Consider the following 57671-nt stretch of genomic DNA (forward strand, 5'->3'; position numbering starts at 1 on the left):
GACATAAAATCCAGCATGGATTTCTGTCGCTTAGTTACGAAAAAGCCGCGTCTTGCGACACGGCTTTCTCTGAATTTGGCTCCCCCTGCGGGACTCGAACCTGCGACATACGGATTAACAGTCCGCCGTTCTACCAACTGAACTAAGGGGGAATTGCTTAAAGCGGAGCGAATCTTAGCTACAGCTTAACTTTGAGTCAATATTTTTTTGCGGAAAATGTTAGAAAAAAAATCGCAGAAAAAACTTTACTTTTCTGAACACCTTGGCGCGCAAGCGGCCATTTTACTTATCCACCAAAATTGTGGATAAACGTGTTGATGACTCGGTATCAATTGAGTTTGCTGATAGTGAGCCTCAGGGTGGCATGTGTATAAGTGGTCTGGCTTGTTTCTATCTTATTGAAATTCAATGAAATATTGATGATTGTAAACTTAGTGTCAAAAATGAGAATGCTGTGAAACAGACACTTTTTGTTTTTGATTGGGGAAAAGTCGTGGATGAATTCTGTTACGCCGCAAAGGGCGAAAATCGAGCAGGGCAAATACGATATCAAAATATCAAAGTAATAGCGAGCTTTAGGTTGCAAATTCATGCGGCTAGCGTTGAAATAGATGGGACGATCTTTAGGGAAGCACATCATGGCAAAACATTTCGAATTAGTATCGGACTACCAGCCTTCTGGCGATCAACCTACCGCTATAGCGCAGCTTGTGGATGGACTGGATAGTGGTCTGGCGCATCAAACGTTATTAGGTGTTACTGGTTCGGGCAAAACGTTCACCTTAGCGAATGTGATTGCTAAGGCACAGCGTCCGGCCATTCTGTTGGCGCCAAACAAAACGCTTGCAGCACAGTTATACGGAGAGATGAAAGCTTTCTTTCCCAACAATGCGGTCGAGTACTTTGTTTCATACTATGACTACTATCAACCTGAAGCGTATGTGCCAACGACAGATACCTTTATAGAGAAAGACGCCTCTGTCAACGCACACATCGAGCAAATGCGTCTGTCTGCCACTAAAGCTCTACTGGAACGTAAAGATGCCATTATTGTCGCTTCCGTATCGGCTATTTATGGTTTGGGTGATCCTGATTCTTATCTGAAAATGATGCTGCACGTTACTCGCGGTGACGTTATTGACCAGCGTGATATTCTGTTGCGTCTGGCAGAATTACAATACTCACGAAATGACGTGGCTTTTGAACGTGGTCAGTTTCGGGTAAGGGGGGAGGTGATCGATATCTTCCCGGCAGAATCGGATCAAGAAGCCGTTCGTCTGGAAATGTTTGATGATGAGATTGACTGCATTAGTCTGTTTGATCCTTTGACAGGTGTTATCACCCATCGAGATATTGCGCGTTATACGATTTATCCGAAGACGCACTATGTGACTCCCAGAGAACGTATTCTTGAAGCGATTGAAGACATAAAGGAAGAACTCAGGGCAAGGCAAACTTACCTCAAAGACAACAATAAGCTACTTGAAGAGCAAAGGATATCGCAGCGGACCCAGTTTGATATCGAAATGATGAATGAGCTTGGGTTTTGTTCCGGCATCGAAAACTATTCCCGTTATCTCAGTGGCCGTAAGGAGGGTGAGCCGCCCCCGACGCTGTTCGATTACCTGCCTGCAGACGGTTTGCTTATCATCGATGAATCGCACGTTACTGTCCCCCAGATTGGCGCCATGTATAAAGGCGATCGCTCACGCAAGGAAACCTTGGTTGAGTACGGTTTTCGACTGCCGTCTGCGTTAGATAACCGTCCACTGAAATTTGATGAGTTTGAGATGTTGGCTCCTCAGACGATTTTTGTGTCTGCCACCCCTAGCACCTACGAACTTGAGAAGTCAGACGGTGATGTCGCCGATCAGGTGGTACGTCCTACCGGATTACTCGATCCGGAAATTGAGGTACGCCCGGTGGCCACTCAGGTGGATGATTTGTTGTCAGAAGTTCGCGCCAGAGCAGCTATCGATGAACGGGTTCTGGTCACCACGTTAACCAAACGGATGGCAGAAGATCTGACTGAGTATCTAAGTGAACATGGCGTCAGAGTCCGCTATCTGCACTCGGACATCGATACGGTGGAGCGTGTTGAAATCATTCGAGATCTCAGACTGGGTGAGTTTGATGTGTTAGTAGGTATTAACTTACTTCGAGAAGGACTGGATATGCCAGAAGTGTCATTAGTGGCGATTCTGGATGCTGATAAAGAGGGCTTCTTGCGCTCAGAGCGTTCTCTAATACAGACTATCGGTCGTGCGGCTCGTAACATCAAAGGCAAGGCGATCCTTTACGGTGACAGTATTACTAAGTCGATGAAGAAGGCGATCGATGAAACCAGTCGTCGTCGGGAGAAGCAGCGAGCTTATAACGAGAAGAACGGTAAGGTGCCGACAGCGTTAAAACGCAACATCAAAGACATCATGGAAATTGGCAGCGTAGCCAAAGGGGCCAAACCTAAAAAAGGCAAGCAAGTCCCTCTTTCCAAAGTGGCAGAGCCTTCCCAGGCTTATGTCGCATTGTCATCGCAAGATCTTGAGAAACAGATCCTCAAGCTTGAGGGAGAGATGTATCAACATGCACAGAACCTTGAATTTGAGCAAGCTGCTGAAAAACGTGATGAAATAGAGAAACTTAGACAGCACTTTATTGCCAATAGTTAACATAAAGTAGAGAGTCTGATAGGCTGATTGCTAAATAGACACTAAAATATAAATGGTCTTTATTAAGCAAAAATTGCAAAATGCGAATATGCTAATACACCAGAGTCTGTTAATGGCTCTGGTGAAATACGACCATATAAAATTACGACAGTTAGCTAGGATCTATGCAACCACTTATTGACGAGCCAAAATCTCGCTATCTACTCATGGTAGAAGATACCGCTTCCGTCGCTGCCTTGTATCGCTCATATCTTTCCCCGTTGGGGATAGATATTAATATCGTTGGAAACGGTAGAGATGCCATTCAAAGTTTAGCGCACCGAACGCCTGATCTCATTCTACTCGACCTAAGACTTCCTGATATGACAGGGATGGATGTTCTGGACGCCGTTAAGTCGCTCAATCCTGACGTTCCTGTCATTTTTATGACCGCCCATGGTTCCATTGATATCGCCGTCGATGCGATGCAGCACGGTGCGCAGGACTTTCTCATCAAACCTTGTGAGGCGGACAGACTCCGCGTGACGGTGACGAATGCCCTTCGCAAGGCCTCAAAACTCAGAAATGAAATTCACGACGCCAGTAGCCAGAACTATCAGGGTTTTATTGGCAGTAGTCAGCCTATGCAGGCGGTGTATCGCACTATCGATTCGGCTGCTTCGAGTAAAGCCAGCATTTTTATCACCGGTGAGAGTGGTACCGGTAAAGAAGTCTGTGCTGAAGCCATTCATGCTGCGAGCAAGAGAGGCGATAAACCTTTTATTGCTATCAACTGTGCTGCCATTCCAAAAGATCTGATTGAGAGTGAACTGTTTGGTCATGTGAAAGGGGCGTTCACCGGCGCGGCTGCAGACCGACAGGGGGCCGCAGAGCTTGCCGATGGTGGTACCTTGTTCCTGGATGAGCTTTGTGAAATGGATCTGGATCTGCAAACCAAGCTACTGAGGTTTATTCAGACTGGCACATTTCAAAAGGTAGGTTCATCGCGTATGAAGAAGGTCGATGTACGCTTTGTTTGTGCGACTAACCGTGATCCCTGGAAGGAAGTTCAGGAAGGCCGATTTAGGGAAGATCTATACTACCGTCTTTATGTCATCCCATTGCACTTACCGCCGTTAAGAGAGCGTGAGGAAGATGTGATCGAGATAGCTTATTCACTGCTGGGCTTTATGTCCCACGAAGAAGGCAAAAGCTTCGTACGTTTTTCTCAGGATGTGATTGACCGCTTCATTCAGTATGAGTGGCCGGGAAATGTTCGTCAGTTGCAGAATGTACTGCGGAATGTTGTTGTGTTGAACCAGGGCAAGGAGATACAACTGGAAATGTTGCCACCGCCTCTGAATGAGCCGGTGAAAAAACCTCTGGTTGTCAATAATGTGGTATCGGTGGCTTTTGGACCTCAGGATATTCTGCCACTATGGAAAACAGAACGAATAACGATCGAACAAGCGATTGAAGCGTGTGATGGTAATATCCCTCAAGCCGCCAAACATCTGGACGTAAGCCCATCAACCATCTATCGCAAGATACAAGCATGGAATGCCAGCGAGAAGAAAGCATGAACTTTATGAACCGAGATAAGGTCGAGCAGTTATCTAAGGAAATCGGCCAGGACAACATTCCCATCTTACTGGGTATTTTTACGGGTGAATTGGTGTCTTACCAAGAGCAGCTCAGCACTGGTAGTTTAAGTGACAAGATGGCATCCATGAAAGAGATTTGTCACGCGCTAAAAAGCAGTGCGGCAAGTTTTGGTGCTGAGAGTCTATGCCAGTTTGCGGTCGATATCGATGCACAAGTGAAAAATGGTCAGCTAGCCGAAGACCAGACTCAGGTTGATCACATGCTGCACAATTTATCCCAGACTCACCGTTGCTATCTGGCATTTCTACAATCTTTCGAAGAATAGTGTTTGTTAACGTGAGTTTTGGACAAGAAAAAGGGTTTGCAAATTTATGCAGACCCTTTTTCTAATCAACATATTGGCGGATGTTAAAGCAATGATTCTATCGCGTGTTTTAATTTAACACGGTCATGGCGCCAGTCTCTGTTTGGCGATGCCAGCGGTACGGTGACACAGTTCCAGCGTTGACAAATATCCGGGTGGGCGACTTCACCCAAAATCACATCAAGTTTTCGCCCCTGCAGTGCACGCTCACACCATAGCAACTTTTGCTCCAGAGTCATTCGGCCCGCAGGGCCATATTCTGGAGACAGGTTTTCGACAAAGACCACTTTAGCATGTTCATTATTACGAATTGCCTGACTCAGGTCTGCCAGTAGGAGTGGTGGCATAATGCTGGTTAGGAAGCTACCGGGCCCTAGCACAATACAGTCAGCCTGAGCAACCGCGTCTACTGCCTCCTTGGTAGCGGGAACAATAGGTTCCAGATCGAGGCGTTGTAGATCTTCCTCCATTTCATCGACCGACGTTTCTCCAGTGACCCATTTGCCATCCACAGAAAGCGCAGTGAGATCGGCCGGATGTTCTGACATCGGTATGATATTAACGTCAACATTCAGCAAGTTGCGGACCAGTTCAATGGCATCGAGAGGGCGAACTGACAAGTTGTCCAGTGCGGTGAGCATCAGGTTGCCCAAATTGTGGCCGTTCAGTTCACCGGCACCTTTAAACCGATACTCGAACATCATCGAGCCGATAGAAGGGTCGGTGATCAATTGGTTGATACAGTTGCGCGTATCTCCCCAAGCGATGCCTCCCTGACACTCACGGATGCGACCAGTAGAACCGCCATTGTCGGTAGTGGCCACGATGCCAGTTGCATTGTTTCCAAACTCTTTAAGTGCAGCCAACATACGCCCTAAGCCGTGACCGCCACCAATCGCCACGACTTTTTTTGATGAATAAATGCTCATCTTATACTTCTTATTAGTTACGTAATATCCGTAACATAGGGTAAATTGTTCATTTGAGATACTCAACTATAATAAAAATGACGAATGTGTAAGGTTTTTTGACAACAAAGCTGGAAAACCATACCGTTATTGAGTATTTTACTCACACGCTGTTATCGTCTAATTATGCGGTAACTGCCATAACTCCGAGCTCTATGCGCTAAGTCGATGCAGATAAGCAAGTAGAGCCAGTGGCGATTTGTCACAAGGGCTTAATTGGAAATGATTATGCCTCCCGTGTTTGGAAAGGTGTTCCGTGGCGCAACAATTCGAAGATAAATTTAATCGCAAGTTTTATTACTTGCGACTCTCAGTTACAGACGTTTGTAACTTCAAATGTACATATTGCCTTCCTGATGGCTACAAACCGCCTGGTCAGAAACGACCAGCGTTTTTGACGCTTCCAGAAATCAAGCGCGTGGTCACTGCGTTTGCCGATTGTGGTACTTCAAAAGTGCGTATTACCGGCGGTGAACCAAGCCTTCGTAAAGACTTTCCTCAGATCATTGAAACGATTGCCAGCACGTCAGGGATCACTAAAGTGGCTACGACGACAAACGGCTATCGTATGGCAAAACAGGTCGATACCTGGCGTCAGGCAGGTTTGACTCATATCAACGTCAGTGTGGACAGTCTCGACCCTCGAATGTTCCACCAAATTACCGGTGAGAACAAGTTCACAGAGGTCATGGCGGGTATCGATCGTGCATTTGAAGTGGGTTACGAGCAAGTCAAAGTGAATGTGGTCCTTATGAAGGATCTCAATGCCAAAGAGCTTCCCGCATTTCTTAACTGGATCAAAGACCGTCCAATTCAATTGCGTTTTATTGAGTTAATGCAAACCGGTGAGATGGATGACCTGTTTAACAAGCATCATGTCTCCGGCGTCGAGATACGCAACCAATTGATCTCGAACGGTTGGATTTTGAAAGCGCGCGCTAACAATGATGGCCCGGCACAAGTATTTGTCCACGCAGATTATCAGGGTGAGATAGGCCTTATCATGCCTTATGAGAAAAACTTCTGTGAAAGCTGCAACCGTCTGCGCGTTTCTGCCATGGGCAAACTGCACCTTTGTTTGTTTGGCGAGCATGGTATTGACCTCAGGGACTTGTTGCAAGCAGACGCACAGGAAGCTGCTTTGATAGAGCGAATCCAAGCACAACTACAGACCAAATCAGTGAGTCACTTTTTGCATGACGGTAACTCCGGCATGACTCCGCATTTGGCATCAATTGGCGGCTAACAGACCGCGCAAACGTTATTTCAAAAAATTTATAGGGTGAATAATCATGGGTCACGCAGAGAGTAAATTTGTGCCTGCAAACATTGCAGTACTAACCGTGTCTGATACACGTACTGAAGAAAATGACACTTCAGGTCGCTTTTTAGCTGAAAACTTACAAGAAGCGGGTCACAAACTGGCAGACAAAAAAATTGTCATCGATGACATTTATCAAATTCGCGCGGTAGTTTCTCAATGGATCGCTGATGACAATGTGCAAGCTGTTATGATCACTGGTGGTACAGGTTTCACCTCACGCGACAGCACTCCGGAAGCACTGGTGCCGCTGTTTGACAAGCAAGTAGAAGGTTTTGGTGAGCTTTTCCGTGCCGTATCATACGAAGAAATTGGTACTTCTACCATCCAGTCACGTGCCATTGCCGGTTTTGCAAACCATACGGTGATATTTGCTATGCCTGGTTCGACAGGCGCATGCCGTACCGGTTGGACTAAGATCATCAAACAACAGTTAGATGCTAGCCATCGTCCTTGTAACTTTATGCCTCATTTGAGTAAGTAACTAGCAAGGGAAAGCAATGTCTGAATTCACACATATCAACGCCTCTGGCGAGGCAAACATGGTTGACGTTTCAGCCAAAGCCGATACCGTGCGTGAAGCGAGAGCGGAAGCGTATGTGCATATGGCACCAGAAACGTTGAACATGATTACCTCTGGGAACCATCACAAAGGTGATGTCTTTGCTACCGCCCGTATCGCGGGCATTCAGGCAGCAAAGAAAACTTGGGACCTGATCCCGCTGTGCCACCCGTTACTGCTTTCAAAAGTGGAAGTTCAGCTCGAAGCGATAGAAGCTGAGAACAAAGTACGTATTGAGTCGGTGTGCAAATTGGCGGGTAAAACCGGTGTCGAAATGGAGGCATTAACTGCGGCTTCAGTTGCGGCACTGACCATCTATGATATGTGTAAGGCCGTTCAAAAGGATATGGTCATTGAACAGGTTCGTTTGTTAGAAAAAACAGGCGGCAAATCGGGACACTTTAAGGCGGACGCATGATTACAGTTCTTTTTTTCGCTCAGACTCGTGAATTGATCGGTCAGGATAGCGTCGAGCTGAATGCCGATTTCGACACGATTGAAGACATTCGTGCCCACTTGGCGGCACAGCAAGGCAAATGGGAACTGGCTTTGGAGAGCGGCAAGTTGCTTGCTGCACTCAACCAGGATATCGTCGCACTGGATCAGAAAGTTCAAGATGGCGATGAAGTGGCCTTCTTCCCGCCAGTGACAGGGGGATAATCATGACACTGCGTGTATCCGTTCAACGAGAAGACTTCTCTGTTGGTGTAGAGTATGACGCTCTTGCCGAAGGGACGGCTTCTGGGGCTATTGTCACGTTTACCGGAAAAGTACGTGATATGAATTTAGGTGACAACGTGACTGGCTTGTCTTTAGAACATTATCCGGGGATGACTGAGCGCTCTCTTGAGAAGATCTGTGACGAAGCTGAGGAGCGTTGGCTGCTCAACGGTATCCGCGTGATCCACAGGGTCGGTGATTTAGATGCCGGTGATCAGATCGTGTTTGTCGGTGTTTCGAGTGCTCATCGTGGCTCTGCGTTTGAAGCGTGTGAGTTCATTATGGATTATCTGAAAACTCAAGCACCGTTCTGGAAGAAAGAGAGGACAACGGACTCGACTCGATGGGTTGAGTCTAGAGAGTCTGACGCTGAAGCCGCCGCTCGCTGGCAACAGCAATAAGAAAAAAGGCATGTCGGTGGCATGCCTTTTTCTTTGTTCTTCCACTAGTCGGTGCTGGTTGTGAGGTGTCGCTCTAGCACCTTAAGAACTCCAGCTTCTCGATTGCTTGGGGCGATAAAGCGAGCCAGTTTTTTAATCTCTGGGTGCGCATTGTCCATCGCATATGAGTAATAACTTTCTTTTAGCATCTCTACGTCGTTGAAGTAGTCACCAAAGCTCATGGTTTCTTCATAGCTAAAGCCGAGGCTTTGCTGAAGGTGGCGAATCGCCGCACCTTTTGATGCATCTCTGTGCATTACATCAAGCCAGATTTTCGCGCTGACTACCACCTGAAACCCTAGGCCAAACGCTTGATCTATGGTTGGAAAGACCCGCTTTTCTGTGCCCCCAAAGTGGCAGACTGCAATTTTAATAAACTCATCTTCAACGCTGAGTAGATCCTCAACGTACTGACAACGGTGGTAGTACTTTTGGATTTCTTCGAGTGCTTCTGGCACTTGGGTTTCTATATACGCAGATTGCTTTCCGCACAATACAATGTAAGTACCTTCAACAGAGCGGGCACTCTCAACAATTTGCCTTGCCGAAGGTGTATCAATGGTACAGCTGTATAGCTCCTCGCCTTTATGAAACACCATGGTGCCATTGTCGGCAATGAAGTAAAGGTCATCCTGAATGGAAGAAAACATCTCTTTGAGGCTGTAGTACTGTCGGCCAGATGCTGGCGCGAACAGGATATTCTGACTCTTTAAGCGTTCGAAAATTGAGAAAAAGTCAGGGCTGAGTTGTCCGTTTTCGTCGAGCAACGTACCGTCCATATCAGTCGCCACAAACTTAATTGGGTTATTCACATGTCACCATTGAGTGAGTTAGAAAATGCAGCCACGAAGTATACGTGAATTGTAGCCAGGCAGCAGTATTTTACTGTTGCGTTTATAACAACCCACTTTGCCAAAGCGTAACATGAGCGACACCCCCAATTTGGTGCAAGTGCACCATTGTTCGAACAGATTTCACAAGTTAGTGATGCTGGGGTTGTTTAACTTATTGATTATATTGCTATTAAATCTTGGCATTGGTTATGCACAGTCAACATGGTCAGGGCTTATATGGCCGAAGAACGAAGATATCGATTAACAACCAGTTGGCGACGGTGCGCTTTCCTAACATTGGGAGCGCACCTTTTTTTTACGTTGCTGCAAGGTGCAGATATTTGGTTACCCTGAATTGAACTTTGATTACAATGATTCAAGTAAGTCAGGAATATAAAGGGAAAGAGTTTGTCGATAATAAAAGAATGTATTCGCACTGTTGGGCGGGGCTCTCGTGGTCGTGGTCCTTTGACTCAGGAGCAGGCAAAGCAAGTCATGGAAGAGTTTGTCAGTGGCCAGATAGATGATGACCAGATGGCAATGTTGATGATGTTAATTCGGGTACGCGATGAAACCGCGGAGGAAATCGCGGGTTTTGTCGAAGGACTGAAGCCCAAAAACACCGCCTTTACCGCTGACTTTGACTGGCCTTTGTACGCTGGTAAGCGAACGGGGGCATCATCGGGCAAACCCTGGCATCTCATCGCAGCAAAAATTTTGGCAGAAAATGGCCTCAAGATCGCATTGCATGGCGACTTGGATAAGGAAAGCAATAGAATCCATGCCCGGGATTGCCTTAGTTCGCTTAATGTCGAGGCGGCGACGGATCTTACCCACGCTCAGCAGGTGATTGAAAGGGACAATATTGTCTATTTGTCTTTGGAGAACTACTGTCCTATCGCGAAAAAAATGTTGGATTGGAAGCATCGTTACGGGCTGAGAACCCCAATCAATACCGTTATTCGAGCGCTGAATCCAGCTGATGCCCCTTTTGGTATGCGCGGAAGTTTCCATCCTGGTTTTCAGGAATTGCACGCTCAGGTTGAACATCTATTGGCACGACATGCCAATGAAAAACATGACTATCAGCGAATGTTGTCTTTCAAAGGTCAGGGGGGCGAAACCGAGTATAATCCTAAGGTTAGCCAAACGGTCTGGTGGATCGAGTCAGATGCTGTTCAGTCGCAGTATATTGAAGAGTCCATGGCAGAACGAAGCCTCCCCGTGCACTGTCCACTTGAGACACCAAAGGAAGAACAGCAGCTCATGGCCAATACAGTAGTGATGACAATGACCGCTGCATTGTTTGCGGTTTGTGGTGACTGGGCTCAAGCGAATCAAAAAGCAGAACATTACTGGCAAGCCTATTGTGACGGGAACGACACAGTTTGTTAGTCGTTCATGGCGTTATTTATTTGAGATAGAAAATTCCCCCTGGAGATGTGGCCAGGGGGTTAACGACAAATATCACGCATCCGCACTCATAAACTGCAGTTCTATAGTCTCATCCAGACGTGCTTGATAGAGCTGAGCTAACCAGTCCAAATCGTCATCGTCTATACAATCTTTCACAACGAACGCACTTTGTATGCCTGCGCTAGTCATGAAAGCTTTGCGATGCAAACTACCGTTTTCGTCCGCACTGTAAGTCAGCGTCTTGTTACCTTCTGAAGCCAGTTTTTCTGTTAGCTGAATAATGAGCTTCATGGCACCACTCTTCGAAGCCAGTCGATACAGATATCCGGCTTCCAGTTTTTGTTGCACCCAATAGTCGATACCGTCAAAGTTGATCGGATGATGGCTGATAACCAGTGCTTCACTGCGTTTTGACCAAGGGCTAATACTGACGGGGGTTTGTTTAAATTCCGGTTGACCCGAGAGTGGGTCAGTGTAGGCGGAAATCAGGCTACAGGCCTTGGCATTACTTGCGGTCGCTCCATTCCAGTGAATAGGAACAAAGGCCTGACCTGGTTCGATGCCGCTGTCGATGTGAACGCGCATCTGAATGGACGTCGTATTCCTGCTGATCTGTGCAATGGCTCCCTGTTCTAGTCCGACTTGCTCTGCCGTAGCGGGATGCACGCTAACATAAGGTTCAGGGGTGTGGGTGCCCAACTGTGGCGAAAGACCGGTTCGACTCATGGTGTGCCATTGGTCTCGAGTTCGTCCGCTATTCAGTAAAATCGGTGTTTGTTCACAAGGGGTAAGTAAAGGTGGTTGGTACTTAGTGGCAATGAACTGGGCTTTTGTACTGTCAGTATAAAAGCGACCGTCAGAAAACAGACGACGATGGCTGAGATCGCTTTGTAAGGTATCCACTGGCCACTGCTGAGGGGTGAGGGCGCTGTAACCTTTATCGTCGAGCTTTGTCATTCCAATCAGACACAAGTCTCTTTGCTTACCGTCTTCATTATCTAAGGTGGTCATACGGGCGTATTCATTAAAGATCTGACCTTCGTGGAGGTATTGGAATGCCTCTTCATAACCCATTTTTTGTGCGACTTGTGATACGATCCACCAATCTGGTTTCGCCATGCCCGGACTGGGGAGAATACGTCTTTGTCGTGAGATTCGGCGTTCCGAATTTGTCACGGTACCGGATTTTTCACTCCAGCCTTGGGCCGGCAGCACCACATCGGCTAGCTTGGCTGTTTCGGTGTTTTTGATGCAATCGGATACCACCACAAAAGGACATTTTTCTAATGCAGAACGGATTTTGTCTGAGTTTGGTAAGCTTACCATAGGGTTAGTTGCCATAACCCAGATCGCTTTGATCTTTCCTTCTTCCATAGCATCAAACAGGTCAATCGCTTTCAGACCCGGTTTGGTCGCCAAATTGTCTGTACCCCAAAACTCCTCGATCAGTGTATGCTGGCGCTTGTTCCCGAATTCCATGTGTGCGGCTAGCGTATTCGCAAGTGCACCGACTTCACGGCCCCCCATCGCATTGGGTTGCCCAGTGACCGAAAATGGTCCCATTCCCGGCTTGCCGATTCGAGCCGTCGCCAGGTGACAGTTAAGGATACTGTTAACTTTATCTGAACCACTGCTTGACTGATTGACTCCCTGAGAATAGATGGTAATGGTTTTATCGTTATTGGCAAATAAGGCGTAAAAGTCGTCGAGTTGTTGCTGAGATAAGCCAGTCTCTGAAAGGGTATCTTTTTGCTCAGCTGCTAATGAAAGCGCGGAATCGAATCCTTCAGTAAAATGGTCAATGTAGTGCTGGTCGAGCTTGCCAGATTCGCTAAGGTAGTGAAGTAAACCATTGAAGAGCGATACGTCGCTTCCTGGCTGAATCGGTAGATGGAGATCGGCCAGTTCGCATGTGGCGGTGCGTCGTGGATCGATGACAACGATAGTTAAAGAGGGATTGTTCTGTTTTGCTACTTTCAAGCGTTGAAATAGTACCGGATGGCACCAGGCTAGATTAGAACCAGTAATAACCACCAATTCGGCCAGTTCGAGATCTTCATAGACAATGGGTACCGTGTCGCTGCCAAACGCTCGTTTGTGTCCCACCACGCTAGAGGCCATGCAAAGGCGGGAGTTACTATCGATATTGCCACTGCCGATAAATCCTTTCATCAGCTTGTTGGCGACGTAGTAATCTTCTGTGAGTAGTTGTCCTGATACGTAGAAGGCCACGGAGTCAGGTCCGTATTGTTCAATCGTGTCTCGAAACTTATCCGCAACCAGGTTAGTTGCCTCATCCCAAGAGAGAGGCTGGTCTGTGGATTGAGTGGCGACTTTTCTGCGAAGAACAGGGGTAAGTTGTCTACCATCGGTGATAACGGTGTCTCCTAATGCAATCCCCTTTGTACACAATTTACCGTAGTTAGAAGGGTGTGCTTTATCTCCCCTAATATCGAGTAGCCCATTGGACTTCGGTTTAGCTTCTACACCACAACCCACTCCGCAATACGCACACGTTGTTTTCACCCAGCCGTCATTGTTCATAGCTGACTCCTTACTGCTATAAGTTCTAATTGTTTGTAAGGTCAGCAAGAAGTGCGCCATTGATGTGAAGTGCCAATAAAAACAAGTATTCACTTTTTAATGATTTAAAAACAACAGCTTAGCCCATCTACCACTAAAGTGGTAGATGGGTTTTTTGTGGTGTTTTTGGGGCGTTTATCTGTCTGTTGCACTGTTTTGGCGTGCATCGCACTAAAAGTGCTCAAAAATTGCATAACTGGCAATGAATAAGTCGGGGTAACTAGGAGGCTGACATATTGATGGTTGAATTTAAAGTATTGATTTTTATTGAAATAAAAAATTATTTTTGCTGGTTTTCTATAGATTGGCATTCTCTTTGCTGTCTCGGTTGTATGCAATTTTGATATTTTCACTGAAAAGTGCGGGAGTGAAGTATGGATGGAATCGATAACAAACAGGCTAGCATTTCATTGGTTGGAGCAGGGCCGGGAGATCCCGATTTACTCACTATAAAGGCACTGCGTGCTATTCAATCAGCAGAGGTCATTATTTTCGATAATCTTGTTAGTGACGGGATTAGGGCTCTGTTTCCTGAAAACTGTGTTCAGGTTTATGTCGGCAAGGCCAAAGGGTGTCATAGCTATACTCAGCAAGAGATCAACCAACTGCTTCTGGAGCATGCCGCACAGGGAAAGCGAATTTGTCGCGTAAAAGGAGGCGATTCTTTTGTTTTTGGCCGGGGCGGTGAAGAAATGCTGCTGCTACGCAAACGGGGATACAGTGTGGATGTCGTGCCGGGAATCACAGCGGCTTCGGGTTGTACAACCTACTCCAACATACCGCTTACCCATCGTGGTCTTGCACAGGGCTGTACGTTCATAACAGCACACGCTGAGAAAAATCTTAATGTTGAGTGGGGTGCGCTAGCTCAACTGAATCAAACACTAGTTATCTATATGGGGCTAAGCAAAGCCTCGCTGATTTCCTCTTCTCTTATTGGTGCAGGGATGTCTCCGGATACACCGGCAGCCTATATCGAAAAAGGTTGCTGTCCCGAGCAAAGGACCGTAATCGGAACATTGTCTGAACTAGAAGCGCTGCGTCTGCAACACAAAATACAATCTCCAGCACTCATCGTCATTGGACAGGTGGTAAAGGTCGCAGAGCAGGTTGAGTGGTTAGAACAGTTGAACGAGAAAGCACTGGGTGACGGCAGAACAATCAGTGAAACGCAACAAAATTTAAAAATGTCAGCTTAGAAAATGGAAGGAACAATTATGAGTAAACAAAGGATTGTTGTGGTTGGCAACGGCATGGTTGGTCACAAATTTATCGATACAATCATCGCTGCCGAGGATGCATCAACAGACATCATTACTTTTTCAGAGGAGTCAAGACTGGCATACGACAGAGTGCAGCTCACCAGTTATTTTGACGCAGATAAAGGGGCTGAAGATCTGGCATTAACGGATGAAGCTTACTACCAAAGCCATGGTATTAAGTATGTGCTTAACGATAAGGTCGTAACCGTCGATACTGAGAATAAACTTGTCGTGACTGCCAGTGGTCGAGAGGAAGCCTACGATAAACTGGTGTTGGCCACGGGCTCCTTCCCGTTTGTCCCACCTATTCCAGGTAACGACCAAGAGCACTGTTACGTTTACCGTACTATCGAAGATCTGGAAGCGATTGAAGCGGGTAGCAAACAGAGCAAAACGGGCGTGGTTGTTGGTGGAGGATTATTGGGTCTAGAGGCTGCAAATGCAATAAAGAACCTCGGACTGGACACTCATGTCGTTGAGTTTGCGCCAAGATTGATGGCAGTACAACTTGATGATGGGGGTGGTGCATTGCTTCGTCGCAAGATTGAAGATCTTGGCGTATCAGTTCACACCGAAAAAGCAACGACAGAGATTGTTGCAGGCGAGACTGCCCGCTATCGAATGAATTTCTCCGACGGCAGTTATCTTGAAACCGATCTGATTGTTTTCTCTGCAGGTATTCGACCTCAAGATGAACTTGCTAAGCAGGCCAATATTGAGATTGGCCCAAGAGGGGGCATTGTCATCGACAATCAATGTCAGACAAGTGTCGAAGATGTGTATGCCATTGGTGAATGCGCACTGTGGAGTAACCAAATCTTTGGTCTGGTTGCGCCTGGATATCAAATGGCTAAAGTTGCCGCGAGTCAGATGCTGGAGGGTGAAACTCCGCTGGCCTTCACGGGTGCCGATATGAGCACTAAGCTGAAACTGCTTGGCGTCGATGTTGCGAGCATCGGTGAAGTTCATGGACAGACGCCGGGAGCACAATCTTACACTTACAATGATGAAATAGAACAGGTCTACAAGCGACTGATCGTGTCTGAGGATGGTTCAAAAATTGTTGGAGCTGTTTTAGTCGGAGACGCTGACGCCTACGGTACTTTGCTACAGCTTAAACAGAATGACATGGCGCTGCCAGAAAATCCATCTGTATTGATTCTGCCAAATGTCGCCGATGATTCCAGCTCCGCACTCGGTGTTGATGCCTTGCCGGACACAGCGGTAATTTGCTCCTGCTTTGATGTTACTAAGAGTGATATCAAGCAGGCAGTAGCTAGTGGTTGTACTACTATGGCAGCGCTAAAAGAGTCGACCAATGCCTCTACAGGTTGCGGTGGTTGTTCAGCGCTGGCCAAACAGGTTCTTGATAGTGAATTGTTGAACTTGGGCGTTGAAGTGAACAACGATATCTGTGAGCACTTTGCCTATTCACGCCAGGAACTGAGCGACATTATTCGTGTCAATCAAATCAAAACCTTCGATGATCTCCTCGAAACTCATGGTCAGGGGCTGGGTTGTGAGATCTGTAAACCCACCGTGGGTTCTATTCTCGCATCGTACTGGAATGACTACATTCTGGAAGAGGCGCATATGGAGTTGCAAGACACCAACGATATCTACCTGGGGAATATGCAAAAGGATGGTACCTATTCTGTTGTGCCAAGGATCGCTGGTGGTGAGATCACACCTGACAAGTTGATTGAATTAGGGCAGGTCGCTAAAGACTTCAATTTATACACCAAGATCACGGGTGGACAACGTGTCGATTTGTTCGGCGCGCAGCTCAACGAGTTGCCTCTCATCTGGCGTAGGTTGGTTGAAGCCGGGTTTGAAACGGGTCACGCCTACGGAAAATCTGTTCGTACGGTTAAGTCCTGTGTTGGCAGCACCTGGTGCCGTTATGGTGTGGGTGACAGTGTTGGCTTGGCGATTGATATTGAAAACCGCTACAAGGGACTTCGCGCACCTCACAAACTCAAGTTTGCTGTGTCTGGATGCACACGAGAGTGCGCTGAAGCACAGTCCAAGGACATTGGTGTTATTGCAACAGATAAAGGTTGGAACTTGTACGTATGTGGCAATGGTGGCATGCGACCAAGGCACGCGGACCTGTTCGCGACCGATCTTGATGAAACCACTCTACTCAAATATATCGACCGCATTCTGATGTTTTACATTCGTACCGCCGACCGCTTACAACGGACATCGGTCTGGCTTGAAAATCTGGAAGGTGGGATTGACTACCTCAAACAAGTCATTATTGAGGACAAGTTATCGCTGGTGGACGAGTTAGAAAATGAGATGAACCACAACGTCGGAAAATATCAGTGTGAATGGAAAACCACGTTAGAAAGTCCCGAGAAGCTGAAACGATTCCAACACTTTATCAATAGTGACGACATGGATGACAACCTTCAGTTTGTCGATATTCGTGAACAGCGCTTTCCAACCCAAAATAAAAAGCAAGCGTTAGTGCTCGAACAGAGAATTGATGTCGTGGAAGTATAACGACGCTGTATTATCGCCAGAATTATAAGATACCAATTTAAAGGAGAGAGTAATGAACGAATGGTTAACGGTTTGCTCAACCGACGACTTAGTTCCTCATACGGGCGTATGTGCCAAGGTAGAGGATAAACAAGTCGCGATTTTCTATTGTCAACGCAGCGATGAGCTGTATGCGCTTTGTAATTACGATCCGATAGGGCAGGCGTACGTAATGTCGCGAGGCATTATGGGGTCACTGGAGGGACAACCTTGTGTGGCCTCACCACTCTATAAGCAACACTTCAATTTACTGACCGGGGAGTGCATTGAGGATCCCCAGTTTAAGTTGACGCGATTTGATGTACGAGTGAGTGGCAATGAAGTTCAGCTCAAACGCCCAATGGCGGCCTAACAATATTAACTTAAGTGGTCTGTATGATTGACAGGCCAGTCTTAAAAGGAATTTTGACATGGAAAATACAAAATTTAATCTGTTTTCCTTTTCTGGGAAAATGAAAACACTGCATCTCAGTTGGATGGCTTTCTTTATCACCTTTGTAGTTTGGTTCAACTTCGCGCCACTGCTGCAAATGGTAAAGACATCACTAGGATTAACCACTCAGGAAATCAAGACGCTGCTCATTTTGAACGTGGCGCTTACCATTCCTGCCCGTGTGTTGATAGGCATGCTGACAGACAAGTATGGACCAAGGCTGGTCTATTCCGCGCTACTCGCTGTTTGTTCAATCCCCTGTTTCATCTTTGCGCTCTCTGATTCGTTTATTCAGGCCGCGATAGCTCGATTCTTGCTGGGCTTTATTGGAGCCGGGTTTGTGATTGGTATCCGTTTGGTCTCGGAGTGGTTCCCCCATGATGAGCTGGGCACGGCAGAGGGTATCTACGGTGGTTGGGGTAACTTCGGTTCCGCAGCGGCTGCATTTACTTTGCCTACACTGGCGTTGATGTTTGGTGGTGAAGACGGTTGGCGTTATGCGGTGGGCATCACTGGCTTGATGAGTCTGCTTTTCTCTGTGATTTTCTATCGCAATGTGAAAGATACCCCTAAAGGGTCTACATACTTTAAGCCAAAGCACTTGTCCGCGATGGAAGTGACATCAAAAGGGGATTTCTTCTTCCTGTTGCTAATGAAACTGCCTATGTACGGTGCGCTTGCGCTTCTTGCCTGGAAGTTGTCACCGGCAGGAATTGGTATGCTCAGTGATACCCTGGTTACGGGAATCTACGTTGCTCTGGCTGCGCTTTATCTCTATGAAGTGTCGCAAGTCTGGAAAGTAAACAAAACGGTATTTAAGGAACCGGTACCGGAAATGCACCAATACAAGTTCAAGCAGGTAGCGGTTTTGAATGTGCTTTACTTTGCTACGTTTGGCTCCGAACTGGCTGTTGTGTCAATGCTGCCGCTGTTTTTCTCAGATACGTTCGAATTGTCTCCAGTGGTTGCGGGTATGGTTGCTTCAGCCTACGCATTTATGAACTTGATGTCACGTCCGGGTGGCGGCTGGATCTCCGACAAATTTGGTCGTAAATCTACGCTGCTTATCCTGACGGCAGGTTTGGCTCTGGGCTACTTTATGATGGGTCAGGTAGACAGCGAATGGCCACTATGGCTGGCAGTGTGTGCGGCGATGGCCTGCTCGTTCTTTGTTCAGGCTGGGGAAGGTGCTGTGTTTGCGACTGTTCCATTGATCAAACGTCGTATGACAGGTCAGATTGCGGGTATGACCGGTGCTTATGGTAACGTCGGAGCCGTTGTTTATTTGACAGTGTTGTCGTTCGTAGACTATCAGACATTCTTCTACGTAATTGCAGCAACTGCGGTGCTCGGCTTTGCAACATTGCTGTTTATGGAAGAGCCGAATGGCCAAATTGCAGAAGTGAATGACGATGGTAGCGTCACACTGATCAACGTTTCACATTAATCAATATCGGGAGAGTGAGTGCTGTTGGTACTCACTCGTTCAAAGGCTCTGCTTGCACAGGGCTTTTGTTCTTTCCTCTTCAAAGTAAGTGAGAGCAGATTATGGGATTGCCGTTAGTGAATCCACAGCAATTGGAACTGAGTTTCGGTGGCTATTCTGACACTGGACTACGAGATGAAAACCAAGATGCATTTGTGGTTCGAGAGCCCACTCTGAATTCAGAGCGAGAGATGAAAGGCAGTGTCGCATGCATTGCAGACGGGGTTAGCTGCAGCGAGCATGGGCAAAAGGCCAGCCACACCAGTGTGATGCAATTTATCGCAGATTACTATGCAACGCCGGAGAGTTGGAGTGTGCAGCGCTCAGCCGTCAAAGTAATCACGGCTCTAAACACCTGGCTCTATGAGCAGGGACTTCAGCAAACATTGAAGCATAATGGCTTAGTGACTACATTCAGTACCATTGTCTTCAAATCCAACACGGCGTTTGTATTCCATGTCGGAGACAGTCGAGTTTATTTGCTGCGTGACGGTAAATTACGTCAGCTGACTCGTGATCACCAGAGAACTAATGCCGGTAAAGCCGCGTACCTGACGCGAGCACTGGGCATGGACAGTAAATTGGAGGTGGATTTTCAGACCTTAACAATTCAGACTGGAGACAAGTTTCTACTTACTACTGATGGCGTACATGATTTTGTTTCCTTGCCACAATTGCAGCAGTTGTTATTGACAGAGACCAGTTTTGAAGCGTGCACCGAAGCGATCACGCAACTCGCGGTGCTTAATGGTAGTAAAGACAACGTGACCAGTCTCATCGTAGGGGTTAAGTCAGTACCTGAACTTTCTCTTCATGAATTTCAACAGCAAATGCTCAATCAAATCATTCCGCCACCTCTCAAAGTCAACAATCGTATAGACCAATATACAGTGACAAAAGTTCTTCATGCAGGGACTCGAAGCCATGTGTATCAAGTAGTAGAGGATGATTCCAATCGAGAGCTGATTCTCAAAGCGCCTTCTTTATCTCATTCTGAGGATAAGGAAATGTTACTGGACATGAGTAATGAGTATTGGGTAGGCACTCATGTCAATAACAAGCGTATCATGCGAATTTTCCCCCGTCCGCAGCCATCCCCTTATCTCTATCTGCTTTGTGAGCGAGTGGAAGGGGTCACATTGCGTCAGTGGATGTATGATAATCCAAATCCAGATTTTGACCGCGTTAGACGTATTGTTGAAGAGTTAGTGAAAGCGGTTCGGGTACTTCAGCGCCTGGACATGGTTCACCGCGATCTGAAACCTGAAAACGTGATGATTTCAGCGGAAGGTAGCGTCAAATTAATAGACTTAGGCGCTGTATCCGTCAAAGCACTCGATGAAATGTCATCTTTTCGTGATGCGGGTATGCCGAAAGGCGCTGTCAATTACATTGCACCAGAATACCTTAATGGAGAACTAGCCACGACCAGTTCTGACTTATTTTCTGTGGCTGTGATGACTTACGAAATGTTGTCAGGGGAACTCCCTTATACAGAATTCACGGCGACAACCCTTGATAAGGCGCGACACCAGAAGTGGTGCTATCAACCACTCAAACTAAAGAGAGAAGATATCCCCACCTGGCTGGATCTTGCCCTCAAAAAAGGGTGCCACCCAAACCCGAAATACAGATACCGTGTACTCAGTGAGTTTGTTGCGGATATAAGCAAACCCAATCAATCACTATTAAAAGAGCATGTTTCTAGTCCGCTGATAGAAAAAAACCCGGTCCTTTTTTGGAAAGGGGCAACGATGTTTTTCGTTTTAGTCGCTATCGTGGAGTTAATAGCGCTAATTAGCTAACTGATAACCTTACCATGTAAGGTTATTTTACCCGCATTAACTGGTGAGAGGTGCTACCTACCTGAAACACCAAAATTTGAGACGGTCGCATTTTTTCGACTTTTGCGAGCATAGCTTCGTCATACCCTTTATGTTTCATCCAGGAAAGGGGCGATGAAAACTGGTCTTCATTAACGACAAAAGATTGGTCCTTCAATAGGGATTCTGATATGTGGACGACCCAAATTCGCGAGCGAAATTCGATGGCGTCGGAAATTACAGAGAGGATTCGTTTCAACATGGTGTTGGCTAAGTGTATTGAGTTAACTGAAAATATGCCGACCGATTGTTACAAAAATCTTAGTAATAAGATAGGCAAAAGGTGAAAAATCGTCTTACGCTTACATTAACTGGGATAGAGGAGCGGTTATTGCGATAGTCACATTATAGAAAGAGTCTATCGATAGAATCGTAAAATCCCATTAAGCAATTTTGCAAAATTCGACAACAATAAACTTATCAAGACTAAGTTGTTGAGGCTGAAGGAGATCGCCATGGAATCGCTAAAAGTAAAAGACTATATGACGCATAGAACGGTGACCTTTACTGAAGACATGCCGTTAAGTGCGGCATTAGACAAGGTGATGCAGTCTAGCCATATGGGTGGACCGGTTATCGATGAGCATGAGCGAGTCATCGGCTTTATTTCTGAACAAGACTTGCTAGATAAGCTGATCAAAGTCAGTTATCACTGTCAGGATACCCACACTGTGGGTGATTGTATGTATAAGGAAGTACTGTCAGTGACTCCGGAAACGTCGATTATTGAGCTTGCAGATATGATGAAGGTAGGCAAACCTAAGGTCTATCCTGTTATCGATAACGGGCGTTTAGTTGGTATGATCACCCGACGAGATGTGTTGCGAGCGATTGGAAAGAACCTCGAAGAGTGTTTCAAACACCCCGTATGATTTATTTCTGATCTTCTCTGGGCGCTGCGGCGCCCTTTTGTTGTTATAAAGCGAAAGGATTCACATGACTGAACAGTCGGCGAAATTTGTTGAAGGCTCAACAATGCGGCATATTCTCGTGATGTCGGGTACCTCTACCGTTGGTATTATGGCCATATTTTTGGTTGACCTGCTGGACATGCTGTTTATCAGTATGTTGGGTCAGGCAGAACTGGCTGCCGCAGTGGGTTTTGCTGGGACGTTGACGTTTTTTGCTACGTCGGTTTGTATCGGTACTTCTATTGCTATGGGAGCCCTGATGTCGAAGGCGATCGGAGCAAAGCATTTCGATTACGCCAGACGAATAGGCGGAAGTGTACTGGTGATAGCGTTTTTTATCAGTGCCATTGTCACAGGGGTAATGTGTCTCTATATTCCCGAAATGTTGACGGCGATTGGCGCTGAAGGACGCGCTCACGAAAGGGCAACGGCCTATTTGTGGATATTGTTACCCAGTACACCGCTTATTGCTTTGGGAATGGCCAGTGGTGCGGGCCTGCGAGCAGCGGGTGATGCCAAACGCTCTATGTGGGCAACTCTGTCTGGCGGTATTGTCAACGCAATCCTTGACCCGATTTTTATCTTTGGATTCGATTGGAACGTGGAAGGCGCCGCCGCCGCATCGGTGGTTGCACGCTTCGCGGTGTTCTACTTTTCCTTTATGCCACTGCTGCGCATTCATCGTCTGCTTGCCAGGCCTAAGTGGTCGCAGTTATCAATGGACGCGAGAGTTATGCTGGCCATTGCGTTACCTGCTATTGTCACCAATACCGCGACACCGATTGGGAATGCCATAGTGACCACTGCCATAGCGCAGTACGGGGAAGCGTTTGTCGCCGGCTATGCGGTGATCGGACGAATTACTCCCGTTTGCTTTGCGTTTATTTTCGCTCTGTCTGGAGCCGTCGGCCCGATCATTGGTCAGAATTACGGCGCGGTGAAAATCGACCGGGTTGAGGAGACATTACGAAACTCATTAATCGTCACGACTCTCTATACGGTGTTGGTGTGCGTGATACTGTATTTAATCCAACAACCTCTCATCGGTGCTTTTTCGTTGACAGGTGACGCGGCGCTGATCGTGTCAGCATTCGCCACCTATGTCGCCATTACTTTTGTTTTTAACGGTGTGCTGTTTGTCGCCAATACTTCCTTCAATAATTTGGGCAAGCCGCTTTATTCGACGGCACTAAATCTTGGCAAAGCCACCCTTGGAACGCTTCCTTTTGTTTATTTGGGTTCTTTATGGTTTGGGGCACTGGGTGTGCTGTATGGTCAGGCTTTTGGCAATATCGTATTCGGTGTCCTTGGCTATATTGTGCTGAAGTTTCATATATCCGAGCTTCGTGAGACAGGCGAATGCGCAAAAGGCGAAGACCCGAGTCTTGTTTGCGTCAACTCCCAGCCCTTTACGACCCAGGATCCCGTCCTGATGGGAGAGGTGAGCCAGATGGAAGAAGAGCTGGAATCGTCGACCATATCTAGATAAGTTTTTCTTGACCTTGGAGCTAACTCCAAGGTTTACACTTGAGATGTAGGATATGTTAAGGAGAATCTCATGTGTACCAAACATAAAGCGTGCAGCTCACAAACCATCAGTGCTATTCGTCCCGCTGGTGATAGTTGCGCAGCACCGACGCTTACGACAACTGCAATCAATAGTGACACTTCATCCGGCTGTTGTAGCGCGACCAGTGATTGCTGTGATCCGGAACCAGAGGAGCCGGCGGCCTCCGGTCCTCAATCAGACAATTCGGACGATACGGAACACGCGGGGTTACTCAAGACCTGGCGAGTGAATGGTATGGACTGTCCGTCGTGCGCCAGAAAGGTCGAGACAGCCACTAACAAGCTTGCTGGTGTGGTGAGTACCAAGGTGTTATTCGCCACTGAGAAATTGGTGGTCAGAGTTAACCATGTCGACATGTTTCATCAAGTGGAATCGGCAGTCGTTGATGCGGGGTTTACGCTCAGCTCACTCGATGGCAGTCCAGGACAACAAATGACGCAGCAAAAGCCGCTCACTGGCTGGAACAAAACACTGAAAGATAATGTTCATATCCTATCTATTTCAGCTGGTATGATTATCGCAGCGCTTGCCCAAAGCCGCTATCCGCAACTCAGTGAATGGCTGTTTACCCTCACTTGCATTTTGGGGCTTATACCGATTGCTTCCAAAGCATTTAAGTTGGCAAAATCCGGTACTCCATTCGCGATTGAAACCTTAATGAGCGTGGCAGCGGTTGGTGCACTGTATTTAGGTGAGACGGTGGAAGCCGCGATGGTGCTCCTGCTGTTTTTAATCGGCGAACGTCTCGAAGCGTTTGCTGCATCCAGAGCTCGCAGCGGGGTACAGGCATTAATGTCTCTGGTACCGGAAGAGGCGACGGTCATAATTGACGAGCAGCGCCGGACCAAAAGTGCCTCTGCCCTTATGCCGGGTGATATCATCGAGGTGGCTCCAGGTGATCGCATGCCTGCCGATGGCGCCTTACTCAGCTCAAATGCCAGTTTTGATGAAAGCGCACTGACCGGAGAATCGGTTCCGGTGGAGCGCCAGCTGGGTGAAACGGTAATGGCGGGGGCTGTCCTGGCGGACAAAGTGGTTCGACTCAAAGTCACATCGAAACAAGGCGAAAACGCCATAGACAGAATTTTGCATCTTATCGAAGAGGCAGAATCACGTAAGGCGCCGATAGAGCGCTTTCTCGATAAATTCAGTCGTTGGTATACCCCGCTCATGATGCTGGTATCGCTGTTGGTTATCATCACACCACCACTCTTGTTTGCACAGCCTTGGGAAACATGGGTCTATCGTGGATTAGCTTTACTGTTAATTGCATGTCCTTGTGCGCTGGTGATTTCGACGCCCGCTGCGATTACCTCGGGTCTTGCTGCAGCATCCAAACGTGGCGCATTAATTAAAGGTGGCGCTGCACTAGAACAGCTGGGCAATGTAGAAACCATCGCTTTTGATAAGACTGGCACTTTAACATTGGGCAAACCTCAGGTTACCGACGTGATGGCAATGGATGATCTTGACGTGCATCAAGTGCTGGCCATTGCAGCCTCGGTAGAACAAGGCTCTAACCATCCGCTAGCCACCTCTTTGATTAAGCATGTTGAACAGCTCAATATCCCGATCCCAGAGGCCCGCGAAAAAACCGCGTTGGTTGGAGTCGGTATTGAAGGGGTCGTGGCAGGGTGCAAATGGACACTTTGTGCCCCTAGCAAACTAAACTTTACTCTTTCCCAACAGGAGAGCCAGACGGTTGCCGATCTTGAGGCTGGTGGCAAAACGGTGGTGGTACTTGTATCGGAACAAACAGTTAAAGCTGTTATTGCCTGGCAGGATGAAGTTCGTCGGGATGCATCAGAAGCTGTGTCTAAGTTAACGGCACTCGGGGTGAATAGCATTATGCTCACCGGCGACAACGCTCGCAGTGCGCACGCAATAGCAACGCCACTGGGTATGAAATATCAAGCCAGCTTACTGCCCGCGGACAAAGTGGCTTTTGTTAACCAACTGGCACAAGGCCGCCGAGTCGCCATGGTGGGAGACGGAATTAATGATGCGCCCGCGATGAAAGCGGCCAATATTGGTATTGCAATGGGAGGGGGAACCGATGTGGCTCTGGAAACGGCGGACGCGGCCTTGACCCACAATCGTTTAAGTGAACTTCCGGCAATGATTGAACTGTCTAGAGCAACACTCACCAATATAAAACAAAACGTAGCGCTTGCCTTGGGGTTAAAAGGGGTATTTCTGGTGACGAGCTTGTTGGGGATCACCGGGCTTTGGGTTGCAGTGCTTGCGGATAGTGGTGCCACCGCCATCGTGACACTCAACGCTCTACGGTTGCTGAGACACAAGTCCCGATTGGATTGATACTAGATGGCAAAAGCCGCTCTTTGGAGCGGTTTTTTTGTGAACGATTTAGGGTTCCACGTGCAAATAGTCAGCGAATAACCAATAAAAGTGTGATGCAAACCGTTTTTATTTGAAATGATACTCTTGTTACATAATTAAAGTGTGATCTGTGTACGTTTAAATGTGACGGTATCTTATAAGCTTTAAGCCATATCCAAGAGACAAAAGGAGTCCCCCATGTCCCAAGCTGTTTTCCACCTAGGTGTAAATAAAGAAGATCTACAAGGCGCTACGTTAGCGATTATTCCTGGTGACCCAGCTCGAGTTCAAAAGATCGCAGAGCTAATGGACGAGCCAGAATTTTTGGCAAGTCAACGTGAGTACACAGTTTATCGAGCGAAACTAGACGGTAAACCCGTTGTTGTTTGTTCTACAGGTATTGGCGGCCCATCAACATCGATTGCGGTTGAAGAATTAGCTCAGTTAGGTGTGCGTACGTTCCTTCGTGTGGGTACCACTGGTGCGATCCAGCCTGATGTGAATGTCGGCGATATGATTGTAACAACAGGTTCGGTACGACTGGACGGTGCGAGTTTGCATTTTGCGCCAATGGAGTTCCCTGCAGTTGCTGATTTCGATGTAGCGACAGCGATGAAACAAGCCGCAATCGAAGCCGGCTCAACCGTACATACAGGTGTTACTGCTTCAAGTGATACTTTCTATCCAGGCCAGGAGCGTTATGATACTTTCTCCGGCCGCGTCGTTCGTCGATTCCAGGGTTCTATGAAAGAATGGCAGGAGATGGGCGTGCTGAATTTTGAGATGGAATCGGCAACTCTGTTGACCATGTGTGCAAGCTCTGGTTTGAAAGCCGGTTGCGTAGCGGGTGTCATCATTAACCGAACTCAAAAAGAAACACCGGATCATGACACATTGAAGCAAGCGGAAACTCGCTCAATTAAGGTGGTAGTTGAAGCTGCTCGCAAGCTCATTTAGCCACAATGACCATAAAAAAACCTCCTTCCCGGGAGGTTTTTTTTGATACGCATTATTCGTTGCGATTAAGCATGCTTAGTCGTAGTTGCGTGGTCGGCTTGTTTATCGCTACGTGTCACCGCCCAAATACATAGGAATGCGACAACAGTCAGTACACCAATTGCCACTGGTAGCGCGCTCCAGCTAAAAGATTCAACAGTGAAGCCGCTGATTGCACTACCTGTAGCAAAACCAATCGAGATGAAGAACATCATTAGCCCCTGAGTATAACCCGCACCAACACGCGTTAGGCGAGAGGCAACCGCAGGTGAGCACATGTCGGTAACGGTAATACCCTGTAGGTAAATAATAACTAGTGCGACTGGCAGTACGATGCTTGGAATGATTTGGAACTCAGCAATAAAGTACAAGGCGCCGACGACTGCAATTGAGGCGACAGTACACAGTCTGAACAGGGCGACTGGACCAAACTTGGCGGAGAACTTCTCGGCACCGAGTACCACAAGCAGACCCAATACAGCAGAGATTGACAGGCTGGTTGCAGATACCGCTTCGGATACGGTAAATGCATTTTTCATCAAGTTCGGAAACTGCGCCTGGAAGGCACCTTGGCCGGCGCACAATGCTGCTACGGCGAATAGAAACAGACCGAACTTAGAGAAAATAACACGCAGTAGATTTACTTTTTCTTGTGACTCTTTTGCCGCTGCTTTATCACGAGCTTCGGCAGTATCCAGTACTCGCTGACCTGCTTCTTTGTTGGTCAGGAAAGTAATCACAGCAAGAACTACCACGGTTCCCATCATAGTGTAAAAACTGGTTTCATAGCCAAAACCACCGTCAGTCAAAGCCGCCAGAACACCACCACCCACAAGGGTGCCTATGATGGCCGCCTGAGCCATACGTCCTAGTTTGAGTGCTTCGGTCTTGTTGTCATAACCAGCAAAGGCGATGAAAACAGGGTTAAGCATCAGTAGCGTCGCGGAACCCAGACCAAAGAACACAGAGCCCACTGACATCATGGTGAAGTCTGTGCCTGAGGCGATGTAACAGAAGCCAGCGATCACATAAGCAACCATACCGAGGAACTGGGCTAAACGGTGGGCCTTATATTTGTCAGCCAGTAAGCCGATCAGTGGCGCAGCAAGACCAGCCACACCAAAGAAGCCCATGGCTAAGCCAGCGTTCGCAAAACTCCCTGTTCGCTCTGCAACAAAGGCAGGCATGACGATAGGTATAAAAACAAGTTGCACAAAACCGTAAGCAAGGTGTGCCGAGAACCAAAGTTCGATTCCTAGTTTATTGAATAGATTTTTTAGCATAGCAATTCTGCGTTTCCCTTTCGCTGGTCTATTGAATATTCATCAGACCAAAACAAAATTTCAACATGCATCCTTCTGGGTCATTATTTAGCCGATTTGGCCAAGTTACTTTTGTTATGTATTTAGCCGTGAGATTCAATGCTCCTTAGTGAATAATCCTAGCCGACACATATGTTAATAACATTTTTGGTCAAATCAGGACAGGTGACTTCACTTGGCTAATTGACTATTAACTTAGCTATACTAATAAAAGTTGGATATACCTTAAATAGGTACAAGGAATAGCTAGAACACGCTCCATGTCTCAATATTATTAAAAACAATCTATGACGATTTCGATGTTGTCATTGACTTATTAGAACGCATATTAATAGTAAATTAATATGTTATTTATATGTAAAATAATAGTGGAAATGATAGATTGTGCTTCTATTCGCCTGCCATTTAGAATGTGGCCTGATGTATTAAATTGTCTTATGGTTGATTGCCAAAAACGATAGTGAATTTATTTTATTAATGAGAGTAGTGGAAACTTGATAGAAGATTGGGCTAGAAAATTGTTGTACTGACGCTGGTAATTTTAATTAGCAGAAATGAAAAAGGTCTGGCATAAACGCCAGACCTCAAATTAGTACCACTCCTTGCATTCGCAAGAGGTGCCTGTTCCCAATGGGTTAAAGCTTACGCCTTAGCAGTTTTTTTTGCTGTCGCTTTAGCTTTTAGACGCTCTGGAAGGATCTGTGTGGCAAATACGTCTTCAACGGTTTCTGCGCGCTTGATAAGCTCAGCCTGACCGTCTTTAACTAGCACAGTTGCTGGACGAGGCAGTGAGTTGAACTGACTAGCTTGAGATTCTGCATAGTGACCTACATCCATGATAGCCAGAACGTCTTTTGGCTCTAGCTTAGGCATGCGTGCGCCGCTTTCCCAGATTGATGGGATACAGATTGGACCTGCGATTTCAGTCGTCTTGTTCACTAGAGGCTGAGTCATCTTGTTTGCTGGCAGAACAGGGTTCTTAGACTCTTGAGATTCAACAAGTACAGCAAGGTAAGTTGACGCATCAACCATGGTGTACGTGTAATCCATCTCTTGATCATCTTTAACGACGTATACAGAAGTCAGAAGTGTACCGATGTTACCTGCGATGTAGCGACCTGGCTCTAACCAAAGTTGTGGCAGGTCGAAGTTTGCCTTGTTGAACTCATCCAACATACCTTCACAAACAACTTTCGCGTAATCTTCAATAGTGTGAGGGTTCATCATGTGTTCTTTGCTACGGCACTCAGGCTCACGCTCGCGTGGCCAACCACCACCTAGGTCAACCTGGAACGGTTGAACACCACAGTCACGAGAAATTTCGATTACGTCACGAGCGTATTGACGGTACAGCGCATCCCAACCTTCAGGCTGTTTAGAGAAACGACCCAGGTGAGTGTGGAAACCGTAGAATTCAAAGATGTCGATTTCTTTAACACGGTTAACGATTTTCTTCGCTTCTTCACGTAGAAGACCAAATTTAATCCACTTCATTGCACCAATGAAGTTAGGGAATGGATATGCATCAGGTTCGAAGTCATTGAAGAAATCTTCTGGAAGCACTTTTAGACGAACTGCGATACGTACTTTCTCAGATGGCTTCACTTCGCGAGCGATACGCTCTACGATTTCAATTTCTTCGAAAGAATCCAGATGGATTGCATAGCCATATTCGATTGCTTTGCGAATAGCAAGTTCAGGCTTAACTGTACCGTTAAGTGCAATAGTCTTTGGATCTGCGCCACCGATGCGAGTTGCTTCTACTTCGCCAGGACCAAAACAGTCACCGCCAACGCCTTCTTCGTTACAAATAGCACGAACTGCGAAGTTAGTGTTCGATTTGATAGCGAACATCACGTTCACTGGTTTTGGCCAGTAGTTGCCAAATGCGTTCTTAACGCGGCGTAGGTTGCCACGCAGCGTGTCTTCGCTTAGAACGAAAAGTGGGCTGCCATACTGTTCGATCAGGTCAGTTGCTTTACAGCCACCGATGAAAAGATCATCACCTTCAGTGGTTAGCTCATCGGTTGGAGTTAGAAGGTTTTGCAGACGCTCAGCATAGTTCTGGTTTGCTTTATGTTCAGCAAGTAGTTGCTTTTGTTCTTCAAGCACTACGCTAAGGTTGTTTACACTTTCTTCTAAGCGATTTTGAATTGTCATCTTCGACCCTTACTGTTTAGTCAATGATTGTTATAATTTGGTATTCCCAATATTGCGCCTGTATCAGGGGCTTACTGCAAATACGGTATTGATTAACTGGCGACAAGTATATCCAGAGAGCCCAAAAACAAGCACATCACTCAGCGTCAAAAAATCTTACTCTAAATCGGTAATTTATCTTGCTCCTGTCAATTGAGTTATTCATGGTGTGAATATTGTGTTGGGTCCGCTCACTATTCTTGAAGAAAATTTATTTAATCCCTTCTACTTATAATGATGGTTGATACCATGATTTACTTTAACTGTTACCTGATCTTTTTAAGTAACATACCCCAATAATGTACAGTGTTACCTCAATTACTTGATGACTTTTTTTTGAATGAACTCATCGCTAATCGTGTTTTTTTGTGAACCAGATCGCCAAATATTGCTCGGAATTATACGTAACAAGCTCATGCATTCACGGTCAAATAGTTGTTACCGTAAAGCGGTCAAAAAAACTGACTCTGAGTGAAATTTATTTAGACGATACCTAAGATAAATTAATTCCATCCTTTGAAAGGGTTGCGAAATAATCGACTTAATTGCTCCACAATGACTGATTATTCCCTCTGATAAGTGTTTATCGAAAAGTAGAAAGAAGGTGTTAGGCCTTCTTCTTAATTAAAAGGTATCGCCTCTATGTACAATAAAGACTTCTTTATTCAGCAAGCTAAAAAGTTCGGCAAAAAACAGCGTATGGTTGTTGCGGCAGCACACGACGATGCAACGTTAGATGCAGCAAACAATGCATTCCAAGAAGGTATGGCTGACGTTATTCTTGTTGGTGAACGTGCGCTAATCAACGAAGCTGCTGAAAAAGCAAATGTTGATCTTGCTAACTTCGAAATCATCGAAGCAGACGGCCTGGAAGCAATTGCAACAGCGTCTGTTACGGCTATTGCTGAAGGTAAAGGCGACCTACTAATGAAGGGTCTGATCGACACTTCAGTTCTACTAAAAGAAGTACTTAAGAAAGAACACGGCCTGCGCACTGGTAACGTTCTTAGCCACGCAGGTGTTCTATTTAAAGAAGGCGGTGACAGCTTCCATGTGTTCACTGACGCAGCGATGAACATCATGCCAACGCTTGAGCAAAAAGCAGGCATCATCAAAAACGCAGTGAGCCTGGCGCACTCTGTTGGCATCGAAGAGCCTAAAGTGGCTAACCTATGTGCAAAAGAGAAGCCATACGACAAGATGCCAGCGACTATGGACGCGGCTGAGCTTCAAAAAATGAACCAAAACGGTGAAATCGAAGGTTGTATCGTTTCTGGTCCTATCTCTCTGGATATCGCGGTATCCCAATACGCTGCAAACCTGAAAGGCTACGAGTCTCCAGTTGCAGGTAACGCAGATATCTTAATGGTTCCTAACATCGAAGTAGGCAACGTGTTTGCTAAAGCACTTCAGTACATGGCTGGTTTCAGCATGGCTGGTGTTCTACTTGGTGCCCGTATTCCTGTTGTTCTTGTTTCTCGTGCAGACGGTGAAGCAGAGAAGACAGTATCTATCGCGCTTGCGTGTTCTGTTGCTGCTCTAAGCCAACAGAAAGAAACAGCAGAAGCAACTGCTTAATTACAAATAGCAATAACTTAATTTAGGTTTATAAGTGATGAAAATTCTAGCTATCAACCCAGGCTCTACGTCTACAAAAATCGGTCTTTTCGAAGGTACAACTGAACTGTTCGAGAAAACGCTACGTCACAGCGCTGAAGAGCTAGCGCCATTCGGTGCAGTTGTTGCAAACCAAAAAGAATTCCGTAAAGAAGCCATTCTAGCGGCTCTAGAAGAAGCAGGTGTTAAAGCTTCTGAGCTAAACGCTGTTGCTTGTCGCGGTGGTGTTCTTAAGCCAATCGCTGGCGGTACTTACAAGGTTGACGATGCAGTAATCGCAGACCTTCTAGAAGCGCAAATCCAACACCCAGCTAGCCTTGCGGGCATCATCGGTAAAGAAATCGCTGATGAGAACGGCATCGAAGCATTCTTCACTGATGCACCAGTAACTTACGAGCTATCTGAGCTAGCGTCTTTCTCTGGCCACAAAGCTATCAAGCGTAAGGGTCGTTTCCACGCTCTTAACCAAAAAGCTATCGCGCGTAAATTCGCTGAAGAGCAAGGCAAGAAGTACGAAGACGTGAACGTTATCGTTTGTCACATGGGCGGCGGTATCACTGTAGGTGCTCACATGGGTGGCCAAACTGTTGACGTAAACGACGCAGTTTCTGAAGGTCCATTCACTCCAGAGCGTTCTGGTGACCTACCAACTCGCGAGCTAATCGATATCTGCTTCAGCGGTGAGTACACACACGCTGAGATGAAAGCATTCATCCAAGGTAAAGGCGGCGCATTCAGCTACACAGGTAGCATCGACATGCGTGAAATCGAAGAGAAAGCTGAAGCTGGCGACGCTGAGTTCAAACTAGTAACAGACGCTATGGCTTACCAGGTTTCTAAGCAGATCGCTGCTATGGGCGCGGTATTCGGCGGTGAAAAAGTTGACGGTATCCTGCTAACTGGCGGTATCGCATACAGCAAATACATCACAGCTGAAATCACTAAGCGCGTTGAGTTCATCGCTCCTGTAACTAAGTTCCCAGGTGAAGTTGAGCTAGAAGCACTAGTACTAGGTACGCTACGTGTAGTGAACGGCGAAGAAGCTGCTCAAACTTACGCTTAATTAATAGCGTCGCTTAATTGAATAAAGATTAGGAGCAGGCTTTAAGCTTGCTCTTTAAAAGTGGCTTGCCACTGAATACTTTACAGAAGGTAATTATAATGTCATTCGATATCAACAACGCACAAGGCGTTTTCGAAACTGTAGAAGCTGCAATCGAAGCAACTCACAAAGCTCAAGTTGAGTTCTACGCTAACTCTACTAAAGAAGGCCGTGAAGCTATCCTTACTGCTATCCGTGGTGCAGTTCTAGCTAAAGCTGAAGACTTCGCGAAGATGGTTCGTGAAGAAACTAAACTAGGTCGTGTTGAAGACAAGATCGCTAAACACCAGCTTACAGCTGCTAAGACACCAGGTACTGAAGTTCTAGAAACTAAAGTATGGTCTGGCGACAACGGTATCTCTCTGGAAGAGCGTGCACCATACGGTGTTATCGGTGCTGTTACTCCTGTAACTAACCCAACTGAAACTATCGTTAACAACGCGATCTCTATGCTAGCGTCTGGTAACGCGGTAACGTTCAACGTTCACCCATCTTCTAAAGTAGTTTCTGCGGTAATGATCGATCTTCTAAACAAGACTATCGTTGAAGCAGGCGGCCCAGCTAACCTAGTCACTATGGTTAAGGAGCCAACTCTAGAAACTCTTAACGAAATCGCTAAATCTCCACTAGTTAACATGCTAGTTGGTACTGGTGGCCCTGGTCTGGTTAAAGCAATCCTACAATCTGGTAAGAAAGGTGTAGGCGCTGGCGCTGGTAACCCTCCTGTAATCGTTGATGCTTCTGCTAACCTAGACCTAGCTGCGGCTGGCGTTTACGGCGGTGCATCTTTCGATAACAACCTACTATGTATCGGTGAGAAAGAAGTATTCGTTGAAGATTCAGTAGCGGACGAGTTCCTGGCTAAGCTAGAAGCAACTGGCGCTTACGTTCTTTCTGCAGAAGAAGCTGAGAAGCTAACTGCACAAATCCTAACTATGGACGAAATCGACGGTGCTAAGCCATGTACTGCGCAAGAAATTGCTCGCGTATGGCACCCAGTTAAGCAACACGTTGGTCAAGACGCAGGTGAAATCCTTAAGTCTATCGGCGTTGAGTCTGAGACTCGTCTAGCGGTTATGGTTGTTGAGAACGATCACCCACTAGTACACGTAGAGCAAATGATGCCAGTACTTCCAGTTGTTCGTTGTGCGAACATCGACGAAGCTATCGAGCGCGCAGTTGCTGCTGAGCGTGGTAACAAGCACTCTGCATGTATCTACTCTGGTAACATCGAGAACGTAACTAAGTTCGGTCGTGCTATCAACACAACTATCTTTGCTCACAACGGTCCAACACTATCTGGTGTAGGTTACAACGCTGAAGGTACTTCAACGTTCACAATCGCAGGTCCTACTGGTGAAGGTATCACAAACGCGTACTCGTTCACTCGTGCACGTCGTTTCGCAATCGCTCAAGGCGGTCTGCGCATCGTTTAATCGATTTACCCCAATCGATATAACGAAAAAAAGCCGAAGCATTTGCTTCGGCTTTTTGCATTAAAAAGAGCGGACCTGGGTCCTGTGGCCCTTTGGGGGAGAGTGACTTGACTTCGAGCCCACAAAAAAATAAATGTACAAGAACCATAGAACCATAGAACCATTTCTTAAAACAAATCGTAAATACCTTCTTCGATTCCATCAATCAGCGACTGACGTGTTTCGACCGTTTGATCGTTAGGACGAGACATTTCGCCAAAACTCTCAAAATACATGCCATTAGGATGTCTGACCACGACAAGGTGTTCTTGTCTTAGCTCTTGCCTTACCAGAGTTTCTGGGATAATTGCCCAACCTAGGTTATCGACCACTGCTTCAAGCACCTCCTGATAATTGGAGAAACTGATCGTACTGCTTGATATCGGGCGAAAGTCCTCATGAATTTCTTCAAACAGATGTGAAAGCACGATCTGTCGGTGGGCACTGATATCGGTGCTGGTAACGCTGTTGAGTCTGGCAAGCTCATGTTTAGGGGAGCATACAGCCATCATACGAATACGGTGCAGCGCACGTACTTTTATCTGAGGATCGTCACCTGAACTAAATACCAGACCGTAGCCAAGATCGACGTGATTCTCTTTGACTAATGTTGGGATATCCGCACTGGACGCCTTAATGGCTGTCAGTGAAACATGGGGAAAGGCATCCGACAACGCGACTAACTGTTTACGCCAGAAGTTAGAGGGTAAGGTATCATCATAAGCTATTCGAATTTTGTCGCTGTCACCCTGACGGAATTGTTCTGCTTTGGAATATAAACTTTCCGCCATTTTAAGTATGTTCTTGCAGTCAGGAAGCAATGCTGCCCCCGCTTCGTTGAGCACTAAGCGGTTTCGGGTACGCTCAAATAACTCTACGCCCAGCTCATCCTCAAGACTGGATAGCGCCATACTGAGAGAGGTACGTGTCTTCCCCATAATACTGGCGACTTTGGTTAACGAACCATGCTCCGCAGTTAGGGCAAAAACTCTAAGTTTTGTAAGGTTCATAAGGCAAACTCCTACCTTAATATTTAGCGGCAAAGTATATACCCAACTAGCTTGGGTAAATTACAACTATTCTTCTTATCATCATCGTAGAGTATAACAAAACTGACACTGAGAGAAGGTAATCCTTAACACTCGAAAGTTGGTGCTATTACGCCTTTATAGGGAGACTGATATCATTATCAGAACTAATAGGCCCACGGATTTTATGGATTACAACAGGGAGTCATCAGGACCCAATGCCATAAAATCGGTTTCTTAATAAATAGAATGTGGCCATATTCTCGGTAGAAAACGGATCTTTTTACTGTGGTTTAATTTGTTTACCCGTAGCGCGTTGGGTAATCACCTCAAGAGGTCTGTAAGATGTTGAAAAAACTTGGTTTGGAAGGCTGGTTCTCAGCTCACTTTGCATACGGTATTGTGCAGATAGTGTTTATTCCAATGATGGTACCCTCCTTTATTCTTGCTCGTACGGGTAGTGCTACACAAGCTGGTCTGGCAATGGGTTTATTCGGTTTGGCGGGCCTTTTTGCTCCGCTGATTGGTATGCTCGCGGACAAGTTTAAAGCTCACCGCCTTGCACAATTGTTTGGAATGGTTGCTTATCTAATTGCTGGTGCGAGCTTCCTGGTAGCTGGTGAAAACTTTGCGCTTATGGCGATCGGATCTATCTTCTTTGGTACTGGTTCTGCGATTCTACTGATGTTGAACCCCGTATTCATCACCTTCGCTGGTTATGACGCTAAGACTGAAGCGATGAAACTGGGCCGAATGGCGCAAGTATTGATTATTGGTTCTTTGTTGTCTGGTGTTGCTCTTGCGTCAGTGACTAACATGGGCTGGTCTTACGAAGCTCGCTTTACTGCAATGATGGCAATTGTGGCTGTACTGATGGTGATCACCATGCTCACCAATAAAAAAGCGGCACAGCGTATTCTGGACAATGCAGAAGCGGTTGCAGCAGCTGCAGCAGAAGAAGACGCACCAAAAGTCGGTTTTGTGAAAGTTGTTTTCTCTAACTTTGGTTTGTTCTTATTGGCTGTAGGTCTTTTGTGTGCAGGGCAGGGCGCGTTTCAGGCTCAGTACCCGAACTTACTGGAAAATGCCTACGGTGTGGCACAGTCACTGTCTGCTGCAAACCTTTCAGTGGCTTCTGTTCTGGGACTTGTCGTACTGGTTGGTGCTGAAAAGTTCGTGACTCGCTTCGGTAACTTAAGCTTGTTCAAGCTTTCCGCTGTCGCGTCTATCGCCGTGATCGTTGTATTGTACCTAATTGCAGAAATGGGCGTGTCTCTACACTACGTGTTACCTTTGGCGCTAGTACTGGTTTACCTGCAAGGTATCACAGTAACTGACATGATCTCACCGGCAATTGCAGCACGTTTGACGTTTGTCGGTGGTGGTTTGACCCAAGGATTGATGATGTTCTTTATCTCTCTTGGCTTCGGATTGGGCAGTGTTATCAGTGGTGTCGCAGTGGATGGATTTGGATGGGCTGCTCTGCCGTTCTCAATTCTTGTTCTAACAGCGGCTTCTTACGTGTGCATCCTGATTGTGGGAGCAAAACACAAAGCGTCGGTAAAGCATAAGCAGCAAGAGGCTGCGGTTTAATTTCAATCGACGTAAATAAAAAAGCTTGGCCAATGCCAAGCTTTTTTATGGTTGTTTGTCTCGTCCCTGGTTAGGAGAGCTGAGAAAGCTCATCAATTCCCCCGGCGCCCTGAAACCATAGAGTGAGGTGTAATCTTAGATCTTTCAGTTCATCAGGACCGATAAGTGCGAGCCCCAAGTCTTCTGCACGGGTAATGTCATTGTGTCGTAATGGTCGGAAACTAACGAGCATAGCTCGGGCCTGCAGTCCACCCAGTAAGTCACGTAGTGATTCCAATTTATATAAGGTATCATCGCCGTCATCACGCATACCTTTGGTCTTACATTCAATGATATGCAGCTTATTGTTCACCACTGAAGCCACATCGAGCTCGTTTCGTACTTCTCGCTCTCCAAGCTGACGGTAGACCTGTACGTTGAGGGAACGATCCTGGATAGTTGGTAGATCATCCTGAATTTGCTTGACGGTACTATGAACCAGGTTCTCAAGCCATTCGCCATTGGAAAAACGACGTGCATCTTCGCTGATAAAGGTCAGTACGCCATCGTTATAACTGGCAATTTCGGATTCTACCAGGTCACTAATGAGCATATTGAGCTCACGGTAGCCCTGCTGTTTTTCCGATAATTCGACATCCAGTTTCTGTTCTTTACGACAAGTGGTTGCGAGGTAGTTAAGCGTGGCGAGACCCGGACCTAATTCCAGAGCATTACCTGCCCATTTCTCACCCAACTCATAAAGCTTTTTATCCAGCTGCGGAGGGAGATCATAGTCGGTGAATTCGCCGCGAGCACCAAATATGGTCAGATAATCACCGATGGTGATGTGATCCTGAACCTGAGCGTCTTCTGCTCCTTCAGGATACAGCCAGCACATCTTGTCGCTGTTGGGCTCTACAACGAAGATAGGCCAGTGGTAAGTACGAAACACCTCATAAACAGAGAGTAATCGATGTCTTAAGCCGCAGCTGGCATTCAGTTTGACTTCGAGGTTTTTCTCTTTGAGTTGTTTTGCCAGGTTCTGGATGGAGTGTTTAATAACAGAGGTATTGACGATGTTGGGAATTTCAAAGAATTCGGAGGTGATGTCTCTTTCGGCTAACACTGAGTTGAGGCGCTCATACATCTCAAATTGGGATTCATCACCAATGAAGATGATATGACGACTGATAGTGCGGTCATCAAGTAATGGAGTCACCAAGCGAATAGGATCTTGGTCAATAATGCCTACATGAACGGCCATAAAGTTTCCTTCAACGTTTTGGCTTGCTGAAGAAAAAGAGAGTATGACGCAGGGTCATTTTAAAAGTGAAGCAAGCCATACCCAAGATATAATGCCAGCACTGCAAAAAAACAAGAGCAAGTTTCCAGGAAACTTGCTCTTTATAAAAGAATTTACCTGCTTATTACATCAATTCTACAGTTTGAATCGATGTACCAGTTCTCCTTGTTGGTTTGCCAAACTAGTGAGACTTTCGCTGGTTGAAGCGATTTGCGACATTGCCTGGTAGCTCTCATCTGCAATGTGGTTGATCTCTTCAATGTTTTTCGCGATCTCTACAGTGGTCTCACTTTGTTCTGCTGCTGCCTGAGAAATGTGAGTACTCATTTGACTGATTTCGATAATGAGGGCCTGGATCTCTTCCATGGCACCGTTAGCGCTAGAAGCCTGTTCGACGGACAGCTCCATATCACGCATACAGCTCTCAATCACTTGTCCTGCGCTCTTAGAGCTCGATTGCAGGTTACTGATCATAGTCTCAATCTCAGTGGTCGACTCAGTGGTTTTCTGAGCCAGAACCCGAACTTCGTCGGCAACAACCGCGAAGCCTCGGCCTTGTTCACCCGCTCGGGCTGCTTCGATGGCCGCATTCAGTGCAAGTAAGTTGGTTTGCTCGGCGATATTGCGAATCACATCCAGAATGCTACCGATATGGCTGCTCATTTTCTGTAGTTCGCTCACCGCTTCAACCGATTCATTAAGTCTGGCCTCAAGTTGATTGATGGTACTGATATTGGTGCTCATTATCTGACGTCCAGACTCAGAAGCCGACTCCACTTGATGGACTTTTTCCAGTGAACTCTGCGCGCTGTTGGCCACTTCCTGTACTGAGTGAGACATTTCCGTCATTGCCGTGGCAACATTCGCTGTTTGCTCTCGCTGGGCACTCAGTTGGCTTTGTGCACTGGCGGAGGTGTTTTGATTATTACCTGCGGTTTCAGTCAGATTATCAGAGGCGTCATTCAGCTTGACCAACACGTTGTGAAGGCTGTCAGCCAGCGTATTAATGTGGTTACCTAAGCGGCGGAACTCATTGTTGTACTTCACTTCAATGCGCTGGGTCATATCGCCTTCGGTGAGGCTCTCTAGCGTCTTCAGGGTACTATTCAGCGGCTGACGCACACTTTGAGCAATATGGTAACCGATACCTACGGCGACCAGAGTCACTACCAACCCTATGGCAATCGCTTTGATGACACCTTCGTCATATACTGTGCCTGCTTCGACAAGAGATTGATTTAGATTAGCCGTCGCCGTGTCGTTGAACACGTTGAGCGTTGCCATCGCCCCATCCACTTCTAAAGCAAGGTTTTCAATGTTTTGATACAAAGCAGCACGAGCCATCAAATAGTTGTTGTGCTGATCTAGTACACCGCCTTTTTGACCAATGTCCTTAGTGAACTGGACCACGGATTCCTCAAAAACGTCTTTAAGTTCTGGCATTTGAGTCACCAGACCTCGGTAGGCGTAGTTAAGGTGAGTCACGGCCTTGCGGTTCTTGTTCACTGCTTCTTGAACAAAGGCAGTATCGCTACTCGCCAAAGCATCAGAGGTGATGAGCTCTGCATCCTTCAATTTGATAAAGTAGCTTTTCGCCATTACTTTGACCGAAATGCTTGATGCATCATCGACGTATTCTTTCATGCCCACAGAAAGATCAGAGTGAAGTTTTTGAAAGCGACGGGTAGAAAGTTGCACTTGCTCCTGAGCTGCGAACATGGATTGATAGTTGTCCATGGCCTCTTGTGCTTCACTGCTATAGCGTGCTTGTACATCACGCAGTTCACTAATACGGCTTTCTAGCTCTGGAAACCCTGAACTGGCTTCAGCGAGTTGTGACAATGCGCTGTCGAATTTGCCCATTGAGTTGGAAAACTCTTCGCGGCGGACCTTCATCCTTTCTTTATTCTGAGTAGTCAGAAAGTCTTTAAACGATTTATCAGCGGATAACAACTGCACGCTGGTTTGGTTTGATAATGAAACCAAAGGTAACGAGGACTTTGAAACAGAGCCAAAGTATTGATGGATCTGGTTCATTCCACTTAGCATCAACACTATGGTGATGACAAATAAAACGACAATGAGTGTGAAGCCCGCGTACATTCGCCTGATAACGGAACCCTGCATATATCTCTCCCTAACGGTGTTGCAGCAATACAAAAGTCATACAAAATTTAACTGGACGCTTTGCGCAGAACCGAGCACTATCAGGCGGCTTGGGGGAGAGCCTTTCTGGTGGTCTTACGCGTTTGTCTCTTTTATAGATTGATATCGTTAGAATTAACAAAATCTGAAATATATATGAGTTGCAGTGTTACGTTTTATGACGCACCCGGCAAAAATGTAATAAATCTGCGAGTTTTGTCGAGAACTGTTACCGGTGTGGTGTACTAAAAAACGAGTGCTGTATGAGAAGTGAACAATAGGAAAAACAGTAAGCTATCTAAAGGCGCTTTAAATTGTGATTGGCTTAGCCTTAGTGCATACTTTCATAATCACAGTCCAATAGGACTGACTCTATACATTTCATTTGGCAATTGGAGAGCTTCATGGCTGAAGAAACCATTTTTAGCAAGATTATTCGCAAAGAAATTCCAGCAGATGTGTTGTATCAAGACGATCTGGTTACTGCATTTCGTGACATTAACCCTCGAGCACCCAGCCATGTGTTGATCATTCCTAATAAACTTATCCCTACAGTCAATGACGTTGAAGCAGAAGACGAAGCGATGATGGGACGTATGTTTACTGTCGCCAGAAAGATTGCCCAGGAAGAAGGCATCGCAGAAGACGGCTACCGCCTTATCGTCAACTGTAACTCTTACGGTGGACAAGAGGTTTACCATATCCACATGCACCTTGTTGGTGGTCGCCCGCTGGGCCCGCTGCTAATGAGCTAGCTTTCGAAAGGTTTGGGCAACGCGTAATCTTTATTCTGCGTGTTGCCAATGCCTTGTTATTTCACGTCACTATTTAAATTCTTTATGTTAAGACGTCTTATTAGACACGGATTCATCGTTGCCGTTGCCTCTACATTGACTGCATGTGCCGGGCTGACAGCAGGTAATTTGTTCAGTCACTACACTCAGCAAAACGTCATTGTGTATCAGGCGATAAAGACCGGCCAGTACCAAAAAGCGCAATCTGCGCTACCAAAAGAAGTGGTGGCTGGGGATATTCTTGATAATTTTGAGCGCGGCAGAGTGTCGTTTTTGGCGGAGTCATATAAAGAGAGTAAATCAGCGCTTGAAGCGAGCGACCGCGCTGTTAGAGTTCAACAGGACAAAGCCCTGATCTCTATTTCAGATACGGCAACTAGTGTTGGGGCATTGGCGATCAATGACAATATCACGGAATATGTTCCGCCAGACTACGAACTGGGCTTTCTTCATCTTTATCTCGGTCTGAACTATATACAGCGCAACGATCTTGAAGGGGCTCTGGTCGAAGTGAGGCGAGCAAACCAGGTCCAGGAACGGGCGCGAAAAGCCCGGGAAAATGCTCTTCGTTCGGCTGAATCGGCAATGAGGCAAAAAGGCCTTGATCCTAATATTGGCTCAGTGTTGTCACGTTACCCAGATGCCGGCGATAAACTGAAAGCGGTTCAAAATGGTTATCTTTTGTACTTGTCCGGACTGCTGTATGAGGCTTCTAACGATCTCAATGGCGCGTACATTGATTACACACGAGCTTTAGCTGTTGCGCCAGAAAACGACGCGGTTATTGATGCGGTGATCCGTGTCGCCAAGCGTTCTGGACGCAATCAGGACCTGGCTATACTCAAAAAGCAATATGGCGATCGTCCGAACCTAAATCAGGGAGAAGGACGAATCATCGTACTTGAGGAGCAGGGAATTGTGAACGCCATGCAATCCTGGAATCTCACATTGCCAGTTTACGACAGTCGGGGTAACACGGCGCTCTATACGGTCGCCTTACCTTATTATGTTCCAGGTGTGAGTGTAAAGTATCCGGCGCTGGAGATTGATGGTGAAAAAATTGCCTCAGATGAACTGGTGGATGTGACTCTGATGGCTCAGCAACAACTCTCGGAAAACATGCCAACAATACTACTCCGTCAGGCTCTCAGGGTGTATGCGAAAGATCAGATACGTAAGAGCACCGCCAAAGATGACGATGTCGGAAACTTAATTTTTAATGTTTGGAATACGTTAACCGAACAGCCCGATACACGCAGTTGGCAAACCCTGCCCGGCGTAGTAAATGTCGCCAGTGAGACAGTCAAGGTGGGTACCCATCAGATTTCCGCGGCAGGTCAGGACTATACTTTTGATGTGAGAGACAGACAGACCACCTTGGTGTGGATTTCACGTCAAGGGGGAAGCGCCAGTATATGGCATAAGCAATTAGGAAGAATGTAATGAAAAAGTGGTTAGTAAGCTTCGGGATCCTTTTGACTCTATTTGGTTGCGCATCAAAGAAAACGACAGGTATCAAGATTGAAGGACAGACTCAAACCGTGTTGTACGGTGACGAGCAGATGGGTAATAAGTTCTCAATTGATGACATCTCAACCATCGACACGAATGGCCATGCCAGAGCCGTGGTAAAACTCTCTAACACAACGTCGATTGACCAGATTATCCAATATCGCTTTTATTGGTACGACGAGCAAGGGCTCGAAGTCAACACCAAGCAGGCACCCTGGAAGCGAGCAATCTTACGTGGTGATGAAACCATTACCCTGTCTGAGGTGTCAGTAAACCCGAATGGTAAAGAATTCCGTGTGCAGTTGCGCGGAGCGGATGAGTAATTTCCACTGGTTGGAAAGTAAGTAAGACTAAGGAAACAAAATGAAGAAAAGTATTATTGCTTTGTTGGGTATGGCAGTCATTCTTGGCGGCTGTTCAAATCAAGTAAGTTACGGCGACGCGCAGGCTACTGAAACGACAACGATCGATTTTGGCTCGACGGACCTGCAGAAAATTGCTGGTGACATGGTTGACAGTATGCTGATGTCTGGATCAGTTGCCGCTATTACTCGAGACGGTCGACCAATTGTATTTGTCGAGCGCATCAAAAACAAAACCACAGAGCATATTGATACTGAGTCTATTACTGACACCATCAGCACGAAAATGTTGAACTCCGGCAAGTTCCGTTTTGTTGATATGGATCGAGTTGAGTCGGTGCGTGAGCAGCTGAACTTCCAGAATAATGATGAGTTGGTGAATCAAAGCACGGCGATTCAGTTTGGTAAGATGGTTGGAGCACAATATATGCTTTACGGAAATCTGAGCAGTATTGTGAAAGAAGCAGGTAGCGACAAAGACGTTTACTACAAAATGACGATGCGACTAATGGATCTAGAGACAGGGCTTATTGAATGGGCCGATGAAACTGAGATTCGTAAGCAAGAATCTCGTTCTGTGCTAGGTCTTTAATTGCAGCCATGCTGAACTGGAACGAAGCAGTGCGCCAGTCTGCAGATTTGGCGCTATTACCGCAAGTTCTAAACGAAGTGCCCCTGGGGGCACTTCCACTTTCTGGCGGTCTGACCAACCGAGCGTGGCGAGTTTGTACCCAGTCACATGGTTGGGTTATATGGCGCGCCAACTCACCTCACTGTGTGGTGTTTGATGTTTGCCGTAGCAATGAGTCCGCGGTTATTGAAAATGCCCACAATCTGATTGATACCAATCAAGTCATCGCTCACTCTTCTCAAGGCTTGGTATTGAGTTGGCTGGAAGGTGAACCTTTAGCAGCAGCCAATCAACTTGAGCCCATTCTAGAAGCGCTGGCGAAAATTCATCGAACCGTGCCTGTAACCGGGATACGTCAGTTTGATTACCAGAGAAAAGTGGACCACTATTGGCAGCAACTGAAAAGCGCAGACATCAAAAGTCATTACACAGATATGTATCAGCAGTATCGGACATTACCCCGACTGCATTGTCAGGAGCGAGTATTGTGTCATTTTGATTTTGGTGTGCACAATTTGCTGCAAACGGATAGAGGACTAGCGGTGATAGACTGGGAGTACGCGGCGGTTGCTGCGCCGACCCTGGATCTGGTTATGACGTTAGATATGCTTGATGTTGACATTCAGACAGGGCTCGAGATTTATCAGCGCTATCAGCCTCATATCGATTTTGTGGCTTGGCAGGAGGATATGGCAATCTGGCAACGTCATGCACAAGTCATGGCATCGCTTTGGTATCTTTTAGCGGCACAGGTCTGGAATAACGACGATTTTTTAAACGAAGCTAACGCGATTTATCAGCGATTCTGTTGAGATGATCACTGTTTGGCGTTATGTTTTCCGAAAATTCATTTTACCCCCTATGAAACTAAGGCTTTCATGGTAGATTTAAAGAAAGCGTACCAATAAGGAAAAATTGAGAGGTACTATGATTATCTATCTTCACGGCTTTGACTCAACCAGCCCGGGCAACCACGAGAAAGTGCTTCAGTTACAATTTATTGATGAAGACGTTCGTTTCGTAAACTACAGCACACTGCATCCTAAGCATGATATGCAGCATCTCCTGAAAGAAGTGAACAAACTGGTTCAGGAATCTAAAGATGAGGCACCGATCATTTGTGGTGTTGGCTTAGGTGGCTACTGGTCAGAACGAGTGGGTTTTTTGTGCGGTATCAAGCAGGTGATTTTCAATCCGAATCTGCACCCAGAAATCAATATGCAGGGGCGTATCGACCGACCAGAAGAGTATGAAGACATCGCTACCAAGTGTGTAGAGAAATTCCGTACCAAGAATGCCGGCCGCTGTTTGGTGGTCTTGTCCAGAGAAGATGAGATCCACGACAACAACAAGACTGCGGATGAGCTCAAGGATTATTACGATATTATCTGGGATGAAACGCAAACCCATAAGTTCAAGAAGATATCTCAGCATCTGCAAACGATGAAAGCATTCAAAGATTCTTGATGTAAGAATCATCTTATTGTTCGGTAACATTTCTAAAAAAAGCAGCGATAAATGCTGCTTTTTTTAATGTAAAGCTGTAACAGCTATCACATATGATAAAGATTTTATATGGTACACCTTACTTTATTAGGTTGGTTACTGTAGTAAGGTCGTTTTCACACCAGTTAGTAGCCTGCCTCACGTTCGTAATATACGAAAACGGAGGAAGCCGTGGTTTCTACTCTCAAAGCTCTCAGTCTTGCGATCGCTTTATCGCTCAGTTTTTCTGTCAACGCCGATGATATCCCTGCTGATAGCAACTCTTTTTCATCGCCTTTTTCATCACATTGGTACCTAGGAGGAAAACTAGGTGCAACGAAATACCAAAACGCCTGTGAGGATTGGGCGGTAGATTGTGACGGAACTGATGTTGCCTTTGGCGGTTTTGTCGGTTATCAGATTTGGCAGCACTGGGGGCTAGAGTTAGGCTATCTCGACTTTGGTGAAGCAAAAGCTATGTATCCAGAGAGTGGCAAAGTCAACCAATATACAGGCTCTATGTCCGGCATAGAATTGTCAGTGGTAGGCCGCATCCCGGTGACAGATAATTTGGATGCGTTTGCAAAAGCGGGCACGCTCTACTGGCAGGGTAAGAATAGCGGACCAACCAGAACTCTGACGGATGATGGCTGGGCTCCAGCAGCCGGCGTAGGTGTGGAATATCACTTTTCAACGCATTGGTCAGGCAGAGTGGAGTACCAGTACATTAATGCGCTCGGCAGTGACAAACTTGGAGGCAGTAACGGACATCTGGCAACCTTAGGTATTGTGTATCGATTTAGCTCGGTAGAAGACCCTAATTCAGAGCCAACAACCGAACCAAAACCGGTTACTCCGATAGTGACAACTCGTTTGCCAGAGCTGCATTCTTCGGTTCTCTTCGCGTTCGACTCTGAAAAAATCGAGAATGTTGAGGCGCTCAACCCTATTGTCTATCGATTGACTCGCTATCCTGAAACTCGCGCAACCGTGTACGGTTATACTGATTCTACTGGACCTAACGAGTACAACCAAAGCTTGTCTGAACGTCGGGCAAATGCGGTTTATGAGTATCTAAAACATGCGGGTGTGAGTACTGAGCAGCTAAGGGTTGCTGGTTATGGAGAAGACTCTCCTATTGTCCCCAATGACACGACAGAGCACCGTCATATGAATCGCAGAGTGACTGTTCATATGGAAGAAATGGCTATCCCGTCTAGTACTAATCAAAACTAAAGAGTGACTCATGCAGATGACAAAAACATTTTATCGCTTATGTGTGTTATGGATGACATTCTTACTGGCAGCGTGTAATGGAGACAATAGCGGGTTCCCAACCAGTGAATGCGGGGGGCCGGATAATCCTTGTGCGCCTTATATCACCAGTATCGCAGTTGTGCCTCCAGTCAAGGCGATTGCTGACGGGACACAGTTTCAGTTTCAAGCGATCGCAAACTATTCCGATGGAAGCGTTCAGGATATTTCAACGCTGTCACAATGGAGTATTGTTGACTCATCTATTGCGACGATCGTCTCTGACGGTACACAAGGCGGAGTTGTTGATGCGAAGCAAGTTGGAACCACGACAGTCAACGCTCAGTATCAAACCTATCAGGCTTCATCGGAACTAACCGTTACCTCCGCGGTTTTGGATTCGTTATCTATCTCTCCTGTTAACAAGACAGTTCCAGCAGGTATTGCTGTTCAGTATCAAGCGATGGCGGTCTTCTCTGATGCAAGCCAACAAGACGTGACTAAATTCGGTAACTGGCAAAGTGGTACTGCTAATGTTGCCACGATAGGTCCGCAAACCGGCGCTGCGTCCACGTTATCTCAGGGTACCACTCAGATTAGTTTTAACTATCAAGGTAAGTCGGCGCAAACGGATTTGAACGTAACTAATGCGGTTATCTCGAGTCTGCAAGTCACCCCTAAAAATCTAGCAAAGCCTGTTGGCACTAAAGGTAAATACACTGCGACCGCATATTATTCAGATGGTCACAGTGAGGACGTGACGCAATTAGCGACTTGGAGCTCGTCAAATGCAAGAGCGGTTTCAATAGTAGCAAATGGCACTGATGGCGGCTTGGCGACGGCAAACGAGATTGGCACAACTCAGATAACCGCAAGCTACCAGGGTATCGCATCATTCTCAAAAATGAGTAATACCATATCCGATAGTACAGCAGCGACTGTTACTCAGATCACCGTGACCGATTTGGTGGTGACACCAGCAAAAGCCAGTGTAGCCGCGGGTAATGTTCAACAGTATCAGGCGTTTGCTTTATTTAGTGATGGTACAAGTCGGGAGGTAACAGAGCTAGCAAGCTGGCAATCTTCCAACAACAGTGTGGCATCTATCAATCAAAAAGGACTGGCGGATAGTTACCGCAGTGGTGATGTTGTAGTGACGGCTACTTATGCCAGCCAACAGGCGGATGCTTCATTGAATGTGACTCAAGCTCAGCTAACTGAGCTGGTGGTATCTCCAAACAAGGTCACTATCCCCGCGGGGCATCAAACTAGGCTTCAGGCTCTTGCCGTGTATAGTGATGGGTCTTCGAATGATGTGACTCTGCAATCGGTTTGGACATCAGCGGAGCAGAACCTAGTACAAGTGGAAACCGGCAATATAAGCGCCGGAACGGTACATGGTTTAGTTCAGGGCCAAGCCGATGTCACGGCAAAATTTGGCGGTATGGAACAGAGCAGTGTGATCACGGTAAGCAGCGCTACGTTAACTTCGGTATCTATATCACCTGCTAATGCGACGATTCCAACAGGAACGACACAAAGCTATGTGCTTACTGCTCAGTATTCAGATGGAAGCAAACAAGATGTCAGCACCTTGAGTAGTTGGCAATCTAACAATACTGATATCGCCACTATCAACGCCATTGGAGTGGCACGTGGAGAGCAGCAGGGAACCAGCCAAATAGGCGGGTGTTATTTGGGACAGTGTGCTACAGCGAATCTTGTCATCACACAAGCGGTCGTAACAGGGCTGCAGGTGACGCCTGCTACGGCCACTATTGCCGATGGCCAAAGTCAGTACTATCAAGCGACCGCGTTTTACTCGGATGGGACGAGTAAAGGGGTGACGCAACTAGCGACCTGGACCTCTTCGGATACCGGTATTGCTGCAGTCTCTTCTACAGGAACAACAGGAGGCCAAGCGACGGGTGTTGATCCGGGCAGTGTCACTATTGTGGCTCGTTACGCGGGTCTGCAGAGTCAGGCAACGTTAAATGTGACAGTGGCGACTGCGGTTAAGCTGATTGTGTCTCCTGCCATCACTAAAGTTCCGGCTGGATTAAGCTTACCGTATCACGCGGATGCGCTGTACACAGATGGAACCCTACAAGAGGTAACCTTATTGTCTGTATGGCAAAGCTCTGATGGCGATGTTGCCTCAATTGATGCTTCGGCTAATGCGAGAACGTTTGTTGCAGGCCAAACGACGATTACAGCGCAGTACTTGGGCTTGGATGGCGAAGCAAGCTTAACAGTTACAGCCGCGGTGCTTGACCATCTAGAAGTGACGCCAAATGCAGTCACAGTACCAAAAGGCACAAATGGGCAATTTGAGGCAACCGCAATCTATAGTGACGGAAGCAGTGTTGATGTCACATCCAGCTCTAATTGGAGCAGCTCCGATTCAAGTGTGGTCAATGTTGATAACAGCTCAGCTCACGCGGGTGTGGGCACTGCGTTAACAGTCGGTAGTGCAGTGGTAACCGCCAACTATTCTGGCATGAGTGATACTTCAAGTGTCACTGTTGTTGCACCCACCTTGCTTGAACTTACTATTAGTCCTCAAAACAAGACAGTACCGCTAGGTCTGGAAGTTCAATATGAGGCTCATGCTCGCTATTCAGATGGAACGAGCAAGACAGTAACTCTAGAGTCGAATTGGCAAAGCAGTTTGACGACGGTGGCAACAATTAATTCCGACGGTTTGGCTGCTAGTGTCTATACCGGGGGGACCCAAATCAGTGCGACTTTCGAGTCGATAACCGCTTCGACTTCGTTGACGGTCACCGAACCTATGTTAACGGAGCTGCAGGTAACGCCTGCAACATCCATCATCAACATTCAAGATTTGCAGCAATATAAAGCAACGGCTGTCTTCTCGGATAAAACGGTGACGGATGTGACGACAGGCGCGACTTGGACGATAGCCGATGATGTGATTGCCCATGTAGATAATGCTCGCTTTAGAGAGGGGTTAGTCACGGGTTTAAGTTCTGGGCAAACGTCAGTTGTGGCGAGCTATTATGGTAAAACGGCAAACGCGGAAGTGGTAGTTGGTAGTCTGGCCTATCTGGGCGTAGACGTTGAGCCTGCCGATTCCATGGTCAAAGTAGGGGACACAAAGCAACTTACCGCCTATGCGGTATACAAAGACGTCAATACGAATAAGATTTCTTTTAAAGATGTCACAACGTTAAGCGATTGGCGAGTGCAACATAGAGATACACTTGCCGTGAATACGACGGGGTTGATCGAAGGTAAGTCAGCGGGTAGCAGTGAAGTTTACGCGATCTATCAAAATATTGAAGGAGCAGGACAGGTTAGTGTTGTTGATACATATGTCAGTCAGTTAGTCGTTACACCAGACAATGAGACAGTACCAGAAGGAACAGTGGGTCGATATAAGGCAGTTGCCAAATATCATCAAGGTTTACCTGATGAGGATGTGACTTCAAAAGCGACGTGGTCTTCTAATAACCCTACTGTGGTTCAAGTGGTCACTACAGGGGAGTCTGGAGGTAGTGGTGAAGCCTTATCCGCAGGCACTGCGCAGATTAAAGCTGAGTTTGATGGGGTTGAGGATGAAGTCACCACCACGGTTTCTCCTCTGGTTCTAGCACAAGTCGCAATAGAACCAAGGCAGGACATCCTCTATTCTGGTACGCCATTCCAATATCATGCTATCGCTTATTATCAAGGTGGGGCGAGCAAAGGTGTTACCTTGGATGCTGAATGGTCGAGTAGCGATACAACTGCGGCGACGATTGAAACCGGAAATACCAAGGCGGGTTTGGCTCAAGGTGTCTATGAAGGGGGACGTGCCACAATTACCATGTCATACCAAGGCATGACAGATTTTGTTGAAACGCAAACCTATCCTGCCACAACGACAAAGGTAGAAATCGTGCCACAGAATATCACGGTTGCTGCTGGCGATTTTGTTGAGGTGACCGTAAACGTCACTTTCTCTGATGGGCGTGTTGAGAACTACGCTAAATATGTCTCTTGGAGCAGTTCTGACATGAATATTGCTTACCCATCCAAACAGTATGTCAGTGGTATCTCGGCAGGGACCGCTACCATCACTGCATCATTTGAAAATGTCACCGGTGACGCTTCGGTTACGGTGACGCCCTAGTTTTTTTGATGAGATGCTGCGTCGTAACAAAACGGCTCCTTAGGGAGCCGTTTTTATTGATAGGCCTGTCGATTAACAAATGGCCATTTAATTCACATTACAAAAATAATTCCACTCAATGGTTGCGGACATTGATTTGCCCTATATAATAAAACCATTCTACATTATTTGATAAATATCAAAAAAAGTTGAGAGCAAGAAGCGAACTTGCCCTAAGATGTTCAAACAAAGACGATTTTGAACAAAATTGTGAAGTGAAACGGCGAATGTACCGCGCGAGGGTCACTCTACTCAGCCCCCAAATTGCGCATAATGACCAAATTTTCGGCGCTTTGATGAGATTCAGGGCGTTTAACAGCTTTAAAACTTTCAAATTTCACTTTTTAGGAGAGCCATTGTGACTAATATTGTCGTTGTTGGTGGAGGCGCAGGCGGACTAGAGCTTGCGACCAAATTAGGCCGTACATTAGGACGTAAAGGGCGCGCCAATATTACCCTTGTGGATCGTAAAGCCAGCCACCTTTGGAAGCCACTGCTGCATGAAGTAGCGACGGGTTCACTGGATGAGGGTGTGGATGCTTTGAGTTATCGTGCTCATGCAAAGAATCATCATTTTGATTTCCAGATGGGCAGCCTTCAGGATATTGATCGTGAAAACAAACGTATTTCGCTCAGTGAACTGAAAGACGAGCAAGGCGAGCTGCTGATGCCAAGCCGTAACATCGACTACGATATTCTGGTACTGGCTATTGGTTCAACCTCAAATGATTTCAATACGCCTGGGGTTCGTGACAACTGCATTTTCCTGGACAGCCCGGAGCAGGCACACCGCTTCCGTACAGAGATGAACAATGAGTTCCTGAAACTGCATGCGAAGAACGGTCAAGGTACTGTTGATATTGCCATTGTTGGTGCAGGTGCTACTGGTGTAGAGCTTTCCGCTGAACTGCACAATGCCGTGAAAGAACTTCGTACCTACGGTTTTGGTGACCTGGATTCAAGTAAACTCAACGTGAACCTCGTCGAGGCAGGTGAGCGCATTCTTCCGGCACTGCCACCTCGAATTTCAGGTGCGGCTCACTCTGAGTTGACCAAATTGGGTGTGACGGTTCGCACCGCAACGATGGTGACACAAGCGGACAAAGATGGCCTGACAACCAAAGACGGTGAAAAGATCCCTGCTCAGATCATGGTTTGGGCTGCGGGCATTAAGGCACCTGATTTCATGAAGGAGATCGCGGGGCTTGAGACAAACCGTATCAATCAGTTGGTAGTGAAAGACACACTGCAAACGACACGTGATGATGACATCTTCGTTATTGGTGACTTAGCTCAGTGTACTCAGGCTGACGGTAAGTTCGTGCCGCCAAGAGCGCAAGCGGCTCACCAAATGGCCAGCCGCGCGTTTAGCAATATTGTCGCTAAGCTTACTGATCGTGAGTTAAAGCCGTACGTCTATAACGATCACGGTTCGCTGGTCTCGCTAAGCCGATTCTCAACTGTAGGTAGTCTGATGGGTAACTTGACTAAAGGCTCGATGATGGTTGAGGGGCGAATCGCTCGCGTCGTGTACATTTCGTTGTATCGTATGCATCAGATGGCGCTGCACGGTATGTTCAAAACCGGATTGATGATGTTGGTCGGTCGGATCAACCGCGTCCTGCGCCCGAACCTTAAACTGCATTGATTTCAAATGATAAAGAGGCGTTTACGCCTCTTTTTTTATTTCACCGATTACGGCTTTGGGGGGATGAGCGAGTAAACTTTGCCGACTTTGGGTACTTTATTAAACACAAAACGATTTTTCGCAAGGCACTCAAATTGAGCCCCGACTCGTTCCGCTAATTTATGACTGGCAGTGTTATTGGGATCACAAACGATTTCCAGTCGAGTGAGCAATAGACGAGTGAAGCTGAATTCAATCAGTGCTTCTAAGGCTTCAGTAGCAAATCCCCGATGTTGTGCACTGTCTTTTACCCAGTAGCCCAGACTGCCCATATTGAAAGTGTGGTAAAACTCATTCAGCGCAACCATACCCAAAAATTCATCGTTCTCGCGGTCGAACAATGCAAAACCAAGGGCGTTCGCCTTAACCCAATTCACCCGAGTGGCACCAATAAACTCATCGGCTTCCTGTCGTGTGAAGTTACGATGGCACCAGTCAATCCATTGGTGAAGTGAAGGTGATGTCTTAATGGCCTGTATGAGCTGCTCAGCATCCTCCAGCGCCAACAATCGCAGACACAATCGCCGAGTGTAAATAACATATTGGGTATTCATCGAGTCCTATCCGTTTGATAGATTATGAAAAAGGCCCGACTAGCGGGCCTCTTCATTATTCCTGAACGCGTCTAACTTGTATAATCATGCCCATCAGCGGGTGATCGAGAAAGTGAGTTTCGCTGCTTCTCATACGACGTTTCTGGTCCATACGGTAGTCTTTAAGAAAAGTCAGTGTTTGGCGTTGCGGTTCGATGGACTCCAGGTTACCGACAATTACGTTATCGTCGAGTGTACTTTCTGCAGTCTCTGTTAATTGTACTTGCTCCGGGGCTGCAGATTCGGTCTCAATGATGACTTCTTTTGTACTCGGTGACTTAAGGTCAAGTTGCGCTTCGGCATACAGGTAATGTTGAACGTACACCTGCAATTTGCCATCCAATTCATATAAAGGTCCATCAATGGCCACTTCTGTCACACCATCGACAGGGGAAGTATTGATGATAGCACCGCCTTTTTCACTGCCGTCTGCATTAAAACTGGCGGAGTAGTCTTTACCGGCGCGGATGTGAAAAACCGGTGCGGAAGCCTTGCCGCCATCGCCCTGTCGCCAGGCTTTATGCATCAGAACAGTATATCCGGCATGATCTTTAAGCTTATTCACTTCTTCATTTAATTGATATGAAGATAAAGGCAGCATGGTCACGCCTTTCGAATCTCGATAGCTCGCATCACTCATTGAACCAGCACGGCTGAAGTCAATGGCCGGCATTTCATTTGGCCAGGACTCATTCACTTTTTCAGGGTTGACCGCGCGTTTGAAAACGATCACTTCTATATCAAATTGTCGCTGAGCCAAGCTTGGCATAGAGACTAATAGGAGTAGCAGTGGGATCAGTTTTTTCATTGTTTCTCCATTGATTGCCACTATCATTGTGTGCAATCCCATTATATCAATTAATACAGGGCGTTGCCGAAACATTTCTAAGACAAAACGTTAAACAGCATACTGTCGCTGATCAGGCCTGAATGCGGTTCGCTTCGAACTCATCCATAATGTGATTCAGGTAGTTCATACGTTTACGGCGATCGGTCAGAGATTCCATAAACTTAAATTTGGTTGGACCTTCCATTGCAAACTTATTTGGCTGCGCCTGAAGTAGTTTAACCAAGAAGGCCGGGTTAATGTCAGCATCCGGATAAAATTCGATGTAGCCCCCTTTATCGTGCGACTCGATTTTCTTCACTTTAAGTGCGCCGCCACGCAGTTTCAACTGAGAGACAGACAACAAATTTTTGGCGGCATCTGGTAACAGGCCAAAGCGGTCAATCAGTTCGACTTTGAGCTCGTCTAACTCGTCGTTGTTAGCGACGCTTGCAATACGCTTATACATTGAGAGTCGCGTATTGATGTCAGGGATATAATCATCAGGCAGAAGAGCTGGAATACGCAGCTCCACCTCTGTTTGCTCACGCAGCAGGTCGTCCAGAGAAGGCTCTTTGCCTTCTTTGAGCGCTTCCACAGCTTGCTCAAGCATTTCCATATACAGTGAGAAACCCACGGATTGGATCTGACCACTTTGCTCGTCACCAAGAAGTTCACCTGCCCCGCGGATTTCTAAGTCGTGGGTTGCCAGAGTGAAACCCGCGCCCAAATCCTCTAGTGACGCGATGGCATCCAGTCGCTTGATGGCGTCTTTGGTGATCGCTTTTGGATGTGGGGTCAGCAAATAGGCATAGGCTTGATGGTGCGAGCGTCCAACACGACCACGTAGCTGATGAAGTTGTGCCAGACCCAGATTATCGGCGCGATCCATAATAATGGTGTTTGCCGTTGGCACATCGATACCCGTTTCGATAATAGTGGTACAGACTAACAAATTAAAGCGCTGGTGGTAGAAGTCGTTCATCACTCGTTCCAACTCACGTTCGCGCATTTGACCGTGTGCGATAGTCACCCGTGCTTCTGGAACCAGTTTCTCCAGATCCGCAGCGACTTTTTCTATGGTCTCGACCTGGTTATGTAAAAAGTAAACCTGACCACCACGCATAATTTCACGAAGAACCGCTTCGCGAACGACGCTGTCTTCGCTTTGACGTACGAAGGTCTTAATAGCAAGACGTCGCGCCGGAGGTGTGGCAATGATAGACAGATCACGCATGCCGCTCATGGCCATGTTCAGTGTTCTCGGGATAGGCGTAGCAGTTAAAGTAAGTATATCCACATCAGCTCGCATGGCTTTTACTTTCTCTTTTTGTCGCACGCCAAAGCGGTGTTCTTCATCAACGATCAGCAATCCAAGGTCTTTGAATCGGATGTCACTGGAGAGCAGTTTATGGGTGCCGACTACAATATCTACCTTGCCGTCAGCGACATCCTGTAGAATCGTTTTCTGTTCTTTAGCGGATTTGAAACGCGAAAGTACTTCAACCCGAATTGGCAAGTTAGCGAAGCGATCACGGAAATTTTCAAAATGCTGTTGGGCCAACAAAGTGGTTGGAACCAATACAGCAACTTGCTTGCCATTATCTGTGGACACAAAAGCAGCGCGCATTGCCACTTCTGTTTTACCAAAGCCCACATCACCACAAACCAGTCGATCCATGGCTTTTGGTTGGCACATGTCGGACATAACGGCATTGATAGCCTGAGCCTGATCGTCGGTTTCTTCGAAAGGGAAGCCTGCTTTAAAGGTCGCATACTGATCTCTGTCGAGGGCAAATTTATAGCCTGGCTTCAGTTCTCGTTTGGCGTAAACATCAAGCAGCTCTGCGGCAACGTCACGGACTTTTTCTGCGGCTTTGCGGCGCGCTTTAACCCAGGCTTCGCCGCCCAGTTTATGTAAAGGTGCACTGTCTTCTGCACCACCGGAATAGCGTCCGATGAGATTGAGTGACGCGACGGGAACATAGAGTTTGGCATCGTTCTGATACTCAAGAGTCACATATTCCGTGGTCATGCCACCCGCTTCGAGTGTCTGCAAACCAACGTAACGGCCAATCCCGTGATCAATGTGTACCACAGGTTGTCCCGGTTTCAGTTCCGCCAGATTACGAATGACGGTATCACTGTTAATGGAGCGTTTTTCTTTTTTGCGTCGCTGGATAACCCGGTCACCCAGCATGTCACTTTCGCAAATAAGGGCAAATTCTGCATCATGGCTAAAGCCATGCTCACATTGACCGATTACCAGACTGAACTTGTCTGCGCTGGTAAGTGCACTGGCAAGCGATTCTCTTTCCTGAGGGCGCAACTTGATACGATGCAACAGTTCAAGCAAAGCCTCCCGGCGGCCTTCTGATTCAACCGAGAAGATCACTTTGCCGGCAAACTGCTCCGTGAACTGTCGAATTTGTGCCATGGGTTCTTTTAGCTGATGCTGAACGCTGATGTCCGGCAACGAAGTGACTGGCGCATTGACCCGACCCGCTTTGTCATCCACAGGTTCGACTGAGCACTGTAATTGAGGGTAGTGCTTTAACGCTGAGAAAAACTCGTCTTTTTCTAACCAGAGTGTTTTAGGTTCCAGTAAAGGTCGTAGTGGATCGACTTTTCGTTGGTCGTAACGCGTTTCTACATCCGCTAAAAAGTGATCGATTGCCGCCTCAATGTCACCAACCGCGATGATCTGTGAGTCTTCACTGATATAATCAAACAAGGATTCGGTATGATCAAAGAACAGAGGTTGCCAGTACTCGATACCTGCTGGCCAGGTACCTTTAGTCACTTGCATGTAGATGGATTCAGGCTCTCGACGCGCATCAAACTGCTGACGCCAACGGACTCGAAAGTCTTCAATGGCCTCCTTCGTGGTGGGAAACTCGTGAGCAGGCAGTAAGCGTATTTCACTCATATCTTCAATCGAACGTTGATTCTCCGGATCGAAGGTACGGATGGTATCAATTTCGTCGTCAAAGAAATCAATACGATAGGGTGCGGCGCTCCCCATGGGAAATAGGTCGAGGATCGATCCCCGGCTGGCGTACTCTCCGGGGCCAAATACCTGGTCGACGTGGCGATAGCCGGAGTTTTCTAATTGAAGGCGCAGCTTATCCAGCGAGAACAAGTCACCCGTTTTGACCATTAAAGTATGCTGTAACAGGTAGTCACGAGGACTTTGTCGTTGCAGCAGGGTGCTGACTGGGACAATAGTGATGCCGTCACGTTGCTGAGGCAGGGCGTACAGTCTGGCGATGCGATCAGAAATGATATCCTGATGGGGTGAAAAATTGTCGTATGGCAACGTCTCCCAGTCGGGGAAGAGTGCAACTTCGCCGGAGTAGAACTGTTCCAGTTCTCCTTGCAGCTTTAGCGCTAATTGAGGGTCTGGCACGACTAATAACGTGTGGTTGCCATGAGCACTAGCATGCTCACTGATCGACAGAGCCAGTGCGCCGCCAATCAGGTTGCCGAGATGTTTTTTGTCTCCTGCGCCACTTGGAGCATTCAGGGGAAGTAGGTGAGAGTGACTCATAGTATTTTATTGCTTATCTCTGTCTAACGAACGTTGCCTTAGCAGTTTTTGTTGTTGATACAAAGAGGCTTTGATCAACAGGTCCTGATGTTCTTCCAGAATCCGAACGAAGGTTAAAGTGACCTCAAATCCTTGCTCTGCGGGCG

At 46.8% G+C, this 57671-nt stretch carries 43 protein-coding genes, 1 tRNA gene and 1 riboswitch (1 of these 45 running past the window's edge); of the genes, 31 read left to right on the plus strand and 13 right to left on the minus strand.

The features are described 5' to 3' along the window. Positions 1 to 76: 76 nt before the first annotated feature. Positions 77 to 152 (minus strand) — tRNA-Asn (locus tag C4S60_RS11380). Between the two features lie 486 nt (positions 153 to 638). On the opposite strand from C4S60_RS11380, the gene uvrB reads away from it, so the two are divergent. The 3 genes from uvrB to luxU all read left to right on the plus strand — a co-directional run bounded on the left by uvrB (position 639) and on the right by luxU (position 4578). Then, positions 639 to 2669, plus strand: a complete 2031-nt coding sequence (gene uvrB / locus C4S60_RS11390) for an excinuclease ABC subunit UvrB (RefSeq protein WP_103880478.1) — start codon at positions 639 to 641, stop codon at positions 2667 to 2669. 164 nt (positions 2670 to 2833) lie between these two features. After that, positions 2834 to 4231: a quorum-sensing sigma-54 dependent transcriptional regulator LuxO gene (luxO, locus tag C4S60_RS11395; protein ID WP_103880479.1), complete on the plus strand. Its 1398-nt coding sequence runs from the start codon at positions 2834 to 2836 to the stop codon at positions 4229 to 4231. Further along, positions 4228 to 4578, plus strand: a complete 351-nt coding sequence (luxU, locus tag C4S60_RS11400; protein WP_103880480.1) for a quorum-sensing phosphorelay protein LuxU — start codon at positions 4228 to 4230, stop codon at positions 4576 to 4578. Before luxO ends, luxU begins: the two co-directional genes overlap by 4 nt. Before the next feature lie 83 nt (positions 4579 to 4661). Here the strand turns inward: luxU and yvcK are convergent, their stop codons facing one another. Beyond that, complete coding sequence (yvcK, locus tag C4S60_RS11405) at positions 4662 to 5546, minus strand: uridine diphosphate-N-acetylglucosamine-binding protein YvcK (protein ID WP_103880481.1); 885 nt, start codon at positions 5544 to 5546, stop codon at positions 4662 to 4664. 171 nt (positions 5547 to 5717) lie between these two features. After that, a riboswitch (molybdenum cofactor riboswitch) is annotated at positions 5718 to 5853 on the plus strand. Here yvcK and moaA point away from each other — a divergent pair. The 5 genes from moaA to moaE all read left to right on the plus strand — a co-directional run bounded on the left by moaA (position 5842) and on the right by moaE (position 8589). After that, on the plus strand, positions 5842 to 6831 hold the full coding sequence (gene moaA, locus C4S60_RS11410) for a GTP 3',8-cyclase MoaA (RefSeq protein WP_103880609.1): 990 nt from the start codon (positions 5842 to 5844) through the stop codon (positions 6829 to 6831). Its footprint overlaps the riboswitch before it by 12 nt. A 46-nt stretch (positions 6832 to 6877) precedes the next feature. Next, positions 6878 to 7390 carry a molybdenum cofactor biosynthesis protein B gene (gene moaB, locus C4S60_RS11415; RefSeq protein WP_103880482.1) on the plus strand — a complete coding sequence of 171 codons (513 nt, stop codon included), beginning with the start codon at positions 6878 to 6880 and terminating at the stop codon, positions 7388 to 7390. A 16-nt stretch (positions 7391 to 7406) separates the two neighbouring features. Continuing rightward, complete coding sequence (gene moaC / locus C4S60_RS11420; RefSeq protein ID WP_103880483.1) at positions 7407 to 7886, plus strand: cyclic pyranopterin monophosphate synthase MoaC; 480 nt, start codon at positions 7407 to 7409, stop codon at positions 7884 to 7886. Continuing rightward, positions 7883 to 8128 carry a molybdopterin synthase sulfur carrier subunit gene (gene moaD, locus C4S60_RS11425; protein ID WP_103880484.1) on the plus strand — a complete coding sequence of 82 codons (246 nt, stop codon included), beginning with the start codon at positions 7883 to 7885 and terminating at the stop codon, positions 8126 to 8128. Before moaC ends, moaD begins: the two co-directional genes overlap by 4 nt. A gap of 2 nt (positions 8129 to 8130) precedes the next feature. Beyond that, positions 8131 to 8589, plus strand: a complete 459-nt coding sequence (moaE, locus tag C4S60_RS11430) for a molybdopterin synthase catalytic subunit MoaE (RefSeq protein ID WP_103880485.1) — start codon at positions 8131 to 8133, stop codon at positions 8587 to 8589. 44 nt (positions 8590 to 8633) lie between these two features. Here the strand turns inward: moaE and C4S60_RS11435 are convergent, their stop codons facing one another. Beyond that, positions 8634 to 9407: an HAD family hydrolase gene (locus C4S60_RS11435; RefSeq protein ID WP_103880610.1), complete on the minus strand. Its 774-nt coding sequence runs from the start codon at positions 9405 to 9407 to the stop codon at positions 8634 to 8636. A gap of 462 nt (positions 9408 to 9869) precedes the next feature. Here C4S60_RS11435 and C4S60_RS11440 point away from each other — a divergent pair, with 462 nt between their 5' ends. Beyond that, positions 9870 to 10856, plus strand: coding sequence for a glycosyl transferase family protein (locus C4S60_RS11440; protein WP_103880486.1), 987 nt, complete (start codon positions 9870 to 9872; stop codon positions 10854 to 10856). 72 nt (positions 10857 to 10928) lie between these two features. On the opposite strand, the gene C4S60_RS11445 is transcribed toward C4S60_RS11440, so the two are convergent. Next, positions 10929 to 13421 carry a molybdopterin oxidoreductase family protein gene (locus tag C4S60_RS11445; RefSeq protein ID WP_103880487.1) on the minus strand — a complete coding sequence of 831 codons (2493 nt, stop codon included), beginning with the start codon at positions 13419 to 13421 and terminating at the stop codon, positions 10929 to 10931. 413 nt (positions 13422 to 13834) lie between these two features. On the opposite strand from C4S60_RS11445, the gene cobA reads away from it, so the two are divergent. From cobA to udp, 9 genes are all read left to right on the plus strand, one after another. Further along, positions 13835 to 14659 (plus strand): uroporphyrinogen-III C-methyltransferase, encoded by an 825-nt coding sequence (cobA, locus tag C4S60_RS11450; protein ID WP_103880488.1) that lies wholly within the window; start codon positions 13835 to 13837, stop codon positions 14657 to 14659. An 18-nt stretch (positions 14660 to 14677) separates the two neighbouring features. Next, entirely contained in the window at positions 14678 to 17233 is a 2556-nt protein-coding gene (gene nirB / locus C4S60_RS11455) for a nitrite reductase large subunit NirB (RefSeq protein WP_103880489.1), read from the plus strand. 52 nt (positions 17234 to 17285) lie between these two features. Next, positions 17286 to 17624, plus strand: a complete 339-nt coding sequence (nirD, locus tag C4S60_RS11460) for a nitrite reductase small subunit NirD (protein ID WP_103880490.1) — start codon at positions 17286 to 17288, stop codon at positions 17622 to 17624. 58 nt (positions 17625 to 17682) lie between these two features. After that, on the plus strand, positions 17683 to 19152 hold the full coding sequence (locus tag C4S60_RS11465; RefSeq protein ID WP_103880491.1) for a NarK family nitrate/nitrite MFS transporter: 1470 nt from the start codon (positions 17683 to 17685) through the stop codon (positions 19150 to 19152). A gap of 101 nt (positions 19153 to 19253) precedes the next feature. Beyond that, positions 19254 to 20996 (plus strand): bifunctional protein-serine/threonine kinase/phosphatase, encoded by a 1743-nt coding sequence (locus C4S60_RS11470; protein WP_103880492.1) that lies wholly within the window; start codon positions 19254 to 19256, stop codon positions 20994 to 20996. 533 nt (positions 20997 to 21529) lie between these two features. Next, on the plus strand, positions 21530 to 21946 hold the full coding sequence (locus C4S60_RS11480) for a CBS domain-containing protein (protein WP_103880494.1): 417 nt from the start codon (positions 21530 to 21532) through the stop codon (positions 21944 to 21946). 64 nt (positions 21947 to 22010) lie between these two features. Continuing rightward, positions 22011 to 23474 (plus strand): MATE family efflux transporter, encoded by a 1464-nt coding sequence (locus C4S60_RS11485; protein ID WP_103880495.1) that lies wholly within the window; start codon positions 22011 to 22013, stop codon positions 23472 to 23474. Positions 23475 to 23543: 69 nt separating this feature from the next. Then, positions 23544 to 25874 (plus strand): zinc/cadmium/mercury/lead-transporting ATPase, encoded by a 2331-nt coding sequence (locus C4S60_RS11490; RefSeq protein WP_103880496.1) that lies wholly within the window; start codon positions 23544 to 23546, stop codon positions 25872 to 25874. A 219-nt stretch (positions 25875 to 26093) separates the two neighbouring features. Beyond that, a complete protein-coding gene (udp, locus tag C4S60_RS11495) occupies positions 26094 to 26852 on the plus strand; it encodes a uridine phosphorylase (RefSeq protein WP_103880497.1) in 759 nt (252 codons plus the stop codon). 65 nt (positions 26853 to 26917) lie between these two features. Here udp and C4S60_RS11500 read toward each other — a convergent pair whose 3' ends face one another. Then, positions 26918 to 28174, minus strand: coding sequence for an MFS transporter (locus C4S60_RS11500; RefSeq protein ID WP_103880498.1), 1257 nt, complete (start codon positions 28172 to 28174; stop codon positions 26918 to 26920). A gap of 681 nt (positions 28175 to 28855) precedes the next feature. Then, positions 28856 to 30373, minus strand: coding sequence for a diaminopimelate decarboxylase family protein (locus C4S60_RS11505; protein ID WP_103880499.1), 1518 nt, complete (start codon positions 30371 to 30373; stop codon positions 28856 to 28858). A gap of 681 nt (positions 30374 to 31054) precedes the next feature. Here C4S60_RS11505 and C4S60_RS11510 point away from each other — a divergent pair. The 3 genes from C4S60_RS11510 (at position 31055) to C4S60_RS11520 (ending at position 34567) form a co-directional block, all read left to right on the plus strand. Continuing rightward, complete coding sequence (locus C4S60_RS11510) at positions 31055 to 31990, plus strand: bifunctional enoyl-CoA hydratase/phosphate acetyltransferase (RefSeq protein WP_103880500.1); 936 nt, start codon at positions 31055 to 31057, stop codon at positions 31988 to 31990. Positions 31991 to 32027: 37 nt separating this feature from the next. Beyond that, positions 32028 to 33092 carry a butyrate kinase gene (gene buk / locus C4S60_RS11515; RefSeq protein WP_103880501.1) on the plus strand — a complete coding sequence of 355 codons (1065 nt, stop codon included), beginning with the start codon at positions 32028 to 32030 and terminating at the stop codon, positions 33090 to 33092. Between the two features lie 98 nt (positions 33093 to 33190). After that, complete coding sequence (locus C4S60_RS11520; RefSeq protein WP_103880502.1) at positions 33191 to 34567, plus strand: aldehyde dehydrogenase; 1377 nt, start codon at positions 33191 to 33193, stop codon at positions 34565 to 34567. A 167-nt stretch (positions 34568 to 34734) separates the two neighbouring features. Here C4S60_RS11520 and C4S60_RS11525 read toward each other — a convergent pair whose 3' ends face one another. Then, the gene (locus C4S60_RS11525; protein ID WP_103880503.1) at positions 34735 to 35616 is read right to left on the minus strand and encodes a LysR family transcriptional regulator; all 882 of its coding nucleotides are present in this window, start codon (positions 35614 to 35616) and stop codon (positions 34735 to 34737) included. Between the two features lie 363 nt (positions 35617 to 35979). Here C4S60_RS11525 and C4S60_RS11530 point away from each other — a divergent pair, with 363 nt between their 5' ends. Next, on the plus strand, positions 35980 to 37227 hold the full coding sequence (locus tag C4S60_RS11530; protein ID WP_103880504.1) for an MFS transporter: 1248 nt from the start codon (positions 35980 to 35982) through the stop codon (positions 37225 to 37227). Positions 37228 to 37297: 70 nt separating this feature from the next. Here C4S60_RS11530 and C4S60_RS11535 read toward each other — a convergent pair whose 3' ends face one another. After that, entirely contained in the window at positions 37298 to 38470 is a 1173-nt protein-coding gene (locus C4S60_RS11535) for a DUF1887 family protein (protein WP_103880505.1), read from the minus strand. A 174-nt stretch (positions 38471 to 38644) separates the two neighbouring features. After that, on the minus strand, positions 38645 to 40636 hold the full coding sequence (locus C4S60_RS11540) for a methyl-accepting chemotaxis protein (RefSeq protein ID WP_103880506.1): 1992 nt from the start codon (positions 40634 to 40636) through the stop codon (positions 38645 to 38647). Positions 40637 to 41058: 422 nt separating this feature from the next. Between C4S60_RS11540 and hinT the strand changes: the two genes are divergently transcribed. The 9 genes from hinT to C4S60_RS11585 all read left to right on the plus strand — a co-directional run bounded on the left by hinT (position 41059) and on the right by C4S60_RS11585 (position 52517). Then, entirely contained in the window at positions 41059 to 41409 is a 351-nt protein-coding gene (gene hinT, locus C4S60_RS11545; RefSeq protein WP_103880507.1) for a purine nucleoside phosphoramidase, read from the plus strand. A gap of 84 nt (positions 41410 to 41493) precedes the next feature. Next, a complete protein-coding gene (locus C4S60_RS11550) occupies positions 41494 to 42891 on the plus strand; it encodes a COG3014 family protein (RefSeq protein ID WP_103880611.1) in 1398 nt (465 codons plus the stop codon). Next, complete coding sequence (locus tag C4S60_RS11555; RefSeq protein WP_103880508.1) at positions 42891 to 43283, plus strand: YcfL family putative periplasmic lipoprotein; 393 nt, start codon at positions 42891 to 42893, stop codon at positions 43281 to 43283. The genes C4S60_RS11550 and C4S60_RS11555 overlap by 1 nt, the downstream gene beginning before the upstream one ends. A 40-nt stretch (positions 43284 to 43323) precedes the next feature. Next, positions 43324 to 43914, plus strand: coding sequence for a penicillin-binding protein activator LpoB (gene lpoB / locus C4S60_RS11560; RefSeq protein ID WP_103880509.1), 591 nt, complete (start codon positions 43324 to 43326; stop codon positions 43912 to 43914). Positions 43915 to 43922: 8 nt separating this feature from the next. Beyond that, positions 43923 to 44765 carry a phosphotransferase gene (locus tag C4S60_RS11565; RefSeq protein WP_103880510.1) on the plus strand — a complete coding sequence of 281 codons (843 nt, stop codon included), beginning with the start codon at positions 43923 to 43925 and terminating at the stop codon, positions 44763 to 44765. A 115-nt stretch (positions 44766 to 44880) separates the two neighbouring features. Next, positions 44881 to 45420 (plus strand): alpha/beta hydrolase YcfP, encoded by a 540-nt coding sequence (gene ycfP / locus C4S60_RS11570; protein ID WP_103880511.1) that lies wholly within the window; start codon positions 44881 to 44883, stop codon positions 45418 to 45420. A 210-nt stretch (positions 45421 to 45630) separates the two neighbouring features. Then, positions 45631 to 46674 (plus strand): outer membrane beta-barrel protein, encoded by a 1044-nt coding sequence (locus C4S60_RS11575; protein ID WP_103880512.1) that lies wholly within the window; start codon positions 45631 to 45633, stop codon positions 46672 to 46674. Positions 46675 to 46684: 10 nt separating this feature from the next. Beyond that, positions 46685 to 50830 (plus strand): Ig-like domain-containing protein, encoded by a 4146-nt coding sequence (locus tag C4S60_RS11580; protein ID WP_103880513.1) that lies wholly within the window; start codon positions 46685 to 46687, stop codon positions 50828 to 50830. Between the two features lie 397 nt (positions 50831 to 51227). Next, on the plus strand, positions 51228 to 52517 hold the full coding sequence (locus tag C4S60_RS11585; RefSeq protein WP_103880514.1) for an NAD(P)/FAD-dependent oxidoreductase: 1290 nt from the start codon (positions 51228 to 51230) through the stop codon (positions 52515 to 52517). Positions 52518 to 52564: 47 nt separating this feature from the next. Here C4S60_RS11585 and C4S60_RS11590 read toward each other — a convergent pair whose 3' ends face one another. From C4S60_RS11590 to C4S60_RS11605, 4 genes are all read right to left on the minus strand, one after another. Beyond that, positions 52565 to 53110 carry a GNAT family N-acetyltransferase gene (locus tag C4S60_RS11590; RefSeq protein ID WP_103880515.1) on the minus strand — a complete coding sequence of 182 codons (546 nt, stop codon included), beginning with the start codon at positions 53108 to 53110 and terminating at the stop codon, positions 52565 to 52567. 55 nt (positions 53111 to 53165) lie between these two features. Continuing rightward, entirely contained in the window at positions 53166 to 53957 is a 792-nt protein-coding gene (locus C4S60_RS11595; RefSeq protein ID WP_103880516.1) for a peptidoglycan binding protein CsiV, read from the minus strand. 112 nt (positions 53958 to 54069) lie between these two features. Then, entirely contained in the window at positions 54070 to 57525 is a 3456-nt protein-coding gene (mfd, locus tag C4S60_RS11600; protein WP_103880517.1) for a transcription-repair coupling factor, read from the minus strand. Between the two features lie 6 nt (positions 57526 to 57531). Further along, positions 57532 to 57671: the end of a PilZ domain-containing protein gene (locus tag C4S60_RS11605; RefSeq protein ID WP_103880518.1), read on the minus strand. It continues 430 nt past the right edge of the window; the window shows 140 of its 570 coding nt (coding positions 431-570); the start codon falls outside the window, past its right edge; the stop codon is at positions 57532 to 57534.

This window comes from Vibrio hangzhouensis (genome assembly GCF_900107935.1).
GTDB classification, from domain to species: domain Bacteria; phylum Pseudomonadota; class Gammaproteobacteria; order Enterobacterales; family Vibrionaceae; genus Vibrio; species Vibrio hangzhouensis.

What these genes read in the sequence shown, in the direction of transcription:
- C4S60_RS11500 (WP_103880498.1), bottom strand. Translation starts at nt 28,174, where the DNA reads ATGCTAAAAAATCTATTCAATAAACTAGGAATCGAACTTTGGTTCTCG.
- C4S60_RS11465 (WP_103880491.1), top strand. Translation starts at nt 17,683, where the DNA reads ATGGAAAATACAAAATTTAATCTGTTTTCCTTTTCTGGGAAAATGAAA.
- C4S60_RS11590 (WP_103880515.1), bottom strand. Translation starts at nt 53,110, where the DNA reads ATGAATACCCAATATGTTATTTACACTCGGCGATTGTGTCTGCGATTG.
- C4S60_RS11525 (WP_103880503.1), bottom strand. Translation starts at nt 35,616, where the DNA reads ATGAACCTTACAAAACTTAGAGTTTTTGCCCTAACTGCGGAGCATGGT.
- C4S60_RS11565 (WP_103880510.1), top strand. Translation starts at nt 43,923, where the DNA reads ATGCTGAACTGGAACGAAGCAGTGCGCCAGTCTGCAGATTTGGCGCTA.
- moaE (WP_103880485.1), top strand. Translation starts at nt 8,131, where the DNA reads ATGACACTGCGTGTATCCGTTCAACGAGAAGACTTCTCTGTTGGTGTA.
- buk (WP_103880501.1), top strand. Translation starts at nt 32,028, where the DNA reads ATGAAAATTCTAGCTATCAACCCAGGCTCTACGTCTACAAAAATCGGT.
- C4S60_RS11535 (WP_103880505.1), bottom strand. Translation starts at nt 38,470, where the DNA reads ATGGCCGTTCATGTAGGCATTATTGACCAAGATCCTATTCGCTTGGTG.
- C4S60_RS11485 (WP_103880495.1), top strand. Translation starts at nt 22,011, where the DNA reads ATGACTGAACAGTCGGCGAAATTTGTTGAAGGCTCAACAATGCGGCAT.
- udp (WP_103880497.1), top strand. Translation starts at nt 26,094, where the DNA reads ATGTCCCAAGCTGTTTTCCACCTAGGTGTAAATAAAGAAGATCTACAA.
- C4S60_RS11470 (WP_103880492.1), top strand. Translation starts at nt 19,254, where the DNA reads ATGGGATTGCCGTTAGTGAATCCACAGCAATTGGAACTGAGTTTCGGT.
- hinT (WP_103880507.1), top strand. Translation starts at nt 41,059, where the DNA reads ATGGCTGAAGAAACCATTTTTAGCAAGATTATTCGCAAAGAAATTCCA.
- lpoB (WP_103880509.1), top strand. Translation starts at nt 43,324, where the DNA reads ATGAAGAAAAGTATTATTGCTTTGTTGGGTATGGCAGTCATTCTTGGC.
- nirD (WP_103880490.1), top strand. Translation starts at nt 17,286, where the DNA reads ATGAACGAATGGTTAACGGTTTGCTCAACCGACGACTTAGTTCCTCAT.
- moaC (WP_103880483.1), top strand. Translation starts at nt 7,407, where the DNA reads ATGTCTGAATTCACACATATCAACGCCTCTGGCGAGGCAAACATGGTT.
- moaB (WP_103880482.1), top strand. Translation starts at nt 6,878, where the DNA reads ATGGGTCACGCAGAGAGTAAATTTGTGCCTGCAAACATTGCAGTACTA.
- cobA (WP_103880488.1), top strand. Translation starts at nt 13,835, where the DNA reads ATGGATGGAATCGATAACAAACAGGCTAGCATTTCATTGGTTGGAGCA.
- ycfP (WP_103880511.1), top strand. Translation starts at nt 44,881, where the DNA reads ATGATTATCTATCTTCACGGCTTTGACTCAACCAGCCCGGGCAACCAC.
- C4S60_RS11490 (WP_103880496.1), top strand. Translation starts at nt 23,544, where the DNA reads ATGTGTACCAAACATAAAGCGTGCAGCTCACAAACCATCAGTGCTATT.
- C4S60_RS11555 (WP_103880508.1), top strand. Translation starts at nt 42,891, where the DNA reads ATGAAAAAGTGGTTAGTAAGCTTCGGGATCCTTTTGACTCTATTTGGT.
- C4S60_RS11540 (WP_103880506.1), bottom strand. Translation starts at nt 40,636, where the DNA reads ATGCAGGGTTCCGTTATCAGGCGAATGTACGCGGGCTTCACACTCATT.
- C4S60_RS11580 (WP_103880513.1), top strand. Translation starts at nt 46,685, where the DNA reads ATGCAGATGACAAAAACATTTTATCGCTTATGTGTGTTATGGATGACA.
- C4S60_RS11505 (WP_103880499.1), bottom strand. Translation starts at nt 30,373, where the DNA reads ATGACAATTCAAAATCGCTTAGAAGAAAGTGTAAACAACCTTAGCGTA.
- yvcK (WP_103880481.1), bottom strand. Translation starts at nt 5,546, where the DNA reads ATGAGCATTTATTCATCAAAAAAAGTCGTGGCGATTGGTGGCGGTCAC.
- nirB (WP_103880489.1), top strand. Translation starts at nt 14,678, where the DNA reads ATGAGTAAACAAAGGATTGTTGTGGTTGGCAACGGCATGGTTGGTCAC.
- uvrB (WP_103880478.1), top strand. Translation starts at nt 639, where the DNA reads ATGGCAAAACATTTCGAATTAGTATCGGACTACCAGCCTTCTGGCGAT.
- moaD (WP_103880484.1), top strand. Translation starts at nt 7,883, where the DNA reads ATGATTACAGTTCTTTTTTTCGCTCAGACTCGTGAATTGATCGGTCAG.
- C4S60_RS11510 (WP_103880500.1), top strand. Translation starts at nt 31,055, where the DNA reads ATGTACAATAAAGACTTCTTTATTCAGCAAGCTAAAAAGTTCGGCAAA.
- luxU (WP_103880480.1), top strand. Translation starts at nt 4,228, where the DNA reads ATGAACTTTATGAACCGAGATAAGGTCGAGCAGTTATCTAAGGAAATC.
- C4S60_RS11595 (WP_103880516.1), bottom strand. Translation starts at nt 53,957, where the DNA reads ATGAAAAAACTGATCCCACTGCTACTCCTATTAGTCTCTATGCCAAGC.
- mfd (WP_103880517.1), bottom strand. Translation starts at nt 57,525, where the DNA reads ATGAGTCACTCTCACCTACTTCCCCTGAATGCTCCAAGTGGCGCAGGA.
- C4S60_RS11445 (WP_103880487.1), bottom strand. Translation starts at nt 13,421, where the DNA reads ATGAACAATGACGGCTGGGTGAAAACAACGTGTGCGTATTGCGGAGTG.
- C4S60_RS11480 (WP_103880494.1), top strand. Translation starts at nt 21,530, where the DNA reads ATGGAATCGCTAAAAGTAAAAGACTATATGACGCATAGAACGGTGACC.
- C4S60_RS11520 (WP_103880502.1), top strand. Translation starts at nt 33,191, where the DNA reads ATGTCATTCGATATCAACAACGCACAAGGCGTTTTCGAAACTGTAGAA.
- C4S60_RS11550 (WP_103880611.1), top strand. Translation starts at nt 41,494, where the DNA reads ATGTTAAGACGTCTTATTAGACACGGATTCATCGTTGCCGTTGCCTCT.
- C4S60_RS11435 (WP_103880610.1), bottom strand. Translation starts at nt 9,407, where the DNA reads ATGGACGGTACGTTGCTCGACGAAAACGGACAACTCAGCCCTGACTTT.
- luxO (WP_103880479.1), top strand. Translation starts at nt 2,834, where the DNA reads ATGCAACCACTTATTGACGAGCCAAAATCTCGCTATCTACTCATGGTA.
- C4S60_RS11530 (WP_103880504.1), top strand. Translation starts at nt 35,980, where the DNA reads ATGTTGAAAAAACTTGGTTTGGAAGGCTGGTTCTCAGCTCACTTTGCA.